Source organism: Vibrio proteolyticus NBRC 13287 (assembly GCF_000467125.1).
Classification (GTDB): Bacteria; Pseudomonadota; Gammaproteobacteria; order Enterobacterales; family Vibrionaceae; genus Vibrio; species Vibrio proteolyticus.
In genome coordinates this window covers 1-57,671 of sequence record NZ_BATJ01000009.1, presented here as the reverse complement: position 1 = coordinate 57,671, position 57,671 = coordinate 1, and the positions used below count along the sequence as shown (strand labels likewise).

Sequence of the window (57,671 nt, the reverse complement as noted above, 5' to 3'; positions counted from 1 at the left end):
CAAGGCCTGGACATCGGTGACATTATCGGTGTGAAAGGTGCGCTGCACAAGTCAGGCAAAGGCGATCTGTACGTGAACATGGAAGAGTATGAGCTGCTGACCAAAGCATTGCGTCCTCTGCCAGAGAAATTCCATGGTCTGACCGACCAGGAGATGCGTTACCGTCAGCGCTACGTGGATCTGATCGTCAACGAAGACTCTCGTCAGGCGTTCATCATCCGTTCTAAGCTGGTGTCTGCGATCCGTAACTTCATGAGCTCGAAAGGGTACCTGGAAGTTGAAACACCAATGATGCACGTGATCCCTGGAGGCGCAACGGCGCGTCCGTTCGTCACGCATCACAATGCACTGGACATCGACATGTTCCTGCGTGTCGCGCCTGAACTGTACCTGAAGCGTCTGGTAGTCGGTGGTTTTGACCGTGTGTTTGAGATCAACCGTAACTTCCGTAACGAAGGTCTGTCGCCACGTCATAACCCAGAATTCACTATGATGGAATTCTACCAGGCATACGCTGACTACAAAGATCTGATGGATCTGACCGAAGAGATGCTGAGTACTGTGGCGATGAACGTACTGGGTTCAACCTCAATGCCATACGGCGATGAAACGGTTGAGTTTGGCGGCAAATACGCGCGTATGAGCATGTTCGAAGCGATCAAACACTACAACCCGACTCATGAACAGATCCAGGCGCTGACGGAAGCTGATCTGCAAAACCGTGAGTTGATGGTGTCGATTGCGAAATCAGTTCATGTTGAAGTTGAAAGCTTCTGGACCTGTGGTCAGTTGTTGGAAGAGATCTTTGGTGAAACCGCTGAACCAAAACTGATTCAGCCAACCTTCATCACGGGCTACCCGGCGGACATTTCGCCGTTGGCACGCCGCAGCGATGACAACCCGTTCTTCACTGACCGTTTTGAATTCTTCATCGGTGGCCGTGAAGTGGCGAACGGCTTCTCTGAGCTGAACGATGCTGAAGATCAGGACGCACGCTTTAAAGCGCAGGTTGATGCGAAAGATGCGGGTGATGACGAAGCCATGTACTACGATGCGGACTACATTACCGCTCTGGAACACGGCCTGCCACCTACGGCCGGTCAGGGTATTGGTATCGACCGTTTGGCCATGTTGTTTACCAACACGCACACCATTCGAGACGTTATCCTGTTCCCGGCTATGCGCCCACAGGCTTAAATTTGAGATTGAAAAAACCACCTTCGGGTGGTTTTTTTTCATCTTAGGTTTGCCCTATTACCCGTATTGGGCCTTTTATCGCCTTCCTGAAGCAGAATTCGCCCCCATTTGACCAAGAATATGAACTTGTATTAATAAAAGTCATGGTAAAAGCACTATTACATGTCTAGTCTTAACATTGAGACAGATTATCTTGGCGAGTCTCGATAATGTAACGGCTCGCAGTGAAGTGCTCTGTAATGAGCACGTAATACTATAAAAATTGATATAAGGAACAGAAAAATGGGTAATCAATTCCGAATGGATTCTGTCCCTGGTTCACTTATCGTTGTTGGTGGTACATATGAACCCTGGCTCTCAGTTTTGGAGCAGGTTGGCTGGCGTTGCACTCAGTGCGCGGATCTGCGTAAAGCAGATGCTTTGTTCACCGAAACCGGACCTTGTATTGGTATCGTTGACCTGAGTCACGATGAATTCAGTCTCAACGGTATTGCGAATCTGGTCAGTAATCATAAGCAGGTGCGTTGGCTGGCGTTTATTCGCGAGTCGCAACTGAGTTCAGACACCATCTGCCAGTTTATCGTTAACTTCTGTATCGATTTCTTCACCGCTCCGATCCCTGATGCCCAGTTGCTCAGCACCATTGGTCACCAATTAGGTATGCTGAAGCTGGAGAAGAAAGTCTGGCCGCATTATGGCTCGACCAGCAATATGGGACTGATTGGCGACTCGATCCCGATGAAACGTCTGCGTGATCAGATCAAACGTATCGGTCCGACCGACGTTAGCATTCTGATTTACGGTGAAAGTGGTACTGGCAAAGAAACCGTCGCGCGGGCTATTCATAAAACGTCATCCCGAGGCAATCGCGAATTCATTTCAGTTAACTGCCGAGCCATGTCCGAGCGCAGTCTTGAGGCCGATCTGTTTGGCATCAATCTGGAGGAAGGCAGTGATGCCTCTATGCTGGAGCGTGCTGACGGAGGAACTATTTTGCTGAACGACATCCTGACACTGCCCAAGTCTCAGCAACTGAACCTGCTGCGTTTCTTACAAGAAGGTACGGTAGAGACAGCGGGTGGTCGCAAAGAAGTCGATGTGCGTATTTTGGCGGCCAATTCTGCCGATATTGAAAAAGCCTTGATAGACGGTGATTTCAACGAAGAACTCTACCACTACATTAATGTACTGCGAATCAATGTCCCGAGCCTGAAAGAGCGGGCGGGAGACATTGCGATCCTGGCGCGTCATTTCCTGCAGGAATACTCGAAAGAGTTCAATGCGCAGGCGCGCAGTTTTACCGAAGACGCAACCCGGGCCCTGACTCGTTACCACTGGCCGGGTAATGTGCGTGAGCTGATGAATCAGATCAAGCGCGTGGTGCTGATGTCTGACTCCGTGATGATTGACGAGTTGCAGCTCGACTTACCCAAACGCAGCGACGGCAAACGCAGCCTGAAGAGCATTCGTGAACGCAGTGAGCGGGATGCTCTGCTATTAGTACTGGAGTCGCACTCTGGTCAGGTTTCGATGGCGGCGAAAGAACTGGGTGTTTCCCGCGCCACCATGTACCGTCTGCTCAATAAACACAATTTGATCACAGAAAGTTCTGTCTGAACGCGATCAATACCGATTACTGTCCTTGGGCTGCCTGAAAAGGCAGCCTTTTTTATTGACCGATTATTTTATTAGTTGAATATTGTTCAGGTGAATATGTTATTCCTGATTGGCATATGGTTTGAATATCAGACGAAAAATTTATTTTCTCAAAGAATAAGAATATTTGGTTGAATATTCATCTGGTTTGCTTAGAATTTAACCGTGAGCACAGCTCCACATCTAACTCTTTCAATGGATTAATTTTTTTCGACCAGGAGGCGCAAAATGAAACATCTATCTGTATTCATCCAAGTTTGCGCTTCTGCGATCGTAGCCCGAGATATGGCGACTTCTATTTGCCGTAACGACGCTATGTCTGATCGTAAACCTGGTACCGATAACTAATTGATCCGTAACCTTTTAGGCTGCGGAAAATAGCAGCCTGACGGGTAAACCCCAAGTTGTACTCCCATTTTTCCAGACTGCTATTTTCCCAGTAACTTACTCTTAATCTACTGGAGAAATACCATGAGTCATTCTGTCTACCTGAAACTAGCCACCTTACTGGTACGCGCTGATCTGAAACGTGAAGAACGAGTTTGGAAACGCAAGTTGCGCCGTAGCGCTCACGATTTACCGTGGAACAACGTCCATCTGCTGCGAGACATCGGTTTGGAACAAGATGGCCGTCCGGTCGGTATGTCTGAGCCTGATGCAGTTAAAGCGGAACGTCGTGTGCGTCATCTGCGTCGAGTACTCAGTGCGCGAATACCTACGTAATCTGACCGGGTCAGGTGCTGACACCTGACCCGGAATCCCTTATGGGCAAGGATTGGAGTAAGTCGTTCCGATCTGCTGAATGCCCTCAAGCAACTCCTGAGTTAATTCGACTTCAATACTGTCAATGTTCGACTTCAATTGTTCCAGGTTGGTGGCTCCAATTATATTGGCGGCCACAAACGGACGTTGATTGACAAATGCCAGCGCCATCTGAGCCGGATCCAGGCCGTGCTCACGCGCTAAATCGACGTACGCTTGCGTGGCTTTGACGCCTTGTGGCGTAAAGTAGCGGACAAAGCGTTCAAATAAAGTGCAGCGAGCCCCTTCCGGACGCGCACCGTTGAGATATTTACCGCTCAGGCAACCAAACGCCAGTGGCGAATAAGCAAGCAGCTGAACGCCTTCAAAGTGACTGATTTCCGACAAACCGACTTCAAAGCTGCGGTTGAGCAGGTTATAGGGGTTCTGAATTGAGACGATGCGTGGCAGTTCGTGCTTTTCGGCCAAACGCAGCAGTGTCATCACGCCCCACGGCGTTTCATTCGAGACACCGATATAACGCACTTTACCGGCTTTAACCAGGTCACTCAGTGCTTCAAGGGTTTCAATCAGTGTGACTTCATCCTGACTGTCTGGATGAGGATAGTTGAGCTGGCCGAAACAGTTGGTCTGACGCTGAGGCCAATGCAGTTGATACAGGTCGACGTAGTCGGTTTTAAGACGGCGTAGGCTGTCGTCAATTGCCTGATGGATATTGCGTCGATCGAGACTCATGTGATCTCGGATGTACGGGACATTACGAGGCCCGGCAACCTTGGTCGCCAGCACTATTTTTTCACGTTTCCCCGACTTTTCCAGCCAGTTCCCAATAAACTCTTCCGTGCGTCCCTGAGTTTCTGCTTTGGGTGGCACTGGATACATTTCAGCCGTATCAATGAAGTTCACTCCGCGCTCAAGTGCGCAATCCAGCTGGCTGGACGCTTCCGCTTGTGTGTTTTGCTCACCGAAGGTCATCGTGCCAAGGCAGATCTTACTGATTTCTAACGTTGAATGAGGCAGCTTGGTGTATTGCATAGTCCTTCCTTGCTTGTTGTGATTCTCCCACTATAGGGGAAGAGTTTGTCTGAGGGGAAGCAGAAACAGACGGGATTCGCAAAAACAGATGGCTTAGCTAAACTTTGTGCTAAGGAGGTGATTTATGCAGAGACACCAACTGGATAAGTGGATTCACGCCCCGCACAAAGATAGTTATCAACCGCCGAAAGTGTTTGTTATCGGATGTTCTGATTTGTCCCAGTATTTGCTGGCGGTTGAATTTAAACACCGGCTGGAGCCGATCAAGCAAGCGGGTGAAACGCTGCACTTCGACTCTATTGAGCAGGTCAAAGAGGAATTGATCCGGCTGGGGGTAGAACGGGCGTACTTGCGGCTGCATAACGCCTATGATGAGTGCGGCAGCCCCGATGGCCAGTGTTATTGCGATATTGAGTTATCACTGGCGAACCACATCAGTCATTAGCGCATCTGGTGAGCTAAGAGAGAAAGTTCCGTTGCAAAATACGGGCAGTAAACTGCGTTCGCAGATAGAACCCGCGTGGCAGGGTTTTGATTGGCCGGCCTGTGGCGCCATAGGCTTCGGTGACCACCCGGCCGTTGGCCGCTTTGGGGCGTAGCTGTAGCACCTCACCATGACGGGCGGTGATCTGTTCCACCTGACCCAGCACGATCAATTCCATCAGTTCTTCCCAATCTTGTTTGAGCTGCGCTTCTTCATCAGCGTCTGGCGACCAAAGTAAAGGTGAGCCCACCCGTCGTTCAGGCAGGGGAATTTCACGTTCGCCTTGCACGGGTACCCACAGGATACGCGACAGTTTATTGCGTACATGGCTGTGTTCCCAAGTCAGGCCATGCACCCCGGTCAGTGGCGCGACACAAACAAAGGTGGTTTCGAGCGGTTTTCCGCTATGGCTGATCGGAATACTCTTCAGTTCGATACCCAACTGGGCAAAATCTTGGGTCGGTTTGCTGCCTGCGGTGGCACCCAGATGCCATTCAAGCAGTTGTCCGACCCAGCCTTTGTCGCGGCGCAAATCCGGCGGGACGGCCATACCCGCTTCCTTTGCCAGTTCTGCAAATGAGTGGCCGGCAATGCCCATAGCGCGTTCGAGGAGTTCTTGTTCTGACTGAGGTTCTGGTTTCATGACTGTTTCCGCCGACGATCATCCGCAGTATGGTAACAAATTTTTCCAGCACAACGGAATGGCGAGTGTTGTCCCGGGAATGGTCAGATAACGATCGTTTTGCCCAAAAGATCATCTATTCATAACTTATCCACAGAGTGTGGCGTCGAAAACGCAGGATTACGGAGGTCTGGATCAATAAACAGGGGTTTTAACCTCAGTTTAGGGTTGATTTTTCTGACGTGATGCTGAAGTGTTCACTACTGATGTGGATAAAATCGTCGTTGGTGGATCTTTGACCGATCTGTGTGGAAAGGAGATGAGATATCACGCTGGGTTTGAAAATAAACAAAGAATATATTTAAGGTTATGATATTTAATATTTTTTGTTGTTTGTTTTTTAGGTGACCTCACAGGTCATCTCGGCAGTGTATTTAAAATGATCACTTTCTCATTGATTCTACACATGGTTATGCACAGAAAAGGTGAATAAATGTGGCGTAGCTCTCATCCTGCTGTTGATAACCACGGTTTGGTGTAAAAGTTATTCAATATGCGCAGTGAACACAATAAATCACGCCTCAATCACACAAGGAAGTTTGCTCATATTGGGGATATGTGGAAAAATCACTGTTATTAAAGATTTTATTAGAGGTTGGCCAGTGATAGATGGCGATGGTTACCGCTTAAATGTGGGAATTGTAATTTGTAACAACCATGGTCAGGTCTTCTGGGCAAAACGATACGGACAACACTCTTGGCAGTTTCCTCAAGGTGGCATTGATGATGGCGAAACTCCTGAGCAAGCCATGTTCCGGGAGTTGTATGAAGAAGTGGGATTGACGAAGAAAGACGTCAAGATCATCGCAACCAGTCGTCATTGGCTGAGGTACAAGCTTCCCAAGCGTTTGGTTCGCTGGGATTCCAAACCTGTCTGTATCGGCCAAAAACAGAAATGGTTTTTATTGCGTCTGGAGTGCGAAGAATCGCGCATTAATATGCAGCGTGGTAATTCCCCTGAATTTGATGGTTGGCGTTGGGTCAGTTATTGGTATCCGGTCAGACAAGTGGTTTCTTTTAAGCGCGATGTTTATCGTCGGGCAATGAAGGAGTTTGCCTCGATGGCAATGCCGTTCCGTGAACGTAAACTGAAAGGTAAACGCAAACACAAAAGAGGATAGGCATGCTTTCTCAACTAAGGGAAATAGTTGAACAGGTTTCCAAAGTGGAAGACGTCCATCAGGCGTTGGATGTTTTGGTGAAGCAGACATGCCGTGCAATGAGCACGGAGTGTTGCACTATCTATCTGGCAAACGAAGAGATGCATCGCCTGGAGCTGATGGCCACACAAGGTCTCAAGTTCAAAGGCGATAAAATTCATATCGATTTTAATGAAGGTCTGGTGGGATTGGTGAAGCGTTCTGCTGAACCTATCAACCTGGCTGAAGCTTCCAAACACCCCAATTTCAAATACTTCTCCGAACTGGGGGAAGAGGTATACCAAAGTTTCCTCGGCACGCCCATCATTCACCGCAAACAAGTGCTTGGTGTGTTGGTGGTACAACAGAAAACACCGCGTCAGTTCAGTGAAATGGAAGAGTCTTTTCTGGTTACTCTGGCGGCCCAGTTGGCGGTGATCATTGCCCACGCGCAAACCCAGGGTTTGTGGAAGCTGAGCAAGCGACAACAGGCGATCAAAGGCATTCCAGCATCGGCGGGAATTGCCATTGGCCAGTTCTGGTGGGACGACACTCAGCCGCAACTTACCGATGTGTATCCGGCGTCGACGTTGAATGTCGAACAAGAGCAGGAGTGGTTGCTGCTGGCAGTGGAAGCCGCGCTGAGTGATTTCCGCCGGATGCGCAAGAAACTCGACAGCGAAATCAACAAAGATGCATTGGCGATCTTTGATCTTTTTACTCACTTGCTGAATGACCCGATGCTGCGCGGCGATTTGAAAGCGCAAATCCAGAAAGGCGATCGCGCTGACTGGGCGTTGCGTCAGGTAGTGGAAACTTACTCGAACCGTTTTGCGCGGATGTCGGATGTCTACTTACGCGAGCGGGCTCAGGACATTCGAGAGCTCGGGCAGCGGCTGCTGTATTTCCTGCACAATACCGAAAATGAACAGCAAGAATTTGAACAACCGGTGATTCTGGTGGTGCGAGAGCTGACCGCTTCCTTGTTGGCGTCGATTCCAAAAGATAAGCTGCTGGCGGTTGTGTCGCTGGAAGGGGCGGCTAACTCGCACGCCGCTATCCTCTCTCGGGCGCTCGGCATTCCTGCTGTGATGGGCGCCACGCTCAATCTGAAAAATCTGAACGGCAAGCTGGGGATTGTTGACGGCTACAGTGGCAAGATCCTGATTTCGCCAAACAAACAGTTGCTGCGTGAATACCGTGCACTGGCGGCGGAAGAGCGCGAGTTGGCCAGCATGGTCAACAAGCGCATCGAAGAGCCCGCCTGTACTCAGGATGGAGAACGGGTGCAGGTGTTGCTCAACGCGGGGTTAAGCGCGGATGCCAACATTGCTGTGAACCAGGGGGTTGACGGCGTCGGGTTGTACCGAACGGAAATCTCCTTCCTGCTGCAACACCGTTTTCCTTCTGAAGAAGAGCAAACCCAGCAGTACCAGGCGGTGTTGGGAGCGTATCCGGACAAACGGGTGGTGATGCGGACGTTGGATGTTGGCGGTGACAAAGCGTTGCCGTACCTGCCGATAGAAGAGGACAATCCCTTTCTTGGCTGGCGTGGGATCCGCTTTACGCTTGATCATCCGGATATCTTCTTGATGCAGCTTCGGGCAATGATGAAAGCCAGTGCAGAATATCAGAACTTGAGTATACTGCTGCCGATGGTATCAGGGGCGAAAGAGCTCGACGACGCGTTAACGCTGATCCATCAGGCGTATCAGGAGGTGTCGGTCATCGATGAACGGATCGTGATGCCGCCCGTTGGCATCATGATTGAAGTACCGTCGATGCTTTACTTGCTGCCACTCATTGCCACGAAAATCGACTTTGTTTCGGTTGGGACCAATGATCTAACCCAATATCTGCTGGCGGTGGATCGCAATAATTCCCGCGTGGCAGATGTGTATGAATCGATGCATCCGGCGGTGGTGATGGCACTGAAGCAGATCCAATCGTGCTGTGAGCAACTGAAGCTGCCCGTCTGTGTGTGCGGTGAGCTGGCCGGTGACCCGATCGGCGCGCTGCTGCTGGTAGGGCTGGGTTATCGTACGCTGAGTATGAACACGTCGAACGTTGCCCGGGTTAAATACCTGTTGCGTCATTCCGCTGCACAAGAATTAACAGCACTTGCTGACAAAGCGCTGATGCAACCCTACGGGGATGCCATTTACAATATGTTGCAGCACTTCTTTGAACAGAAAGGCTTCGCCGGCTTCATTCGTGCCGGGAAAAAATAAGGTAATCACTTGAACGTTGAATTTTTGCTGCTGTTGCTTCTGCTCGGCTCTGTGGTAGGTGTGTTGGCTGGGCTGCTGGGCATTGGTGGTGGCCTGGTGGTGGTACCGGCACTGCTGTTTCTGCTGCCGATGGCTAAGGTTGACCCTGCCATCGTGATGAATATTGCGTTGGCGACCTCCCTGGCCAGCATCATCGTGACGTCCGGCTCGTCGGCACTCAACCACCTCAAGCTGGGTAATGTCGATATGTTTGTCGTCAAATGGTTGATGCCGGGAGTGGTGATTGGCGGGTTTGTCGGCGCGAATATCGCGGAATGGATCCCGGCTCAGTACCTGCCGAAAATCTTTGGTGTCATTGTCTTGCTGCTGTCGCTGCAGATGTTGCTGTCGCTGAAAAACAGCAAACATCGCGACATGCCAGGTACACTGGCGACCATGTGTTACGGAACCGGGATCGGCGTGGTATCGAGCTTGGCTGGTATCGGCGGCGGTTCGTTGTCGGTGCCGTTTCTCAACCGTCACGGGGTCGAAATGCGCCGTGCTGTCGGCTCATCATCAGTGTGTGGTTGTGTGATCGCGATTTCCGGTATGACCGGGTTTATTCTGCACGGTTTCAGCAGTGATAACTTACCGCCGTACAGCTTGGGCTATGTTTATCTGCCTGCATTGGCTGCCATCGCGGCAACGTCGATGCTGACCACACGCATTGGTGCCCGTTTGGCCACTCGGATGCCGACCGCCGCACTCAAGAAAATTTTTGCCGTGTTTTTGATGTTTGTTGCCGGAACTATGTTACTGCAATGACATCTCACTCTTAATACCTATTTCAAGCAAGAGAAACGTTTTATGTCTCAGGAATACTTCCAATTTCCTAATATTGATCCTGTTCTGGTCACGATAGGCCCTTTGTCGATCCGTTGGTACGGTTTGATGTATTTAGTTGGGTTTGCCTTTGCTTTGTGGCTGGCTAACCGCCGGGCTGATAAACCAGGCAGTGGCTGGACCCGAGAGCAAGTATCGGATCTGCTGTTTGCGGGTTTCTTGGGAGTCGTGATCGGTGGCCGTATCGGTTACGTGATGTTCTATAATTTTGGTCTGTTCCTCGACGATCCTCTTTACCTGTTTAAAGTCTGGACCGGCGGAATGTCATTCCATGGTGGCCTGCTTGGTGTGATTGCTGCGATGGCCTGGTATGCGCATCGTCAAGGCCGGACCTTTTTTGGTGTGGCCGACTTTATTGCGCCGCTGGTGCCGTTTGGCCTCGGGATGGGGCGACTGGGTAACTTTATGAATGGTGAGCTTTGGGGACGGGTAACAGACGTGCCATGGGCGATGGTTTTCCCCAACGCAGGTCCTCTGCCGCGCCATCCGTCTCAGCTGTATGAACTGGCACTGGAAGGCATCGTGTTGTTCTTCATTCTTAACTGGTTTATCAAAAAGCCTCGTCCACTCGGGTCGGTATCAGGGCTATTTTTACTCGGATATGGTACATTCCGCTTCCTTGTCGAGTTCGTCCGTGAGCCGGATGCGCAACTGGGGCTGTTTGATGGCGTGATTTCAATGGGGCAAATCCTGTCGACGCCGATGATTCTGGCCGGTCTGTTGATGATCATCTGGGCTTACAAGCGTGGACGGTACAAAGACGGCGTTGCAGCAAAGTAGTAAGGAATCCAAGTGAAACAGTATTTAGACCTCTGCCAGCGTATTGTTGATCAGGGCGTATGGGTTGAAAACGAACGCACCGGTAAACGTTGCCTGACGGTGATCAATGCCGACCTGAGTTACGATGTCGGTCACAATCAGTTCCCGCTGGTGACCACGCGTAAAAGCTTCTGGAAAGCCGCCGTAGCCGAGCTGCTTGGCTACATCCGAGGTTATGACAATGCGGCCGATTTTCGTCAGTTGGGCACCAAAACCTGGGACGCCAACGCCAACTTGAATCAAGCCTGGCTGGATAACCCTTATCGTAAAGGTGAGGATGACATGGGGCGGGTTTATGGGGTGCAGGGGCGTGCCTGGGCGAAGCCGGATGGGGGGCACATTGACCAGCTCCGTAAGATTGTGGATGACTTAACCCGCGGTGTTGATGATCGCGGTGAAATTCTTAATTTCTACAACCCGGGTGAGTTTCATATGGGATGCCTGCGTCCGTGTATGTACAGCCATCACTTTTCCCTGCTGGGGGATACCTTGTTCCTCAACAGTACGCAGCGCTCATGCGATGTGCCGCTGGGTCTGAACTTCAACATGGTTCAAGTCTATGTGTTTCTGGCGATCATGGCGCAGATCACCGGCAAGAAACCAGGCGTGGCGTACCACAAAATCGTTAACGCGCACATTTATGAAGATCAGCTGGCGCTGATGCGCGATGTGCAGCTTAAGCGCGAACCGTTTGCGGCACCTCAGTTTAGCATCAACCCGGATATCCGCTCTTTGGAGGATTTGGAGACTTGGGTAACGCTGGATGACTTTGAGGTGACGGGGTATCAATGCCACGACGCGATCAAATACCCGTTTTCGGTCTAAGCCGTAATTCAACACAAAAAAAGCCAGCATCCGTGCTGGCTTTTTTGTTCGTCAAATGTACCGTCATAAATAAGCTTGACTGAGACAAAAAAGGCCCCAGTATTGGGGCCTGTCACAATAAGCGATGGTGTTGATTAAGCGGATAACGCCAGAATGGTGCCTGGAAGAATCAGGAAAACCGATAACAGGTAGCCTGCAACAACTGCTTTGTTTTTGATCGCCATTTCGGAGATCATATCGGCACCTTTCAGTGGCAGTTCACGCAGGAACGGAATACCGAAGATCAGCAGGGTTGCCAGTATGTTGAAGGTCAGGTGAACCAGAGCAATTTGCAGGGCGAAGACCGCGAACTCACCCGTAACTGCTGTTGCCGCCAATAACGCGGTAATGCAAGTACCGATGTTTGCCCCAAGGGTAAATGGGTACACGTCACGCACTTTCAGGACGCCAGTCCCAACCAGTGGCACCATCAGGCTGGTAGTGGTAGAAGAAGACTGCACCAAAACCGTGACTATAGAGCCAGATACGATACCGTGGATCGGGCCACGGCCAATGGCGTTTTTCAGAATGTCACGAGCGCGGCCAACCATCAGACTCTTCATTAGTTTGCCCATTACCGTGATAGCCAAAAAGATAGTGGCAATACCGAGGACAATCAACAGCACACCGCCAATCGTATCGCCGAAAGTTGACAACGGGCCTTTGATCGCGCTGACCACAGGTTTGGTGATCGGTTTGATGAAGTTGAAGCCTTTCAGGCTCATGTCACCGGTAGCCAGTAGTGGCGACACCAGCCAATGGGAAATTTTTTCCAGAATGCCAAACATCATTTCCAGAGGCAGGAAGATCAGTACTGCAAGCAAGTTGAAAAAGTCGTGGATAGTGGCACTTGCAAACGCGCGTTTGAATTCTTCTTTACAGCGAACGTGGCCCAGGCTGACCAGAGTGTTGGTGACCGTGGTGCCAATATTGGCGCCCATGACCATAGGAATGGCGGTTTCGACCGGAAGTCCGCCAGCCACTAGGCCCACAATGATCGAGGTGACCGTACTGGAGGATTGGATTAACGCCGTCGCCACCAGGCCGATCATCAACCCGGCAACTGGATGAGAGGCAAATTCAAACAGCACTTTGGCTTGATCGCCCGTCGCCCATTTGAAACCGCTGCCTACCATAGATACTGCCAGTAACAGCAGATAAAGCATGAATGCCAAGTTAGCCCAGCGTAACCAGCGAGTCGTACCCGAAATCGGTGACGCTGCAGTAGTAGCTTGGTTCATCATTTTTTTCTCCGTGGACCTGTATGGATAGAACTGAGGTCGGTTGTTGAAACTGTGGGCGATAGTAGAGAGCGAATGTTTCATTAATATGACAGTTATATTGAAACTGATGTGTTTTTGAGCGCTTGAACCCTTGTTGGTGAATAAAATTATCAGTAGTTATTTATCTTTCTGATTTATATAATGTTTATAACTTGTTTTGTGACGAATTTTGGCGCAGATTTTTCGTACCTGTAGGTGTTATGTAAAGCGTTTTGTGACACGGGTACGGCATTGCTGTCATATTGCTGGTTGTACTGTTCGGAATAATTATGATTTTTTCTCTAATAATTCGGTTTTAACGATTTATTGTGGTCACAAAATACATTTGCTATAAACAAAGCTCGACGACCTTGATGGAATACAGGCATGTCTCACCTCAACTACAACCACCTTTATTACTTTTGGATGGTATGCAAACAAGGCTCAGTCACTAAGGCGGCGGAAGCTTTGTTTCTGACGCCGCAAACTGTCACTGGGCAAATCAAAGCGTTGGAAGAACGGATGGATGGCAAACTGACTAAGCGTAATGGGCGCAGTGTCGAGCCTACCGAGTTGGGTCAACTGGTGTTCAAATACGCAGACCGAATGTTTGGCCTTAGCTATGAGATGCTGGATATTGTCAATTACAGCCAGCGTTCAAACATCCTGTTCGATGTTGGTGTGGCGGATGCGTTGTCAAAGCGATTGGTGAGTAAGATTCTGATGACGACTGTACCAGCAGACAACAGCATTCATTTACGTTGTTTTGAGTCGACCCACGAAATGTTACTTGAACAACTGTCGCAACATAAATTAGACATGATTTTATCCGACTGTCCGGTGGATTCCGGTCAGAGCCCGGGGCTGTACAGTAAAAAGCTGGGTGAGAGTAAGATGAGCTTTTTCTGCTCTGGCAATCTGGATAAGGTCAGATTTCCTGCGGTGCTTGAGCAGCGTAAACTGCTGATCCCTGGAAGTCGCACGGCGATGGGGCGTAAAGTACTACAGTGGTTTGATCGTCAGGGCATTCAGCCCAACATCTTGGGTGAATTCGATGATGCGGCATTAATGAAAGCCTTTGCCCGTTATCACCATGATGTGATTTTTCTTGCGCCTTCTTTATATGTGTCAGAAGTGGGGGATGATCTGCCGCTTCAGTTGATCGGACACATCGAGGAGCTCAGAGAAGAATATTATGTCATTTTTGCCGAGAGGATGATCCAACATCCGGCAGTAAAAAACGTTTGTGACGCGGATTTTAGCAATTTGTTTGAATGATTAATTTTATTCTTGTGAACAAATCGATTACTATCTCCGCTGATATTGTAAATTTTTATAAATTCGCTTGACTGACTAGGTTAAACTTGTGAAGTCTGAGATGTACAGTTGTTCCAAGGGATCCCGCCTATGAACCTACAAGAAATGGAAAAAAACTCGGCTAAAGCGGTGGTGTTGCTTAAGGCCATGGCTAATGAGCGTCGGCTGCAGATCTTGTGCATGCTGCATAATCAGGAGCTATCGGTTGGAGAATTGTGCAGTAAACTTGAATTGAGCCAGTCGGCATTATCCCAGCATCTGGCGTGGCTGCGACGAGACGGTCTGGTGCATACACGCAAAGAGGCTCAAACGGTTTACTACACGCTGAGCAGTGATGAGGTGAAAGCCATGATTCATTTACTGCATCAGCTGTATTGCAAGGAAGCGGCGATGGCGTAAGCCATCGCTTTTTACTTTTTAAGGTAAAATTCAGGTATAAAAAAACCGGCCATGCAGCCGGTTTTTTTCTTCACTGTGTTATCAGAGTTCTATTACAGAGCTTTGATTGCAGCAGAGAAGCGAGACTTATGACGTGCAGCTTTATTCTTGTGAATAAGGCCTTTAGTCGCCATGCGGTCTAGGATTGGTGTAACTGCAGCAAATGCTTCAGTTGCAGCAGCTTTGTCGCCTGCTTCGATAGCAGCAACAGTTTTCTTCATGTAAGTGCGCATCATTGAACGACGGCTAGCATTGTGCTGGCGACGTTTCTCAGCCTGGATAGCGCGCTTCTTAGCAGATTTACTATTTGCCAAGGGTCTAACTCCCAAAAACTTTAGTTCGGTGACAATTTAAGGGCAGGGAATATCCCTCATTAGCACTTAATTGTCAAATGATTTGTGCAAAAACCACTCGAAACCAAACAAATTTTGGTAAGAAAAGGTCTTCGCGGTTAAGATGGCGTGGATTCTAACAGTATTTTTATACCAATGCTAATACTTATCTGCTCTTACGCTGACATTCCTTTCCCGGCGAGGTAGATAATCGGATTTTTAGCTGCTTCGACAGAGGTTAAAGTGAGTAAACGTCTTCTTAAGTCTGGCCTGATCGTCAGTGCCATGACTTTGGTTTCGCGTGTCCTGGGATTAGTCCGGGACGTGGTAGTCGCCAACTTGATGGGCGCAGGGGCTGGGGCTGATGTCTTCTTTCTGGCCAATAAGATCCCCAATTTTTTACGTCGCCTGTTTGCCGAAGGCGCATTCTCTCAGGCGTTTGTTCCGGTCTTAACCGAATCGCATGCTCAGGGGGATATGGACAAAACGCGTGAGCTGGTTGCTCGCGCTGCCGGGACGCTCGGGGTGATTGTCACCGTAGTTACCCTGCTGGGTATTCTGTTTTCCGGAGCCGTCACTGCGGTGTTTGCGGCGGGGTGGTTCTGGGACTGGCTGAATGGTGGTCCGTCGGCAGAAAAGTTTGAACTCGCCACCTTGATGCTCAAACTGACCTTTCCTTATTTATGGTTCATTACGTTTGTGGCCCTGTCCGGTGCCATCCTCAACACCATGGGAAAATTCGCCGTCTCTTCTTTTACGCCGGTGTTTCTCAATGTGATGATCATCTTTTCGGCCTGGTTTATTTCACCGCAGATGACTCAGCCGGAGATTGGTTTGGCGATCGGGGTGTTTCTCGGTGGTCTGGTTCAGTTTCTGTTTCAGATCCCGTTTCTGATTAAGGCCGGGGTGATGGTCAAGCCGAAATGGGGCTGGCGTGACCCGGGGGTCGTAAAGATCCGGACGCTGATGATCCCCGCGTTGTTCGGGGTTTCCGTCAGCCAGATCAACCTGTTGTTTGACACCTTTATTGCCAGTTTTCTGCAAACCGGTTCAATCAGCTGGCTGTATTATTCTGACCGGTTGCTGGAGTTTCCGCTCGGGTTGTTTGGTATTGCAATTGCCACGGTGATTTTGCCGGCGCTGTCGCGTAAACACGTCGACGCCCAAGGCGAAGGCTTTGCTCACACTATGGACTGGGGGGTGCGTATGGTCACTCTGTTGGGGATTCCCGCCATGTTGGGGTTGATGGTGTTGGCCAAACCGATGTTAATGGTACTGTTTATGCGCGGGGAGTTCAGTCCTCACGATGTGCATCAGGCGTCGCTGTCTCTGCTGGCGTATGCGTCTGGCCTGTTGAACTTTATGCTGATCAAAGTGCTGGCCCCGGGATATTACTCGCGCCAGGACACCAGAACGCCGGTCAAATACGGCATCATTGCTATGGTGACCAATATGGTATTCAACGCGATTTTTGCCTGGATGTACGGTTATGTCGGTCTGGCGATAGCCACGGCCTTGTCGGCATTTGTCAATATGGCGCTGTTGTACCGCGGTCTGCATTTGCAGGGGGTGTATCAGGTAACTCGCCAGACCATCTCTTTCGTGGCGCGTCTGATTGTCGGTGGCGCACTGATGGTCGCAGCAATCCTGTGGGCAGATAAAGACATGTCGGTGTGGCTGAGCTGGAGTGGGTCGTACCGGGCGCTGATGTTGGCGATGCTGATTGGCCTTGGTGCCTTGGTATATCTCATTAGTCTGTTTATCATGGGGATTCGCCTAAAAGACTTAAAAGCAGCGACAGATTAAGATGGATTAGTATATAATCCGTCAGTTTCACACATTGATAATTGAGAATTGCAAGGTTTCAGCGTATTTCCATGGAATTAATCCGCGGTATTCATAACATCAAAGCAAGTCATCATGGCTGTGTTCTGACCATCGGCAACTTTGATGGTGTGCACCTCGGGCATCAACAAGTGTTGAGCCAGGTTTCTGAGCAGGCGAAAGCACTGGACTTACCTTCAGTGGTGATGACGTTTGAACCTCAACCGATGGAGCTGTTCGCGAAAGACAAAGCGCCGGCCCGTCTGACTCGCCTGCGCGATAAGTTTGTGCAGCTCGGGAAACTCAATATCAACAGACTGCTGTGTGTGAACTTTAATGTGCACTTTGCCAACCTGAGTGCGGAACAGTTCATTCGTGACTTGTTGGTCGCAAAATTGGGTGTTAAGTTTCTGGTGGTTGGCGATGATTTTTGCTTCGGCAAAGGGCGCACGGGCAACTTTGCCATGTTGCAACAAGCCGGCCGGGAATACGGCTTTGAAGTCGTCAGTACCCAGAGTTTCTGTTTGCAGCAACAACGTGTCAGCAGCACCGCGATTCGTGAAGCGCTGGCTAGTGATGATCTGGTTGCCGCCAGTAACATGCTGGGGCGTCAGTACAGCATCAGTGGGCGGGTGTCACACGGCCGAAAATTGGGCAGAACCATAGGTTTCCCAACCGCCAATATCCCGCTCAAGCGTTGCGTGTCACCGGTTTCCGGTGTGTATGTCGTTGAAGCATACGGTTTACAGGACACGCCGGTTGGCGGCGTCGCGAATATCGGCCAGCGCCCGACGGTCAATGGCATTCGCCAACAACTTGAAGTGCATTTGTTTGACTTTCACGGCAATTTGTACGGCAAACAGCTGGAAGTCGCACTGTTACATAAGCTCCGAGACGAGCATAAATTTGAGTCGTTTGATGCGCTCAAACAACAAATTGAATTGGATGCTGAGGCAGCAAGGGTGTGGCTGCGTCGGCTTAAGCGTTAAACGGTTTAGTCCACCGTCTAACATAATGTCTAACTATCGCCCAACATAACGGAATTAAGAATCGATGAGTGAGTATAAAGATACCCTGAACTTACCTGAAACAGGGTTTCCGATGCGCGGCAATCTGGCCAACCGCGAGCCAGAAATGCTGAAGCGTTGGTATCAAGAAGACCTTTACGGCGAAATCCGTAAAGCGAAAAAAGGCAAAAAATCTTTTGTATTACACGATGGCCCTCCATACGCCAACGGTGATATTCATATTGGCCACGCACTGAACAAGATTCTTAAAGACATTATTATTAAATCCAAAACACTTTCAGGTTTTGACGCACCTTACATTCCTGGCTGGGACTGCCACGGTCTGCCTATCGAACTGATGGTAGAAAAAAAGGTTGGTAAGCCAGGTCAAAAAGTTACCGCGGCGGAGTTTCGCGAAAAATGCCGTGACTACGCTGCGGGTCAGGTTGAAGGTCAGAAAGAGAGCTTTAAGCGCCTTGGTATCATGGGTGAGTGGGACAAGCCTTACCGCACCATGGACTTCGACACGGAAGCGAACATCATCCGTGCATTGGGTAAGATTGCTGACCAAGGTCACCTGTTGAAAGGCTTCAAACCGGTTCACTGGTGTACCGACTGTGGCTCTGCATTGGCAGAAGCAGAAGTCGAGTACAAAGACAAAGTCTCTCCTTCGATTGATGTGCGCTTTAAAGCGGCAGACGAAGCGGCGTTGTTGTCTAAATTTGCATTAAGCGAAGGCCACGAAGGTCACGGCGATATTTCTATCGTTATCTGGACCACCACACCTTGGACACTGCCAGCGAACCGCGCGGTGTGTCTGCGTGACGATCTGGAATACGTGTTGATCCAAGTTGAGGGTGACGATGCGTCTGAACGTCAACCTGAGCGTATTATCGTCGCTTCTGAGCTGGCGAAAGACGTGATGGATCGTGCCGGCATCGAGCACTTCCACAATCTGGGCTTTGCGAAAGGCGCGGATCTGGAGTTGACTCAGTACCAGCATCCGTTCTACGACTTTACTGTGCCTGCGATTCTTGGCGATCACGTGACAACAGATTCTGGTACGGGTGTGGTTCACACGGCACCTGGCCACGGCCAGGAAGACTTCGCGGTTGGTCAAAAATACGGTCTGGAAGTCGCGAACCCGGTAGGTTCCAACGGCGTTTACTTGCCAGATACAGAGCTATTTGCTGGTCAACATGTGTTTAAAGCCAATGATGCGGTTGTGGAAACGCTCAAAGAGAAAGGTGCGCTGCTGCATCACCACGCTTACGAGCACAGCTACCCGCACTGCTGGCGTCATAAAACGCCAATCATTTTCCGCGCAACCCCACAATGGTTCGTGTCTATGGACCAGGCTGGCCTGCGTGCAAAAGCACTTGAATCCATCAAAGGTGTTCAGTGGATGCCAGAATGGGGTCAAAGCCGTATTGAAGGCATGATCGAAGGTCGCCCTGAGTGGTGTATCTCTCGTCAGCGCACCTGGGGTGTGCCGATTGCACTGTTTGTGCATAAAGAAACCGCAGAACTTCACCCCAACACCTCTGAGCTGATTGAAAAAGTGGCTCAACTGGTTGAGCAAAAAGGCATTCAGGCTTGGTGGGATGTCGATGCGGCGGAACTGCTGGGCGAAGAAGATGCAGCGAATTACGAGAAAGTACTGGATACACTCGACGTCTGGTTTGACTCGGGTGTGACCCACTTCTCAGTGGTTGATGCTCGTGAAGAATACCACGGCCACAGTGCAGATCTGTACCTGGAAGGGTCTGACCAACACCGCGGTTGGTTCCAGTCTTCACTGATCTCATCGATCGCGATGAAAGGCGAAGCGCCATACAAACAAGTACTGACACACGGTTTCGTGGTTGACGGTCAAGGCCGTAAGATGTCGAAGTCGATCGGTAACGTTGTGGCACCTAAAGATGTGACCAACAAGCTGGGTGCCGACATTCTGCGCCTGTGGGTGGCATCAACCGATTACACTGGCGAAGTCGCCGTATCGGATGAAATTCTGAAACGCAGCGCCGATGCGTACCGTCGCATCCGTAACACCGCCCGTTTCTTCCTGGCAAACCTCAACGGTTTCAACCCAGAAACGGATCTGGTTCCGGCTGACGAAATGGTGGCACTGGATCGCTGGGCGGTTGGTCGTGCACTCGCCGCGCAAGAAGAGATCGTGAAAGCGTACGGTGAATACAACACGCACGCCGTCACGCAGCGTTTGATGCAGTTCTGTTCAATTGAAATGGGCTCGTTCTACCTGGACGTGATCAAAGATCGTCAGTACACCGCGAAACGTGGTGGCCACGCGCAGCGCAGCTGTCAGACCGCACTGTACTACATCGTTGAAGCTTTGGTTCGCTGGATGGCGCCAATCATGTCGTTCACAGCGGACGAGATCTGGAACGAAATGCCGGGTCAACGTGACAAGTTTGTCTTCACGGGGGAATGGTTCGATGGTCTGTTCGGTCTGGCTGAAGGCGAAGAGCTGAACAACGAATTCTGGGCTGAAATTCAGTCGGTGCGTAATGCCGTCAATAAGCAATTGGAAGCCGCACGTAACGAAAAAATCATTGGTGGTGCGTTGCAGGCGTCAGTCACGCTGTACGCTGACGACGCGCTGGCGGCGAAAATCAACAAACTGCAAGATGAGCTGCGTTTTGTGTTGCTAACCTCTGAGGCAGTGGTTAAGCCAGTGAGCGAAAAAGGTCAAGCGGCGCATGCCACTGAACTGGATGGCTTGTTCGTTGAAGTTGCCGCGATTGACGCTGAGAAGTGCGACCGCTGTTGGCATCACACTCCGGATGTTGGCACCATTGTTGGTCACGAAACCATTTGTGGTCGCTGTGTGTCTAACGTCGACGGTGAAGGCGAAGTTCGTCGATTCGCTTAATTTGATTTCACGGCCGCTGCGGTGGCCGTGATAACAGGAATGATGAATGAGTGAACAGACGCTAACTTTAAAACAATCTGGTATTCGCTGGCTGTGGCTGGCTTTGCTGGTGTTTGTTGCCGACATCGGCATCAAGCTGGTGGTGATGAACAGCATGGGTTACGGTTGGGAAAACCGCATAGAGATCCTGCCGTTCTTCAACCTGTTGTACGTCCACAACTACGGTGCCGCGTTCAGTTTCCTGAGTGATCAGGCGGGATGGCAACGTTGGTTGTTTACGGGGATTGCTTTTGCAGTCACGGCCATGCTCTCTTACTGGATGAGCAAGTTACCCGCACAAGAGAAGTGGAACAACATCGCGTATGCGCTGATCATTGGTGGCGCGGTTGGCAACGTGTTTGACCGAGTGGTGCATGGTTTCGTGGTGGATTATCTGGACTTTTTTTGGGGAAATCATCACTGGCCGGCATTCAATCTGGCAGACATGGCCATTTGTATTGGCGCGGCGATGATCATTGTCGACAGCTTTCGCAGTAAAGACAAGGCCAAAGGCTGAACCGCCAGCAACTGAATAACCCTAAGCGCCATCCGTTGATTCGGGAGGCGCTTTTTACTATAAAGGCTCGACACAGAGTCAACTCGCGGGCGATGCCCGTCAATTATCAAGGAAGCCCTGACGTGACTACGATTACCCACAATTCAGCAGTGACCCTGCATTTTACGATTAAACTCAGCGATGGCTCGGTGGCCGACAGCACGCACAACATGGGCAAGCCAGCCAAGCTGGTGATTGGTGACGGCAGTCTGAGTGATAATTTTGAACAATGTCTGCTGGGTATGGCACCGAATGAGCAGAAAGCCATTGAACTGAAAGCCGCCGACGCATTTGGTATGCCAAACCCGGACAACATCCATCATATGGATCGCGCCCGTTTTGTCGGTGACGCTGAAGTGGAAGTTGGCACCGTCATGGCGTTCAGCGGTCCGGATGGGATGGAAATTCCGGGGATCATTACCGAGATCGCAGGGGATTCCGTGACCGTGGACTTCAATCATCCTCTGGCCGGACAAGATGTGACTTTTGAAGTTGAGATTTTGTCAGTAGAATAACGCCCCAGACAGAAGAACTCCCATGAGCAATGAAATGAAAATACTGTTAGCAAACCCACGTGGTTTCTGTGCCGGTGTTGATCGCGCCATCAGCATTGTTGAACGTGCGCTGGAAATGTATCAACCGCCGATTTACGTCCGCCATGAAGTAGTGCACAACCGGTTTGTGGTCGAAGGCCTGAAACGTCGCGGTGCGGTGTTTGTCGAAGAGCTGCATGAAGTGCCGGACGACAACATCGTGATTTTTTCTGCTCATGGAGTCTCGCAGGCAGTCCGTCAGGAAGCGAAAGCCCGTGCTTTGACGGTGTTTGATGCCACATGCCCACTGGTCACGAAAGTGCATATGGAGGTGGCGCGCGCCAGCCGCAAGAATATGGAAGTGGTGCTGATTGGCCACGCGGGTCACCCGGAAGTGGAAGGGACCATGGGGCAGTACGCCAGCGATAGCGGTGGCATGTATCTGGTGGAAAAGCCGGCTGATGTCGCGGCGTTGCAGAGCAAAGTAAAGCACCCGGATAATCTTCACTATGTCAGCCAGACAACGTTGTCGGTGGATGAAACTGCCGATGTGATTGAAGAGCTACGTCGGGTATTTCCACACATTCAGGGGCCGCGGAAAGATGATATTTGTTACGCGACTCAGAACCGTCAGGATGCTGTGCGTGAGCTGGCGGAAACGGTGGATGTGATGGTGGTAGTGGGCTCCAAGAATTCGTCCAACTCCACCCGATTGAAAGAGCTGGCTGAGAAACTCGGCACGCCGGGGTATCTGACTGACTGTCCGGAAGACATTCAGCCACAATGGTTTGAGGGCAAACAGAAGATCGGTGTGACTGCCGGGGCGTCGGCGCCGGAAGAGCTGGTTAACCAGATCCTCAATCGAATCCGCGAACTTGGCGCCGAGTCTGTCGAGGAAGTGCTGGGGCGCGAAGAAAACATGTTCTTTGAAGTGCCGAAAGAGCTGCAAATCAAGCAGGTTGACTAACCTGGTGATGGAACAATGAGGCGACCTGATGGTCGCCTTTTTTCTATCTCGCGCAGAGTGTTTGGTTAGGGCTGGATGCGTTGCCACAGCAAAGCATCTTGTTCTGGTGGGCTTTGGGTACTGAGGCTGCTGTCACTCGCACAAGCAGAGTCATAGTGGTCTTGTGAAAACAAAAAGAGCTCCCGAAGGAGCTCTTTGACGTTTAAGCTAAATCGTTACAAGGTCAGGCGGTCTCCGCCACTGCCTGAGGTTTTTCTTCGTCGCTCAGGGCCATTTCACCTTTGCCTTTTGACGTCTTGATCACGTAGACCATGGCCGCCAGCGAGAATACTACACCCACGATGGTCGACAGCTGCATTGGCAGACCGAAGCCGAGCGTGCTGCTGTTGAGGATGAAGGTCACACAGACGCTGGTCATGAAGACCGCTGGCACGGTTGTGATCCAGTGCAACTTATTGTGGCGCAGCAGGTAAGCGGATGCGGTCCACAACATCATAACGGCCGTGGTTTGGTTGGCAAAACCGAAGTAACGCCAGATGATACCGAAATCGACTTGAGTCAGTACGCCGCCGATCACGAACAGAGGCACTGCCATCAGCAGACGATTGCGTAGTGTTTTCTGCTCCATATTGAAGTACTCAGCCAGAATCAGGCGGCTTGAGCGGAACGCTGTGTCACCAGAGGTGATGGGCAGGATAACAACACCCAGGAAGGCAATCACACCACCAAAGACACCCAACAGACCGAAAGAAGAGCTGTACACGACATTGCCTGGTCCGCCGTTTTTCACCGCTTCCGACAGCGCATCCAGTGAGCCGAAGAACGACAGGGCGATTGCACACCAAATCAGGGCAATAACGCCTTCGCCGATCATCGCGCCATAAAAGACAAAACGGCCGTTCTTTTCGTTTTCCATGCAGCGTGCCATCAGCGGCGATTGTGTGGCATGGAAACCAGAGATCGCACCACAGGCGATGGTGATGAACAGGGCAGGCCACAATGGCATGTCGTTCGGGTTCAGGTTAGAGAACATATCACTGACCTGGAAATCGCCCATCACCGTGTGTTCACTGGAGACGGCAACGGCCGTCATCAGGCCGACAGACATGAAAATCAGCAGCGCCCCGAACAGTGGATAAAAGCGGCCAATGATTTTATCGACAGGGACAATGGTTGCAATGATGTAGTACGCGAAGATGATCACCACCATGGTTGTCATGCTGACGTTGAGGCTGGTCTGATCGTTAATCAGATTGGTGATCATGCCAGCAGGTGCGGAGACAAACACCACCCCAACCAGCAACAGCAGAACAATGGCAAAAATGTTCATAAAATGTTTCGCGCCATTGCCCAAATAACGTCCGGTAATACTCGGAACCGATGCTCCACCATTGCGCACGGACAGCATGCCGGAGAAGTAGTCGTGTACCGCGCCTGCGAAGATACAGCCGATCACGATCCACAGCATAGCGGCAGGGCCGTAAAGCGCTCCCATAATTGGGCCAAAAATCGGACCCACACCCGCAATGTTCAGCAACTGCACTAGGTACACTTTCTTGGTTGACATCGGTACGTAATCGACCCCGTCGGTTTTGGTGTGTGCCGGTGTTTGGCGCTGTTCATTAATACCAAATATTTTCTCGACGAAAGCGCCGTAAATAAAGTATCCGCCGATGAGGGCTGCGACACAGGTTAAGAACCACAACATAGCAATTGTCCCTTGATTAATTGATTAAGCTCAGCCTGGATATTACGTCGCAAGGAGTCGAGAAACATCCGCTTTTACCTTGAGTGGTCGTATCCTGATGTGAGTGGTAGCCAATGACATTGAGCGGTTTTGGTGCGGAGTGAACGGTTGTGGTGCAAGAGGAGTGCTGCTCTCCCGGCGAAGCCGGATAGTCTACAATTGGGTAGCAAAAGTATGTCGTTAGTGGCATGTTGGTGGGTAGTACACGCATTGTTATAAAGGAACAAAAATGAAAACAATCATAATATTGAGCGCAGTGGCAATCCTGGCAGGCTGTGCCAGCAGTACCGCAGACCTGGCGCAGCAGGGTAATTGGCATCAAATCGGTTATCAGGATGGCGTGAAAGGGGCGGAGCAGCGCAATTACAAAGAGCTCTCCAAGTATGGCGCGGCCAATCAGGCGGATTACAACCTCGGTTACAGCGAAGGGCTGGAGGAGTACTGCAATCCGAACTTTGCCTATCAGATAGGCTTGTCCGGACAGTATTACAGCGGCGTTTGTGAAGGCACCAAAAGCGCACAGAAATTCCGAATGGAATGGCAGCGTGGCTGGAATGACTACAGTACCAACAATTCCGACTACTAAATCGGACGGGATAAGTTCACTATGCAAATGGAAAGTTCTGCGCTGATGTTTGCCGCTGTCGGTGTGGTTGGGCTCGGTTGTCAGTGGCTGGCATGGCGGTTGAGATTGCCGGCGATTTTGTTTTTGTTGCTCGCAGGGATTGTGGTCGGTCCGGTTAGCGGCGTGTTGGACCCGGATCATCTGCTCGGTGATCTGCTGTTTCCGCTCATTTCTCTCGCGGTGGCGGTGATTTTGTTTGAAGGCAGCTTAACACTGAATTTCAAGGAGATCCGTGGCGTCAGCCGTTCGGTCTGGAGCATCGTTACCCTGGGAGCCTTGATTTCCTGGGGGCTAACCAGTGTGGCCGCTCACCATCTGCTGGATTTTGACTGGCCACTGGCGTTGTTGTTTGGCAGCTTAACGGTCGTCACGGGCCCAACGGTGATCGTGCCGTTATTGCGTACCGTGCGCCCGACCAGCAAGCTGGCCAACATTCTGCGTTGGGAAGGCATTTTGATCGACCCGTTAGGGGCGTTATTCGTGGTGATGGTGTATGAATTCATTGTCTCCAACAGCCAGATGCACAGCCTGGAAGTGTTTGCCGCGATCATTGCAGTGGGGGTGATACTCGGTACGGGGGTCGGGGCACTGATGGCACACATACTACGTCGTGGTATGCTGCCGGAATATCTTCAGCCGTTCGCGGTACTGAGTGTGGTGCTGGGGGTGTTCACTCTGTCGAATGCAATAGAGTCTGAAGCCGGACTACTGACGGTGACAGTGATGGGCATGTGGCTGGCCAATGCCAGAGACGTCAATATTCAGCATATTCTACACTTTAAAGAGCATTTGACTATCTTGCTGATCACGGGTCTGTTTATTTTCCTCGCGGCACGTATCAGTATTGATGAGTTTACCGCGCTTGGCGCAGGTGCTCTGCTGTTGTTTGCTTTCATGCAATTGGTCGCAAGACCCGCGTCGATATTTCTCTCTACGCTGCGCAGTAATCTGGCCGTGAGAGAAAAGCTGTTTCTCTCCTGGGTCGCTCCGCGTGGCATAGTGGCGGCATCCATTTCATCACTGTTTGCAATCAAGCTGGTCGAGTATGGTATGGCGGAAGCTGCGTTGCTGGTGCCGCTGACGTTTATGGTGATCATCGGTACGGTGGTGCTGCAAAGTGCGACTGCCCGTCCGGTGGCCATCGCTCTCGGTGTGGCGGAGCCTGCTCCGAAAGGTTTTATGTTGGTTGGTGCCAACGAAGTGGCACGTAAAATAGGTCTGGCGTTGGCCAAATACGATCGACGTGTTCTGCTGACAGACTCAAACTGGGATTACATTCGCCAGAGCCGTATGTTGGGACTGGAATGTTATTACGGCAATCCGATTTCCAGCCATGCTGAGGAATACCTGGATCTGATCGGCATCGGTCAAGTGCTGGCGCTGAGCCCGGATCGCCATTTCAACGCCATGGCGTGTATGCAGTTGGTGAGTGAATTCGGTGATCAGAAAGTCTATTGTCTGCAGGACAATAATGGCAATGGTAACCACGACAAGCACTACGTTGCCGAAGAGTTTCGCGGTATGTCATTTCTGGGCGGAGAGGTGAGTTACAAAAAACTCGCCAGTCTGCTTAATCAGGGCGGTGAGATCAAGCACACCAAACTGAGTGACAGTTTTAGCTATCAGGACTATCTGTCACATCACAAAGAAAGCTTTGTACTGCCGCTGTTTTCTGTGGGCGAAAAAGATCGGATTACCATATGCAGTAAACCTGCTGAATTCTGGCCGCAGTCAGGGCACACGGTAGTGTCGATCATTAAATCCAACGAGAGCCGTTAACGGCTCTCGTTGTCGTGATCAACCGCTTTGCGCAGAAATCCCTGATTGCTGTCGAGTTTCGCTTTGGCTTGCTGGTAATCCATGCCTGTCAGTTGCATCAGTATGGCTACTTTGGCGTTATTGTCGCTGCGCGCCAGCAGTGACCGTGCTTCAGCATAATCGCAATCGGTGGCCTGCATGACGATACGAGCGGCACGGGCGACCAGCTTTTTGTTGGTCGCTTTCACATCCACCATCAAGTTTTGATAGCTTTTCCCCAAGCGGATCATAGAGGCGGTTGTCAGCATGTTCAGAACCAGCTTTTGCGCCGTCCCGGATTTGAGTCGGGTAGAGCCGGTCAGGGCTTCCGGACCGACCACCGGGCTGATGGCAATGTTGGCCAGATGGGCAATCGTCGAGTCTGGATTGCATGAGAGTGCGACTGTGGTTGCGCCGAGCTGATTGGCGTATTCAAGTGCACCAATTACGTAGGGGGTCCGGCCACTGGCGGCGATACCCACCAGCACATCCTGTTCGCTAAAACGGATGCGCTGCAAATCTTCCATCCCCAACTGTGGGGAATCTTCAGCCCCCTCTTTGGCTTTCAGGATCGCTTCCGGTCCTCCTGCAATCAGGCCCAGTACCATCTGATCTGACACGCCAAAGGTAGGTGGGCATTCCGACGCGTCCAGCACGCCAAGTCGACCGCTGGTTCCCGCTCCGATGTACACCAGCCGGCCGCCGTGTTGAAAAGCTTGGGTAATACAATCCACCGCGTCGGCGATCTCCGGCAGCACTTTTTCTACCGCCAGCGGGACCAGTTTGTCCTGTTGATTAAGGCGTTTAACGATTTCAAGTGAAGGCAGCAGATCGATGTCCATGGTGTCCGGGTTACGCCCCTCTGACACCAAATGAGACAGCGCTGCAAGTAATGCATCGTTAGTCATGATATTCCTTATGATTGACGGCTAAGCAAAATAAAGAACGCCCAGCGACGCCAGCTTACTGGCTCCGGTCACTTCAGGCAAATTGCTTGGCAGGTTATGGATACGGCGTTGTGCCAGCCAGGCAAAGGCCATGGCTTCCATGTAGTCGCTGTCGATCCCGCGGTCACTGGTCTGAGCCACGGTCCAGTCTGGCAATAAAGCGGCCAGACGCTCCATCAGCAGCGGGTTGCGTGCTCCACCGCCACACACCAACAGCTCTGGCGCAGGGCCGGAGTGAAACGCGCCGACTTCGTTGGCGATGGTTTGGGCGGTGTATTCGCACAGAGTGCGCTGCACATCGGCGGCACTTAGCTCAACGTCTTGCAACTGCGGCATTAACCACGGCAGATTAAACAGTTCACGTCCGGTGCTTTTCGGGTACGGCTGAGTCAGATAAGGCTCTTGCAGTAGTCGCGCCAGCAACGCTGGCACTACGTCTCCCTGGCGCGCCAGACGGGCATCCTGATCATACTTGAATCCGTTGTGCTGTTGACACCAGGCATCCAGCAGCAGGTTGCCCGGACCGGTGTCGTAGCCCAGAACGTGTTCGCCTGGACGAAGAACAGAGATGTTTGCCACGCCGCCAATATTGAGTACCACCACGCTGGAGTCGGAGGAGTGGAAAATTGTCTGGTGAAAAGCGGGTACTAAAGGTGCGCCCTGGCCGCCCAGCGCCATGTCTTTGCGGCGAAAATCGGCCACGGTATCAATGGCGGTTTGCGTGGCGACAATATTGGCATCACCGAGCTGCATGGTGAATGGCGCGGTACCGGACGGTTGATGGAATACTGTCTGTCCGTGGTTACCGATCGCGCGGATTTGCGCCGCCTCGTAACCGGATTTGTCCAGTAAAGCATTGACGGCATCCGCAAACAGATGACCGAGCAGGTGATCCAGTTCGCCGATTTCCACCAGATTGGTGGACTGACCGATACACACGTTAAGCAGGCGCTGTTTGAGAGCGTCCGGCATCGCGTATTCGTCGTACGCCAGCAGTTCAATGTCTTGATTTTCGATGGCCACCAGAGCGGTGTCGACACCGTCGAGGCTGGTACCGGACATTACGCCGATATAAAGTTCACGAGTCATGGTGTTCTCCTGCCAGTTGATGCGCCAACCGTGTGGCACCGTCGAGTGCATCGCCTTGCGCTATGATGCAGCGTGCCTGCCACGGTAGTGAAAGGCGTGATTGATAGTATTGTCCCAGACTACCGAGAAAAACGATAGCTAAGTCATTATTTTTGCAGCAATCTTTCACAAGCTGCTCATTATGCTGTCCGCCCCGCTGAAGAATATCACAACTGACGCTGCACCCTTGCTGCGCATGGCTCAGCACCAACGGTGCCAGAGCCGCATAAGCGCAGGCGTCAGCCTGTTTGAGCCAGGTTAGAATGGCAGCGCGCTGGCTGCCGAGTGAGGTCGCCAGCGTCAGAGTCAGCGGATTGGATTCATTGTTTTCATAGCTGCGGATCAGTGCCCGGACGGCCTGCATCCCCAACCAGGCACCGCCGCCCTGATCACCAATGGGGAAGCCCCAGCCGCCAAGCAGTGTGATATCCCCATTGGCCTCCAGCCGGGTAGCAACGCTCCCGGTACCAATGGCCAGGCAGTTGACCGGTTCGCCCCGATTGGCACCCAGCAGCGAAATATGGGCATCGGAGGTGATCTTAAGGTGCGGGCAGAACGATAATGCCTGCTCTAGCCCGGCTTTGAGGTGTGGATTGCCGCTGCCGGCCACTCCAATGGCGACAGCGCACTGCGCGGGGTTCAACTGATGGCTGGTCAGTTGCTGAGTGATCGCCTCACTCAGCAGCGCGTAAGCGTGTTCGCCCTGTTGCGTCAGGGAGGACGGCCCGAGGGTATGCTCGCTGATCGGGATGGGGCCGGATTCTGTTAATGCAGACAGACGCAGAGCGGTTTTGCTGCCGCCGCCGTCCACGGCCAGAAGATGGCAGATCATGAGCGTGCCGCCTGCATCTGGCTATGCTCTTGGGGCTGTGCTTTACCGCTCAGACACACCAGCAGGGAAACCAGCGTTCCGACACATAACTGGTAAGGGAAAGCGAGGCGAATGCCCACCCACTGTGGATAGACGATAGCCATCATACTGTCCCAGACGTAAGCCTGGAGCAACAGAGTGGTGGTAAACCCTGCCAATAATGCCCAGCCAACCGACGCCTGATTGCCGCGCTGGGTAAACAGAGCCGTAAAATAGACCCCCAATAGGCCAGTGTAGGCAAACACCATGACGCTCAAAGCGAAAGACAACAGGGGCATGTCGGTGTATTGCTGCCAGTAGTAGCATAAAATCCCCATGCTGCCGAGTGCGGCGGCGGCCACGGCCATGCCCACCCGGCCAGCTTTTACATAGTGCATCTCACTTTGCTGACCATGACGAGCTTCTTTCCATGGCCTATACAGATCCTGAATGGCAACCGATGACATTGAGTTGAGGCCAGAGTTGAGGGTCGACAGTGCCGCAGCGACCACCCCGACAGTTACCAGACCACGCAGTCCGGCAGGCATTTCGTTTAACACGTAGTACATGAAAATAGTGACTTTCTCGCCATTGAAGCTTTGTACCACGTTCTTGCTGGCCATGCCCATCAGATCCGGACGTTGGTAGAAGATATACAATAACAAGCCGATCGACATGAAGATCAGTACCACAGGAATGGCGTACAAAATGGAGTTGATCATCGCCTGAGAGCCTTGTTTGGCATCTTTACAGGTCAGGACGCGTTGGGTCATGTCCTGATCCAGACCAAATGCGCCGATATTGAGCAGGACAAAGCCAGTGATACACGCCCAAAAACTGAAGGTGCCGGCTGGACTGAAATCAAGACGAAAATCCAGAAACGTCAGTTTGGATAACTGATCATTTCCCGGGGATTCCAACGCCTGAATGATTTGGCCCAAGTCTGCCGGGATCTGGCTCAGCAGGTAGACGATCACTGCCAGGGCTGCGCCGACATACACGATCAGCTGGATCAGATCACTCCAGATCACCGAGCGAATACCACCCATGTAGGTGTACGCCAATCCGACTACCACCAAAATCATCACCGAAGTGATCACACTCTGTGGCTCGATATTGGTAAACAGGATCATCGATACCGCAATGGCTGCCATATAAAGTCGTGAGCCTGAGGCAAAGACCCGTCCGATCAGATACATGCTGCCTGCGCGGCGTTTGGTCTTCTCGCCGAAACGCACCTGCAGAAGTTCATACACGGTGGATACTTTGCTCTGATAAAAGCGGGGGATCAAAACCCAGGCGACAAACAAGGCACCAATCACGGCTCCGATGTTGGTCGCCAGATAGGTCAGATTGCCGCGGTAACTTGATTCCGGGCCGCCGAGAAATGTAGCGGCAGATTGTGAGGTGGCCAGCACTGAAACCGCGACGACCCACATTGGCATCGCGTTGCCGCCTAAGAAATAGTCTTTGGTTGAGGTTATCTTGACGCGGCTGAAATACCAGCCCGTGTAGGCGATGATGGCAAAGTAGATCGCAAAGACCATCCAGTCCAGCGAAGTAAACAAGGAATTCATAGCAGCTCCATAGCGATGAATGGACGACAAGTCCGGCATCTGTTCAGCATGGCGCGGGTCTTGCCAATCCGCAAAAGCTATTCCGCGGCGGAATCGTTACCGGGCAGGTTGTATGAGCACGCTCTCAGTTTTGAGCATAAACTATTCCTGACATGGCTAATACAAGGAATAGTTATTCTTAGGTTAAGCTGATATCTACGATGGAGAACGCGCAGATGAACGGACTCGCCAAACTCACTGCCCTGCTGCCCAAATTGTCGCCATCAGACAGCCGGATCGCGCACTATCTGTTGGATCACCCTCAGCAGGTGAAACAGTCGTCTTCGCCTGAGCTGGCGAGGGAGATTGGTGTCAGCCAGTCGACCATCGTCAAATTCAGTCAGAAGTTAGGGTATCAAGGGTTCTCTGAAATGAAACTCAAGTTGTACGAAAATGCGCTTACCTATCGGCCCGTATCCCGCAAAATAATTCACGGCAGTATCAGTCGTAATGATCCGCCGGAGCAGGTGATGGCCAAGCTGCTTAGCAGTAAACAGCTGTCTCTTGAGCGCACCGTGTTGCTCAATGAGGGCCAGCACCTGACCCACGCTGCGGGGTATCTGCATCTGGCGAACAAAATCCAGATCGCCGGGGTTGGGGCTTCGTCGCTGGTGGCCAAAGATCTGGCCTACAAGTTGATGAAAATTGGCCACGCGGTGCATACAGAGCCGGATGCGCATATTCAAATTGCCAACGCCGCGGCTCTGACTGAGGCAGACGTGTTGATCGCTTTGTCGTACTCTGGCCGCAGTCAGGAAGTGCTGAAAATTGCTCAGCTAGCACGCAGCCGCGGAGCGAAAGTGATTGGTGTTACCCAACTGGCGCCAACACCGCTGGATAAGCTCTGTGACATAAAACTGGTCAGCGCGGCCGATGAGGAGCAGATCCGCAGTTCATCCATCACGGCGCGTGACAGTCAGTTGCTGGTGACCGATCTGCTGTTTATTGCGCTGACGCAGCAGGAAGAACAGGCTGATCAGTTGATAGAACAAAGTAAGTCCGCTGTGGCAACACTCAAACAATAAAGGAACAAGTATGGGACCATTATGGCTCGATGTGGAAGGTTGTGAACTGACCGCAGAAGATCGTGAAATTCTTCAACACCCGACGGTGGGCGGGGTCATTCTATTTGCCCGCAACTATCACGACAATCAACAATTACAAGCGCTGACTAAAGCGATGCGGCAGGCGGCTGGCCGGTCCATCCTGATTGGCGTGGATCAGGAAGGTGGACGGGTGCAGCGCTTTCGTGACGGCTTTTCACTGATCCCGCCCGCGCAGCAGTATGCGTTGCACGATGAAGGTGAAAATCTTGCCCGTCAGGCGGGTTGGTTGATGGCCGCTGAGTTGATTGCCCATGACATTGACCTGAGTTTTGCGCCTGTGCTGGACAAAGGGCATGATTGTAAGGCAATCGGCAACCGCGCATTTGGCGACGATGTGGATACCATTGTGCGTTTCAGTCATGCGTTTATGCACGGCATGAAGTCGGCGGGCATGGCAACCACAGGAAAACATTTTCCGGGGCATGGCGGCGTGATTGCTGATTCGCATTTGGAAACCCCGTTTGATGAACGCGACGATCTGTTCACCAATGACATGCGTATTTTTAAAGCGCAGATTGATGCTGGCATATTGGATGCGATGATGCCAGCGCATGTGATTTATCCGCACTACGATGCGCAGCCCGCCAGTGGCTCGGAATACTGGCTTAAGCAGGTTTTGCGCCAGCAACTTGGTTTTAAAGGCCTGATTTTTTCCGACGATCTGACGATGGAAGGAGCGGCGGTCATGGGCGGTCCGGCTGCCAGAGCGCATCAGGCACTGGTTGCCGGGTGTGACATGGTGCTGGTGTGCAATCAGCGTGATGCGCAGGTCGAAGTGCTCGACAATCTGCCCATTATGGATGTGCCTGCCGCAGTACCTTTGCTTAAAAAAGCCAGCTATTCACTGCAGGAATTACGTGGTTCGCAGCAATGGCAGCAAGCCTCACAAGCGATGCAGCGTATGCTGGATGTCTGATCCTCTGAGCCGCTTTGGCGGCTCTGTTCAGTGAAACCCTAACATCTCTTTAAGGTTTTTCAGATAACGCCGGCTGACCGGCACTTTATGTTCGCTCAGCGTGACAATTTCCGCCAGCCCGTTCTCCAGCAGTTTGATTTCTTTGATCGCCTTGATATTAATCAGATACTGGCGATGACAGCGCACCAGTGGCGTTTTCTCCTCCAGCACTTTGAGTGTCAGCTGGCTGGTGGCCGTTTGTTCATGCGTCTGGATTTGCACACCGCTGATGTCGCTGAAGGCACACTCTACATCCTGAGTCGGAATGATCACAATGCGATTGTGGCCGAAGCACGGCACCTGAGCGAGCGAAGAGGGCGCCAGAATCGAGATATCCTGGTTGGGACGCTGACTTTTGACCAGGCGTTTGATGGTTTTCTTCAATCGCTCGGTATCGACCGGTTTGAGCAGATAATCAAACGCATTGTCTTCAAATGCCTGAACTGCGTACTGATCGTAGGCCGTCACAAACACCACTTTAGGCATGGTGTCCGGGTCGAGCATGCCCAACAGTTCGATGCCGGTGATCTGGGGCATCTGAATATCCAGAAAGACCACATCGGGTTTGAGCTGGTTGATTTTCTTAAGACCTTCAATGGCGTTACTGGCCTGATCCATCACCTCTATCTGGCCGGTTTCTTCGAGCAGTTCGCTCAGCTCTTCACGCGCGAAGAGTTCGTCGTCAATGACAAGTGCTGAAAGCATGTGACTACCTTAGTACGTTCCCTGATGTGGAATAATAAAACTCATTCTGGTGTATTGGTTCGCAGCAACATCGATCTGCAACGCGGCGAGACGGCCAAATTTATTGGTCAGCCGCTTGTCCACAATTTGCATGCCGAGCCCGGTGTGTGCCTCCTGCGGTGGTGTATACAGCCCCGCATTGTCTTCCACCACGATCCGATCTCCGTCCGGCAGCGGCTGAGAGTATATGCGAATGTGCCCGTCTTCAAGTAATTGCGACGTACCGTGTTTGATTGCATTCTCCACCAATGGCTGCAATGTAAAGCTTGGCAGATTTCGTTCCAGAAGCGAGTCGTTGATGTTGATCTCGACCTCTAAGCGGTCGGAGAAGCGCGCGGTTTCGATCGTCAGGTAGGCGTTGACGTGCGCCAGTTCCTCTTTGAGGGTCACGGTCTCGATGTTCTGTTTGAGGTTGCTGCGAAAAAACTGCGATAAATGCTGGATCAGAGCGCGCGCTTTCTCAGGATCCCGACGAGTGATAGCACTGATGGTATTGAGGGCATTGAACAGGAAGTGCGGATTGACTTGGGCATGCAGCAGCTTGATTTCCGCCTGAGACAACAACAGCTGCTTTTGCTGATATTCACCATAGAGGATCTGACTGGAGAGCATTTGTGCGATGCCTTCAGCCATCGACATATTGATGGTCGAAAACAATTTACGCTTTGGTTCATAGAGTTTGATCGTGCCAATCACTCGATCCCCGGCGCGCAGTGGGATGATCAGCGCAGAGCCCAACTTGCAGTCTTTCGATAAAGAGCACTGATAGGGGCTGTCTTTACCGTCGAGGTAAATGATGTCGTTCTGTGCAATCGAGTCGAGCGTGCTTTGCGATGAGATCGGCGTGTTCGGTTTGTGGTGATCATCGCCAATCCCGACAAAGGCCAGAATTTTCTCTTCATCGGTGATCGATACGGCGCCCACGTTGGTTTCTTCGTACACGATCCGGGCGATTTTTTCCGCATTGCGGGTGTTAAACCCAGACGCCAGAATGCCCACAGATCGATCCGCAATATTGAGTGCCCGGCGGGAAAACGTGGCGGAGTATTCTTCAAAGATGGTTTTGCGATCCTGCAGTATGCTCATAAACAGCGCGGCCCCGACCGAGTTGGCGATGATCATGGGGGCCGCAATCGCCGACACCAGCACATAAGCCTGATCAAACGGTTTAGCAACCAATAAAATGATCAGCATCTGGACGATTTCTGCCACCAGAGTGATGGAAAACACCACACTGGGGTTAAACAGCGAAGCCGTTTTGCCTCTGCGCAGCAGATAAGTATGCAACAAACCACCAATCAGGCCCTCTGCTGTGGTGGATATGGCACAGGCGAGATCAGTAAAGCCACCCAGTGAGTAGCGGTGCATGCCACCGGTAAAGCCAACCAGAAACCCGACCACCGGCCCGCCAAACAGTCCGCCCATCACGGCACCGATGGCTCGGGTATTGGCAATCGCATCATTGATCTGCAAACCGAAGTAAGTCCCCATAATACAGAACAGCGAAAATAGAACATAAACACTGAGTTTGTGACTTAATCTGCTGGAGATGTTTAAAAGCGGCAGGAAGATGGGGGTTTTACTTAGCATGTACGCCAATACCAGATAAACACACATCTGTTGCAGCAGCGAGAGAATAAGGTCCATAGTCAGTTCCATCGGGGTTTTCCGCATATTTTAGGTAAGTTGATACCAAGAAAATACGCTCTGTCCGTGTTTTTTGATTAAAGAGTTAATACATTGCAATGTAAATAATGATTTACATTAAATGTTTTTATTACTTTACGATTGCATTCTGTTTTTAGTCTGATAAGGTAAGTTTTGTTGAGTTTATGAGCTCAATGTTACGTTTGGTGTAAATTTAAATATACAGGTGTTAAGATGCAAAAAAGTGAATTGAGCAACATTAATATTATGGAAGAGCAGGTGCTGATCACACCGGATGAACTCAAGGCAAAGCTGCCCTTGAGTGATAAGGCTCGTCGCTTTATTCAAGAGTCCCGTCAGACCATTGCCAACATTATCCATAAAAAAGATCACCGCCTGCTCGTGGTATGTGGTCCTTGCTCTATTCACGATATCGACGCCGCCAAAGATTACGCCAAACGTCTGAAAGCCCTGTCTGAACAGCTCAATGATCAATTGTATATCGTGATGCGTGTGTACTTTGAAAAACCGCGTACCACAGTCGGCTGGAAAGGGTTGATCAACGATCCACACCTAGATGGCAGTTTTGACATTGAACATGGTTTGCATGTTGGGCGTCAATTGTTGGTGGAACTGGCTGAGATGGAAATCCCGTTAGCGACGGAAGCCCTCGATCCTATCAGTCCGCAGTACTTGGCCGACACCTTCAGTTGGGCTGCCATCGGTGCCCGCACAACGGAGTCTCAGACTCACCGTGAAATGGCCAGTGGCTTATCGATGCCCATCGGGTTTAAAAACGGCACGGACGGCAGCCTGGCTACCGCTATCAATGCGATGCAGGCGGCTTCTTCCAGCCACCGTTTTATGGGGATCAACCGGGAAGGCCAGGTGGCTTTGCTGACCACACAAGGTAACCCGAATGGTCATGTGATTCTGCGTGGCGGCAAGCAGACCAACTACGATTCGGTCTCCGTTGCTGAGTGTGAGCAGGAAATGAGCAAGTTAGGGTTGGAAGCGTCTCTGATGGTGGACTGCAGCCATGCTAACTCGCGCAAGGACTACCGTCGTCAGCCGCTGGTGGCAGAAGATGTGATCCATCAGATTCGTGAAGGTAACACGTCGGTCATTGGCCTGATGTTAGAGAGCCATATCAACGAAGGTAACCAGTCATCTGATCTTGCACCAAGTGAGATGGAGTACGGTGTGTCGATCACCGACGCCTGTATCAATTGGGGGGCAACTGAGGCACTATTGCGTCATGCTCATGAAGAGCTGGTGCCGTTTTTGGAAAACCGTCTCAAAGGTTAAGTGAAAGGAAAGTTGGATGGCTGTAGAACTGAATGAACTGCGCGAGCAGATTGACAGTGTCGATAAACAGATACTCAATTTGCTGGCCGAGCGCTTGTCACTGGTAGAAAAAGTCGGAGAGGTGAAAAGTCAGCACGGCCTGCCGATTTATGCCCCGGATCGCGAAGCGGCGATGCTGGCTTCTCGCCGTGAAGAGGCTGAAAAAATCGGCGTTCCGCCGCAGTTAATTGAAGACATTCTGCGCCGGACGATGCGCGAATCCTACGCCAGTGAGAAAGATTCGGGTTTCAAGTGCCTTAATCCAGAGTTGCGTTCTGTGGTGATTATCGGAGGTCACGGTCAACTGGGGGGCTTGTTCGCCCGGATGTTCCGTCTGTCCGGCTATACGGTAAAAATCTTGGGCAGCAAAGATTGGGAGCAGGCCGATGAACTGCTCGCGGACGCTGGGTTGGTTGTGGTGACGGTACCGATTCACCTGACGCAGGGGGTGATCGAACGTTTAGGCCATTTGCCACACGACTGCATCCTGTGTGACCTGACGTCAATTAAATCCAAGCCATTGCAGTCAATGCTTCACGTACACTCCGGACCGGTTGTCGGGTTGCATCCAATGTTTGGCCCCGACGTACCGAGTCTGGCAAAACAGGTGATCATCTACTGCAACGGGCGTGGCAGCGAGCAATATCAATGGCTGCTGCAACAGTTCTCTATCTGGGGGGCGAGTTTATGCCCGATCGATGCCGGTGAACATGACCATGGGATGACCCTGATTCAGGCGTTACGTCACTTTACGTCGTTTGCTTACGGTCTGCATCTGAGCCGTGAGAATCCCGATCTGGACAAACTGGTTCAGCTCAGCTCACCCATTTATCGCCTTGAACTGGCGATGGTCGGTCGACTGTTCGCTCAGGATCCCAATCTGTACGGAGACATTATTCTGTCTTCAGACGAGAATATTGAGATGATCAAACGCTTCCATCGCTGCTTTGGTGAAGCGCTGCACATCCTGGAAGGGCATGACAAACAGGCGTTTGTGACCAGTTTTAATCAAGTCAGTGAGTGGTTTGGCCCGTACTCACAACAGTTTATGCGAGAGAGTCAGAACTTGCTCAAGCAGGCCAATGATTCCATCCATCGCGGCTAAAACTGCGTAGATGTGGTACAAAAAGAGCAGCCCGAAGGCTGCTCTTTTTAATGGGGGCTCGGCGAGTTTGCATCGCGGTGCTCGTCGTTGCTGGCGGTTCGGACAGACTCGTTCGGGTAAGGGTGCTGAGTGAGTGCGACCTGCAACTTGACGACCTGATTGACCTGATCGACCAGTGAAGCCCATTTAACGTGCTTCTCAGCTTTGAACAGCGATTCAAAGTTTTCAGGTGTCCAGGACATCAGGTTGTGCGGGTTAAGGGGGCGTCCAAGAAAACGCACTTCATAGTGCAGGTGTGGGCCGGTGGAGTTTCCCGAGTTGCCGCACTCTGCAATCAGATCGCCTTTGCTGACAAACTGGCCAGCGCGAACTTTGAATGCTTTCAGGTGAGCGTAAGAGCTGGAAAAGCCGAACGCGTGTTGTAAGGTCAGGTAGTGGCCGTACCCCTGGGCACTGGGCCGGGCTGACTCCACCACGCCATCGGCGGGGGCGTACACGGCTTCTCCCATATTACAGGTCAGGTCGATCCCCGCGTGGGTATGGCGTTTACCTGAAATCGGATTGATCCGGCTGCCAAATTCCGATGACACCCGGTTGTAGCTAAGCGGGGTATCGTTTGGGATCATGCGAAACAAGGTGGCGCGCACTGCTGAGTCAATCGCGGCGGCGTCAAGACGCTGCTCGAGACTGTCTTCATCCTCAGGCTGGCTGTCGCTGGCAAGGCCAAGTACGGATTCCACATCATAGACCCGGCGGCCGAGCAGTTGAAGCTGATTACGTTTGGTCTCCAGCTCCTGGCTCAGAGCATGCGTTTCATCCTGTTGTTCGCTGTTGAGCTGGGTCAGGTAGGTGACCTGGGTCTGCTGCTTAATCAAAGCGCTTTCAAGCTGATGTTTTTGCGTGTAGAGGTACAGCAGCGCCGAGCCTGACAGCAGGCTGAACGACAGCAGACCAGCGGCAACAAGTCCGCTTGTTATCAGGCCTTTTTTTGACAAATAAAAGCTGCGATCCCCTGATGGTGTGGGAATCGAAATAGTAATACGTTGTGACATCTCGGGTGTGCTACTCGGCGTTATCGCCTAAATCTGTCAGGTGTTTCAGCTCTCTGTGTAACAGAGCGTCGTCACCGACATTGAGTTCGACCAACCGCTTCAAGTGTCCGATACTTTCAATATCAATATGATCAATGCTGGCACGGAGCATATTGCTATTCATACTAACCACTTTGGCAACCAAGCCGATAGAGACATCACTGTCAGGAAGCGAAAACTGAATATCTACGGTAGCGTCTGCGTTAAGTTGGGTTATGTCCGCATCGACAGACAGGAGTAACCCGTGGAGAGACAGATCGTGGATTTTACCATCCAGGGTCACGTCTCCCTGCCGGAGCTGTGCAGGCGCCTGATAAATCACGCGTGAAAAACGACGTCGTTCCATCTGAATGCACCTTACTGAGTGAGTATTGCTAACAGCATAGCAAACCACACCTTTATACGATGTGTCGTTACTCCGAAAAGGAGCATGGAGTCTGACGTCTCGCGGATTTTGTCACCGCAAAGAATAAAGGCCGCTATGATAGCGGCCTTTGCACAAAATACAAGCAGGATTATTTCGCAATACGTTTGTACTTGATGCGGTGTGGTTCTGCTGCTTCAGGGCCCAAGGTTTTCTTCAGCCAATCCATGTACTCGGTGTAGTTCCCTTCGTAGAAGTTCACCTGACCTTCATCACGGTAGTCGATGATGTGCGTCGCGATACGGTCGAGGAACCAACGGTCGTGCGAGATCACCATGGCACAGCCAGGGAATTCCAGCAGAGCTTCTTCCAGTGCACGCAGGGTTTCTACGTCCAGATCGTTGGTCGGTTCGTCGAGCAACAGGACGTTGCCGCCTGCTTTCAGCAGTTTGGCCAGGTGGACACGGTTACGTTCACCACCAGACAGCTCGCCGATGACTTTCTGCTGATCTGAGCCTTTGAAGTTGAAGCGCGAACAGTAGGCGCGCGCCGGAATTTCAAAGTTGTTGATCTTGATGATGTCAGCGCCTTCCGAAATTTCCTGGAATACGGTGTTCTTATCGTTCATTGAGTCGCGGAACTGCTCAACAGACGCCAGCTTCACCGTATCTCCCATTTCGATGCTGCCTGAATCCGGTTGCTCGGTGCCGCTCAGCATCTTGAACAGGGTCGATTTACCCGCACCGTTGGCACCGATAATGCCGACGATCGCCCCTTTGGGCATATTGAACGACAGGTCATCAATCAGGACGCGTCCATCGAATGACTTAGTCAGGTTTTTCACTTCAATGACTTTGTCACCCAGACGTTCACCTGGTGGGATAAACAGTTCGTTGGTTTCATTCCGTTTCTGGTGGTCAGTGTTCTGCAGTTCCTCAAAGCGGGCCATACGCGCTTTGGATTTGGCCTGACGACCTTTCGGGTTCTGACGTACCCACTCCAGTTCTTTCTCGATGGTCTTTTGACGAGCTTTTTCCTGAGACGCTTCTTGCTGCAGACGCGCATCTTTCTGCTCTAACCACGAGGTGTAGTTGCCTTCCCATGGGATACCTTCACCACGGTCCAGTTCCAGAATCCAGCCCGCAGCATTGTCGAGGAAGTAACGGTCGTGGGTAATCGCAACGACGGTTCCGGTGTAGTCGACCAGGAAACGTTCCAGCCAGGCCACGGACTCTGCGTCCAGGTGGTTGGTTGGTTCGTCGAGCAGCAGCATGTCTGGTTTTTCAAGCAGCAAACGGCAAATCGCGACACGGCGGCGTTCACCACCAGAAAGATGGGCGATCTTCTGATCCCACTCCGGGAGACGCAGGGCGTCTGCCGCGCGTTCGAGTGTGTTGTCGAGGTTGTGACCGTCTTTGGCCTGGATCAGCGCTTCCAGTTCACCCTGCTCTTTGGCCAGTGCATCGAAGTCTGCGCCGTCTTCTGCGTAAGCTGCATATACCGCATCAAGACGCTTTAGTGCGTCTGCCACATCAGAAACGGCTTCTTCGACGACTTCACGTACGGTTTTGGATTCGTCCAGAACCGGTTCCTGAGGCAGGTAGCCCACATTAAGGCCTGGCTGCGGACGCGCTTCACCATCAATGTCAGTATCAATGCCTGCCATGATGCGCAGCAGGGTCGATTTACCTGCACCATTAAGGCCAAGAACACCGATTTTTGCACCCGGGAAGAAGCTTAGAGAGATGTCTTTCAGAATTTGGCGCTTAGGTGGCACGATTTTGCTCACCCGCGACATGGTATATACGTATTCAGCCATTGCCGATCGTTCCTAAGTTTAAAACCAAGTAAAGGCAACATTTTATACCAAAGCCCTGCGTTTTGTTACCTCCTGAATGTGAAGGAAAGTGAATTTCGCTGTTTCATGGTGTGAAATAATACGTCGTTGAGTGCATATGTCGCACTTTTATGAATTTATGATTATTTACAGCTAATTTACATCCGAATGCTTTACATTTTTCCCTAGAATTAGGGTAATGAGAGGCGTTATTAAACTGAATAAACTATAGGATGAGAGGCGCATGACGCGAACGAGTTTTTCAAAACCGCAAAGCATTCTTTCGTCGGTGGTGGTGATCGCATCACTGGCCAGCGGTACCGCGTGGGCAAACTCTGATAAAGCACTGGAAACCCAACGTAAACTTTACGATCAGGCGCAGACGCTTCTGGACGCTAAAGAGGTCGATGCGTATCAACGGATGCGTTACAAAATTGCCGATTATCCACTGACCCCGTACGTCGATTATCGGACCTTTTTGATTGATCTTGGTGACAAGAGTCCGAGTGAGGTGACAAGTTTTATCGCTGAACACAAGGAGTTTCCTTTCTCGGCACGAGTCAGTGCTCCGTACCTGGCGGCACTTGCCCGTCAGCAGCAATGGCAGACGTTCTTAACTTTCCAGCCACAGCTTCCGTCTGGTGAAACTTATCAGTGCTATTACTATTACGCCAAATACAAAACGGGCAAAAAGCAGGAAGCGTTTGATGGCGCTAAACAGATGTGGCTCAATGGACACAGTGTGTCTGATGCGTGTGATCCACTGTTCAGTGTCTGGGATAAAGCAGGCTACAAAACGGACGAGTTAGTGATGCAGCGAATGCTGCTGGCATTCGATAATCGTAACAGCGCGTTACTGAGTTACCTGCAAAAACAGCTCAAAAGCAACGACGCCAAACAAACCGCGAAAGCCATGCAGGATTTGCTGGCGAAACCACAGTCGGTGCAAAGCTACGCCGCATCACACAGCGCCAGTGAACATAACCGCCGGTTAGTGAAACGTTCTCTGGAACAGTGGGCCCGCCGCGACCCGGAAGCGGTTCAGCGTGCCTATGAGTCGGTGATGACCACGCAGAAATTCAGCGCAGAACAGCGTCAGGAGATGGCGGATTTCATTGCACTGCGGCTGATGAATACGGATTCATCAACCGCAGCGGCGTGGCGGGATAAAATGGTCCGCAGTTCGCAGAATGGGGATTTGATTGAGCGACGCATTCGTCTCTCTATTCAGGAGGCTGACTGGAAGGCGGTGCAAAGTTGGATTACCGTTTTACCAGAATCGCTCAAACAGGATATGCGTTGGCAGTACTGGCAAGGACGTACAGACATTGCTCTAGGGAAAAAAGAGCAGGGCACAGCAACATTGGAAAAGCTGCTCGGTAAACGCGACTTCTACAGCGCGGCGGCGTCCAAACAACTTGGCAAGCCGTTTGAGTACCCGGTCACGAACGTGACACTTGATCGTCAAGCGGTGGCGCCTTATCAAGCGGCTCTGGCACGTATCCAGGAGTTGATAGCTCGCGATAAAATTGCCGCCGCCAAAAGCGAATGGCGCTGGTTGCTGTATCGTTCGACTCAGGCTGAAAAAGAGATGTTAACCGCGTACGCCGCCAGTCAGCACTGGCACCACTTGACCGTGACCGGTTCTATCTCTGCCAAAATGTGGAACAACATGAAGCTGCGTTTCCCGCTCGCTCATCAGTGGTGGTTTAACTTTTATGGCAAGAAGCACAATATCGATCCGATCACCTTAATGTCGGTGGCGCGCCAGGAGAGTGCACTCGACTCAGAGGCCCGCTCACCGGTTGGAGCGCGTGGCATCATGCAAATCATGCCGGCTACCGCCAAACACACGGCGAAGAAGTACCAGCTTAGTTACGCCGGTGCGGACGAGTTGTACAATGTCAGCAAAAATATTGAAATCGGCAGTACTTATCTCAATGGGCTGTTGGAGCAGTACGACAATAACCGGATTTTTGCGTTCGCTGCCTACAATGCCGGACCGGGCAGGGTTAAGCAATGGCGTCAGCGCAGTGCCGGTGAGCTGGATGCATTCGCGTTTATTGAAATCATTCCGTTTCGTGAAACCCGTGGCTATGTGCAGAACATTTTGATGTTTGAGACCTATTACCGCGACTTGACTGGCGGAGCCGGTGATTTCCTCAAACCGGGCGAGCTGCGTACAAAATATTGATTCCATTGAGCGGCGAAAGCTCTACAATAGTGGCGTTGAATTATTGTAGAGTGAGCCTATGTCGTTAGAACCCGATTACACTGACTGGCAACAGCTGATGGATTTAGTCAAAGACGCGGCCGCCGACGACCAACATACGCTGTTATTGACCATGATGATGACACCGGATGAGCGTGAAGCTTTGGTGGCGAGGCTGAATATAGTCTCTGAGCTACTCAAAGGTGAGAAATCACAGCGCCAGATCAGTCAGATGTTGGGAGTGGGGATCGCCACCATTACCCGTGGGTCCAACGAACTGAAGGCCAAATCGGACACTGAGCGACGGCAGATTGCCCGGCTGATTCTCAAGCAAGACTGAAACAAAAAACGCCAGTGAATACTGGCGTTTTTTGTGCGTTATAAGTTGGCGGGAAAGTGTTCCGGGTTTGTGAATGGGATCAGAGCCAAGATTAAAGCCTGATGATAGACCGAGCTTCGGGTGAGCTGGTGCTGAGTCAGCAAACCGATCGCGCCGCCTTTTTGCTTAATGTTGTCAGTGCCAAACACTTCGTCCATGACATCACCCAGTTCATTTGCCTGAGCGAGTTTTTCCAGCACTTTCGGCGGCAACATCAGGCTGGCTGAGCGAGATTCGCCACGCTGTGTCGGCGATTCAATCACCATCCAGGCGAACGTTACACCACCTTCAATCCCCGCTTCCAGGCCGACGTAGTAATCGCCGTCGTCAATGATCTGTTTGGCGTTGCGCACTCGATTGAGCGCACCGGCACGGGTTTCTTCATCGGTCATCGGTTGGTCGGCCACTTCGCTCGGCACACTGACGCCGACAAACTCAAAGGCTTGTTGGCCGAAGGCGCTGGCAAAGGCACTTTTTACCGCATTGATTTTAGCTGGATTAAGCGAAGCTACGATGACTTTCTTGATTAACATCTGAGGTTCCTTGGTTGTGTTCACTCCACTGGCGCAACTGGCTGAGTGGCATGGGTTCACCAAACAAGAAACCTTGCATGTAATCGCAGTTGTACTCAGACAGCCACTGGCGCATCTCTTCCGTTTCGATCCCTTCTGCGGTGACTTGCATTGCCTGGGACTGACACAATTCAACCAGAGGTTTGATGACTTTCTTGTTATTGGTCGCAAGCAGGGTTTCAAGGAAGAAACGATCCAGTTTGATTTTCTGTACCGGGTACTGCACCAGCTGTTTGATGGACGTGTAACCGGACCCGAAATCATCGATCGCCAGCTTGTATCCTAACAGAGACAGTTCGTGTAACAGAGGAAAACTTTGCGAGTCGGCTGCAAAGGTTTCGGTGATTTCAAAATCAATTAGGTTGGGTTCCACGTTATAATGCTGAGCTTCGTGGTGAATAAAGTTCGCCAGTTGCAGTGAATCGAGTTCGGCAGACGAGAGGTTGATCGACAGGTTGATGGCTTCACGAAACATGGCCTGCAAGTCATGGAAGTCTTTAAATGCAGCGCTGATCACCCAGCGGTCGATGGCACCGAACAGACCAATCTGCTCGGCAATTGGGATGAACTCACTGGGAGGAATGCTGCCAAGCTGCTCGGACTCCCAGCGCAGCAGTGCTTCCACCCCGGCAATTTGGGCACCGTTATGCTTAAAATAGGGTTGGTAGACCAGATAGAACTCATCATCAAAATGGCCACTGCGCAGCGCGCGTTCAATCTGAGTACGACGCTGACCAGCACGGGCCAGATCTTCCGAGTAGTAAGCAATCTGGTTTTTACCGGCTTTCTTAGCCTGGTACATGGCCGTATCGGCATTGGATAACAGCTTAGCGACTTCTTTGCCGTCTTTAGGATACGTGGCAATGCCGATACTGGCGGTAATGGGGAAGTTTTTCAGCAGTGACCGTTTGCCACTGGCGATGGGCTCAATCACCTGGGCGGCAAACTCTTCGGCAACATGTTCAACCTGATGTGCCCGAGGCGTAGAGATGAACACAGCAAATTCATCACCGGACAGGCGGGATGCCAGACACTTGACCGGGTATTTACTCTGGAATTGCTCACACAGTGCCGTGATGTGTTTCGCGAAACTGACCAGCAGAGAGTCGCCGACCTGATGACCGTATTTGTCATTCACATACTTGAAGTTATCCAGATCAATATACAACACCCAGACATAACGGTTCTGAAACTGGTTGGCCAGAGCGCGTTCTGCGTACGCCTGAAACTGATGGCGGTTGGCCAGTTGCGTCAGATGATCATTTTCGGCTAGCACTTTGGTCTTCTGATAGGTGGAATCCAGCTCCTGATACATATCATAAAAGCGCGATGACAGACGGCCGATTTCGTCATTGCTGTGCAGTCGTTCAATGTTCTTGCGTTTGTGACCTTCCACTTCCCGTAACTGGCGTTCCAGAGTGCTGATAGGGCGGATAACATGACGATACAGCAGAAACAACAACAGCAGCACCGTGGTAATGGATGACAGGCCGAACGCGATTGCCAGGTTCTGGCTGACTTTGTTGAGTTTGTTGCGGATCAGATAATGAGCCGGGTCCAGCGTGGCGTAGAAATCGTTCAGCAGTTTGACGGTATGTGTTTGCGTGCCGGCTTGTGCCAGCGGCTCAGGTGTGAAGAAAATGCTGCTCTGATTATCGAACTCAATTTGATTACGCAGCCGGTTGAATGCATCGAGTGACACCGATACAACCACAAAAAAAAGCTCGTTCTTGTTGTAGCTCAGTGGCGACGACAATGTGCGTTTGTCGAGGGCATCATAGCGGACCAATACGCCGTCACCCTGTCCATTTTGGGTGTAGCCGATGTGAGAAGTGTGGCTGGTGGCGTCGTATGTCTGTTCAACGTATTCAAGAATAGACGGATCGAGTTTGGCGAACGGCTCATTGCTGTTGTCGGCGTAATACTGGGGACGTTTTTTATCATCCAGAATGGCGATGCCGGTAAAGGATTGCTGAGAGGCCTGAAGATTGGCGATGGTGTCTTGCAGATTTTCGATCAGTTCAAACTGGCGATAGGGATTATCGCTGTTGGCCACATAATGGCGAATGATGTCACTCTTGGTCAGGGTAAACGAATAACTGTTCAGCAAAGAAACCGACTGCCGAAAGTGACCGGCCAGCTTTTCCATGTTGAGCTGAAGGTAGCTGTCTTCCAGCTTGATCAGCGCATCTCTCTGGCCGTTGTAAATAGTGTAACCTGATACTGCTGCACTGAGCAGGATAACCGGAGCAACCAGTAGCAGTATCCTAGTATTTAGCTTCATGACGTTTAATTATACTGTTTATTATTTTGGCTCTTAGGCCTATGTTTGAATTTGACAGCTCAGCATCGATGAGTCCGTGGTCAATTTGATCTTGCGACAAAAACAATGATGTATCATTAACATAATAGTCTGGAAGTAGTTTCAATGCGCTTAAATTTGGCGTCGCAGCCCTGATATCAATTGCATTTTTTGCAGCAATGTTGGGATCTAGCAAAAAGTTTATAAAAGACTTTGCCAACGATTTATTTTGTGAGTGGTTGCTGACGGCCAGGCAGTCTACCCAGATGAATGCCTGACCTTGTGGCCGGGCGAACGCCCATTTATCACCCGAGAAAGAACGGTTCAGCGAATAGTGGTCACCACTGTAGGCGAGTGCCATGTGTAGTTCTTCTGCACTTTGGTGGCTTCGCACATAACTGAGCACGTATTCGTAAGTCAACACGTTATGATTGAACGGTTTCAAATCCTCGTAAGCCTGTTTGAGTTTGTCTTCACTGCCGGTGAAGGGCGATGTCCCCTGTGCGTAAAGGCTGGGTAACAGGGTTTCGACACTGTCGGTGATCATCCCGATGTGTTGAGTGAGCGAGGCCGGTGGGTGCATGAACTCTTGCCAGGTCTGAGGCGGTTTGGTGACTTTATCTTTGCGGTATACGTAGCCGACGGTGCCCCAGAAATAGGGCACCGCGTGAGTACCGCAAGCCTGATTCCAGATGGACGCGTTGTGCTGACGGTTTGGTATGTCTGACAGATCAATAAACGAACCCTGACGGGCATAAATTTGCGCCGAGACATTATCGAGCACCACAATATCGAATGGAAGCTGCACCCCTTTTAGCATCAACAGACTGCGCTCGTCGTCGTTGTCAAAGTGCGAGGTGGTTAATGTCGCTTTATGTTCTTGTTGCCACTGGTCGATGACCCGCTGAGACAAAGTGTCTTCCCACAGGTACATGTTGAGGTTTTGCGTTTGAGCAGCTGCGAACGGGCTCAGCAGAGCCGGGAATAACAAGACGTATTTTAACTTCATACGGGTAGGTAGGGCCTATCTTAAGTGTTAGGTAAACCGCCTATCAGAATGAAAGAGCTGTACTTTTGTACAAAAAGCTGAGCACTTATCCAATATGCAACCAAGTAGGCCTGATGGTAAAAGTTATATGGATAAGTGTCAGCAATGAATGGGGAATTCTATGACTAAGTTAAACTTATTGAAGCTGAACCTGAGTCGGTTTGACGTTTTCGATTGGGTAACATCCTAGTACTTTCAAATGCTTGGTTATTTTCGTCAGTTCCGCCAATGCCTGTTGCATACCGTCTGAGTCCAGGTGTGCTTCAAGATCCACGTAAAACATCTCTTCCCACGGGTTACCCATGATCGGGCGCGATTCCAGCTTGGTCATATTGATGCCGTAACGTTGCAGAACCAACAGAGTTTCAACCAGAGAACCCGCCTGTTGTGACGTAGACATGATCAATGTGGTTTTGGCTGGGATCTGCGTCGAGACTTCAACTGGCTTACGTGCCACCACGATGAAGCGGGTGTGGTTTTCGGTCTGGTTAGCGACGTTGCCTTGTATGGGCTGCAGCCCATACAGTTTGCCGCTGGAGGCATTACCGATAGCGGCGATGTCATCGCGATTCAGTTCTTTGACCTTTTGCATTGCGTCGGCGGTACTGGCACACGACTCCAGCGTGACACCGTCCAGGCGACTAAGAAACTCGCTGCATTGCTGATGTGGCTGAGGGTGTGAATACAGCGTTTTGATGTGTTCCAGGCGAATGTATTTGGTGGCCAGCAGGCAATGCTCAATCGGCAGCGTCAGTTCGCCGACGATGTACAGTGTCGTGTGCTGCAACAAATCATATACTTCATTGATTGAACCGGAGCTGGTGTTTTCGATCGGCAGGACGCCATAGTCGGCATGCCCCGATTCAACAGTCGTGGTCACTTCCTTAAAGCGATCGCAGTTGAGCTCGATTAACTCTGTGTTCTTGCGGCTGAAGTACTCACGACTGGCCAAATGTGAATAAGAACCTTTGGCGCCCAGAAAGGCCACTCTGGCGAGAGGTTTGCGGCTTTGCTGTGGGTTGGCCAGATTTTGCAGGTAAGCCTGTTGCAGCAGAACGGAGTCTTCGATGATGGTGTGGAAAATTTTAGTGATGTACGGTGCGTCAAGCTGATACTTTTCTTTACCGTTATTGATCAGTTTGACTAATAGCTGCTGCTCACGCTCCGCATCACGCACGGGTTTGGACGTTTCCACTTTGCTTTTCGCTACTTCAATACTCATCTGACGGCGTTCAGACAACAGGTTAAGCAACTGGTCATCAAGTTCATTGAGACGCAGTCGGATTTCATCAAGTGAGTAGTGCTTATCAGTCATAAAATTTTCCTTATAAAAAAGCCTCCCGTTTGGGAGGCTTTCTGTTCGTTTTTGACTTATCTTCCGCGAACGAGCAGGCCTCCAGCTTCAGTGGAGAAAAAAGAAGTCAAAAAAGAACAGTGAGGTCAGGCGCATATTCGTGTCTGGGGTTAAAAGAACTGTAAACACAATAAGCAAGCGGACATAGGGCGTCAAGCAAAAAAATAGCGCCTTTCGGCGCTATTTCTTGTCTCCTGTCAACTATTCGATCTCTTCTTCCGGCTCAGGTTTTTCGGCTCGGCGAGCTTCGGGTTTGTGACGTAGTTTGTTGAGCTGTCGTTCCAGTTTCTGTTCGGCTTCATTGACGGCAGCGTATAAATCTTCATGAATGGCGGAAGCCACAAGCTGACCCTTCGGTATGGTGATGATCGCTTCAAACTTCATCTGTTTGTTCGGCTGCTCGCTGAACGTTGCCTGACAGCCAATGATGTCGACTTGCCATTTTTCCAGTTTTTTAAATTTACTCTCAATGTGAGTACGGATAGCAGAGGTGATTTCGATGTTTTTGCCAGTGATGTTTACTTTCATAGATGTTTTCCTCTGTTGCATCCCTCATGGGTTGAGTTCAGATTACCTGTTTGGTGCGCATGAAATGTGATATAGATCATGTTTTGTTGGCTGATTTTGACCATCAGAATCAAATGTGATCTTTCGCAAAGAGTGCAGGCGTTGTTCGCATAAAAAGCTTGTACATATGAAAAAACACGCTAGATTGGGAGAGGTAGTAGGCTAAAAATATTCAGTTTTTAGGGGTGTTTTTCGGCCTGAAACAAAGTGGTGATGAAATTCTCACCATCACTGTACTGAGAACCTAATCACACTTTTCTTCTCTCCAACGTCACGTATCTTCACTGAGCCATTTTCTGGTCGATTTTGGCTGCTGTCGCTTCACGTTCACGACGAATTTTCGACAGCTGTTTATAGACGACATAGTATCGGTTGACGTTAGACACATACACCACGGGCTGGCTGCCGATGTTGCGGCGGGCCATCAGTTCTACGTGGCGAAACCAAACATTCGGATTGTAACCGTGTTTTACCGCCAGTTCGCGCATTCGACGAATATTGGCCGGACCGGCGTTGTAGGCCGCTAAAGCAAAATAGACTTTGTTGTCATAGCTGATGGCGTCATCGTTAAAGTAACGGTCTTTAATGAAGCGCATGTACTTGATGCCCGCATGAATATTGTTTTCTGTTGTATAGATATCAGGAATATTCACGTACGGCTCCCGGGCGGTTGTTGGCAGGACCTGCATAATGCCAACAGCGCCTTGCGAGGAGACTTTACTCTGATCCAGCCCGGATTCCTGAAAGCCCTGAGCCGACATCATCAAATAATCAAACTGATATTGCTTGGCGTAACGCTGAAAGAGGGTGGTTAAGGTGTCCAACTTTTGGATCGCTGCCGGGTTCAGGGCTTTATCCAGCCAGCGGGTACTGTCGAGATACTTGCCAAAGATTACATTGCCCAGCAGTGTGCCGGAGCGGGCGGTGTTAATGAACGTGTTCAGCTCCTGTTTGAGTTTGGGGCTGTGCTGGCGCAGAGCCCAGGCTATCTGACCGTTTTCGCGCAGTGGCAACTGACGATGTACCCGGATGTGCGGCATCACATCGAGCCAAATTTGGGTCTTATGTTCGTCCATCACCGTCATCCCAATGTGCCCTTGTTCAAGCATTTCCAGCAGATCGTAATCCTCCAGCACTTCGTCAACGAACTGAATGCGAAGTGGTTCAAGATTGGCCGTTGTCAGTTGATGATTCACGCGTTGCAGACTTTCCGCATAACTGGAACTGGCACGCACCCAGACCTCAAGGCCACTGAGCTGTTTGATGTGGGTGATGTCAGGCTGAGCAGCATTGGTGACCAGTAATTCCCGAACATCACTCAAGAGTGGGTCGGTGAAGTCAAGGTGGTCGGCGCGACTATTTGTGATGGTGATGTTGGCCGCGGCGATGTCCCCCAAACCTTGTTCCAAAGCGGACAGCAGGTCATCGCGTGGCACCGGAATCACCTGTACTCGCAGGCCTTTATGGTGTTGTTTGAGCTGGGTTTCGAAGTGGCTGAGTAATTCGGCGATAATGCCTTTAGGTTGACCGGCTTCCACGTAATAAAACCCCAGATCGGCGGAGACCAGTACCCGGATCACACCTTTTTGCCGCATGATATCCAAATCACCGGTATAGGGCAGTTGACGCAGCGGCGACAGTTCCAATGAAAATCCGTTGAGAGAGAGGCAGCACAACAGCAAAGCGATTATCCCTCGCATAACATCTGTTCCTTCTGATGCTTATTGAGTTAAAGCTTAGTTTCTGCACGGGCGTTGTGCCATCAGGAACAAAAAAACCACTTCAGATGAAGTGGTTTTGTCTTGCGTGAGTCTGCTTAGATTGGGTTGAGCTTCATCAACGCTTCGGTCCGCTGGACGGCGTCTTGTAATCCCAGTTCCTGATAGGCATCGCGCTGAATTTTCAGTGATTTACGTGCCGCTTCAGTATCTGGATAAGCTTTTTGCAACTCTTGTGCACGATTGATCGCGGCGATCCATGCTTCACGGCGCAGGTAGAAGTCTGCGGTGGCTAAGTCATATTCAGCCAGGCGGTTTTTCAATGCGATCATGCGTTTGTGTGCGTCTTCGGCGTATGGGCTGCTCGGGTAACGTTGCAGCAGTTTCTTAAAGTCAATGAAGGCGGCTTTGACCGGCTCTGGATCGCGGTCACTGCGATCAATGTTAAACAGATCGTGCATAAAGTTACGATCCTGAGCCATGTGCGTCAGACCGCGCATGTACAGTACCCAGTCGGTTTTGGCGTGTGTTGGGTTCAGACGCATGAAACGTTCGATGGTTGCCAGACCCAGTGCCAGATCATCATTTTTGTAGTAAGCGTAAATCAGGTCGAGCTGAACCTGCTCTGAATAGGCACCAAATGGGTAACGCGAATCAAGAGCTTCCAGCTTTTCAATCGCAGTCTGCCAGTTGCCGCTCTGCAGAGAAGATTGTGCGTCTGAATACAGTTCAGAAGGTGGAACATCCGGAACAACCTGCTCGCTACTTGAACAGCCGACTAAAAGTGATAACGCTAACAGGCCAGATAAAGTGTGGTGTTTCATGTCAGGAGTCGATTCCTTGAATTTAAATATTTCTTCAGCTTCCGTTACTTTCTTACCAGTAACAGATACAATGACGCAATAGTGTATTTTTCCATAGTAGTGAGCATTAGTCTCACAGTTTTTAAAAAAGTTCGATATGGCTCAGCAGATTGAATTAACAAACACAGTAAAAGACAGTCAATTGGGTCAGCGTCTTGACCAGGCTGTCGCTGAATTATTCAGTGATTTTTCGCGTTCTCGCCTTAAAGAGTGGTTACTGGACGGCAAAATCATGGTCGATGGCAGCGTGGTGACGAAACCTCGCGTGAAGGTGATGGGCGGTGAAGTAATTACTGTTCAGGCCGAACTGGAAGACGAAGAGCGCTGGGAAGCGCAGGATATCCCGCTGGATATTGTGTACGAAGATGACGACATCATCGTGATCAATAAGCCTCGGGACTTCGTGGTGCACCCGGGAGCGGGCACGCCTGACGGCACGGTTCTGAACGCGTTGTTGTTCTACTATCCGGAGATCGCCGAAGTACCGCGAGCGGGCATTGTCCATCGTCTGGATAAAGACACCACAGGTTTAATGGTGGTCGCGAAAACCGTACCGGCGCAGACTCGTCTGGTTCGCGCGCTGCAAAAGCGTCACATCACTCGTGAATACGAAGCAATTGCGATTGGCCGCATGACCGCAGGTGGAAAAGTGGACAAACCGATTGGCCGCCACTCTACCAAGCGAACCTTGATGGCCGTCAGCCCGATGGGGAAACCGGCGGTGACGCATTACCGGGTAGCGGAACATTTCCGTGAACATACCCGTATTCGTCTGCGTCTGGAAACCGGTCGTACACACCAGATCCGGGTGCATATGTCTTACCTGCAACATCCGTTGCTGGGCGATACCGCATACGGTGGCCGTGCACGTATTCCATCAGGGGCGTCCGATACGTTAGTGGACATGATTCGCGGTTTTGATCGCCAGGCGTTGCATGCTGCGATGTTAAGGTTTGAACATCCCGTCACAGGAGAAGAGCTGGAGTTTCACGCTCCGGTGCCTGCTGATATGGTGGCTATTACTGATGCTCTGCGCGAAGATACGCAACTGCACGGTCTGGAAGACGAGTATTAATCATGGAACTGATCATCCCTGACTGGCCAGCACCGGCCAAAGTTAAAGCATGTGCGTCTACCCGTCTGGGTGGCTACTCTCGTGCTCCTTATGAAGGCCTGAATCTGGGCGTTCATGTCGGGGATGACTGGATTGTGGTTGAGAAAAACCGTCAATTACTGGCCGCTCAGGCGGCAATGCCCTCGTTGCCTGTGTGGCTCAATCAGACTCATTCTACCCGGGTGATTGAACTGTTGGCTCCGACCAGTAAAACTCAGGATGCCGATGGCGCATTTACCCGCCAGCGGAATGTTGTCTGTTCTGCGATGACCGCCGACTGCCTGCCAATTTTATTTACCAATAGAGAAGGCACTCAGGTAGCTGCGGTGCATGCGGGGTGGCGTGGCCTGGCTGGTGGTATCGTTGAAAATGCATTGGCAGAGTTTGATAGCGAAGTCATGGCGTGGCTTGGGCCGGCGATTGGTCCTCGCGAGTTTGAAGTCGGTCAGGATGTTCTGGAGGCATTCACGGCGTTTGACCCGCTGGCGGCAGAAGCTTTCACGCCACGTGAGCAGGCCGGAAAATGGCTGGCGGACATGGCCATGCTGGCCACTCAGCGTCTCAATAAAGCCGGCGTCAGTCAGGTTTATCAATCCGGGCTGTGTACAGTTGAGGATCCGCAGCGTTTTTATTCCTACCGCCGCGATGGGATCACCGGACGCCAGGCGACGTTTATCTGGATTAAAGAGTAGCCATCCCTCTTTCGAATCTTCATCACAAGCAAAGCTGAGATAAATCAATCTTAGTGTCGCTTCCCCTTGAATTTCGCTCGATGCGCAACCATCTTTGCAACTGTTAGAGAAACATATCTCAGTTGAGATTAAGAAGGTTGATATGCGTCTAGATAGATTCACAAGTAAGTTTCAAATTGCTATTTCCGATGCTCAGTCGTTAGCGTTGGGGCGCGATCATCAATACATTGAGCCGGTGCACCTGATGGTGGCGTTACTGGATCAAAATGGTAGCCCAATTCGACCGCTGCTCACCATACTGAATGTTGATGTCACGCACTTACGCTCAAAGCTGAGCGAAATTTTAGATCGTCTGCCCAAAGTCAGTGGCATTGGCGGAGATGTTCAGTTGTCGAGTGCGATGGGCACTTTGTTTAACTTGTGTGACAAAGTGGCTCAAAAGCGTAAGGATGCCTACATCTCATCCGAAATTTTCCTCCTCGCAGCACTGGAAGACCGCGGACCGCTCGGCAGCCTGCTCAAAGAGCTCGGTTTGACCGAGAAAAAAGTCAGCGAAGCGATTGATAACATTCGTGGTGGCCAGACCGTCAACGATCCTAATGCTGAGGAATTGCGTCAGGCGCTGGAGAAATTCACCATTGATCTGACGGAGCGGGCCGAGCAGGGCAAGCTCGATCCCGTGATTGGCCGAGACGATGAAATTCGCCGTACCATTCAGGTGCTGCAGCGCCGTACCAAAAACAATCCGGTGATCATCGGTGAGCCCGGTGTCGGTAAAACCGCGATTGTCGAGGGGCTGGCACAACGGATAATCAACAATGAAGTGCCGGAAGGGCTGCGTAATAAACGGGTCTTATCGTTGGATATGGGCGCGCTGATCGCTGGGGCCAAATATCGCGGCGAGTTTGAAGAGCGGCTTAAATCGGTGCTGAATGAGCTGGCGAAAGAAGAGGGGAACGTCATCCTCTTTATCGATGAAATCCATACCATGGTCGGCGCCGGTAAAGGTGAAGGCTCTATGGATGCCGGTAACATGTTAAAGCCGGCGCTGGCCCGAGGTGAGTTGCATTGCGTGGGCGCCACAACGTTGGATGAATATCGTCAGTACATTGAGAAAGATCCGGCACTGGAGCGACGTTTTCAAAAAGTGCTGGTGGATGAGCCGAGCGTTGAAGATACCGTGGCCATTTTGCGGGGTTTGAAAGAGCGTTATGAGCTGCATCATCATGTTGAAATTACCGACCCGGCGATCGTCGCGGCGGCGGCACTGTCGCACCGTTATATTTCGGATCGCCAATTACCGGATAAAGCGATTGACTTGATCGATGAGGCGGCTTCCAGCATCCGAATGCAAATGGATTCCAAACCTGAGTCTCTGGACAAACTTGAACGCAAGATGATCCAGCTTAAGATTGAGCAGCAGGCTCTGAGTAATGAGCATGATGAAGCGAGTGAAAAGCGGTTGCAGATCCTCAATCAGGAGTTGGAAGAAAAAGAGCGTGAATACGCCGAGCTTGAAGAAGTCTGGAATGCTGAAAAGGCTTCACTGTCTGGGACGCAGCACATTAAATCTGAGTTGGAACAAGCGCGTATGGACATGGAGTTTGCTCGCCGGGCGGGGGATCTGACTCGTATGTCCGAGTTGCAGTATGGCCGAATTCCTGAATTGGAAAAACAGCTGGATTTGGCTACCCAGGCCGAAATGCAGGAAATGACCTTATTACGTAATAAAGTCACGGACAATGAAATCGCTGAAGTCCTCTCTAAACAAACCGGTATTCCGGTCTCAAAAATGCTCGAAGCAGAAAAAGAAAAACTGCTGCGCATGGAGGAGGTACTGCATAAGCGTGTCATTGGCCAGAAAGAAGCGGTCGAAGTGGTGTCGAATGCGATTCGCAGAAGCCGTGCAGGATTGTCGGATCCTAATCGTCCGATCGGTTCGTTCTTGTTCTTGGGGCCAACAGGAGTGGGGAAAACCGAGTTATGTAAAACGCTGGCTTCCTTTATGTTTGACAGCGAAGACGCCATGGTTCGTATCGACATGTCTGAGTTCATGGAGAAACACTCGGTGGCGCGTTTGGTCGGTGCGCCTCCAGGCTACGTTGGATATGAAGAAGGGGGATACCTGACTGAAGCGGTACGCCGCAAACCCTATTCGGTGATTTTGCTGGACGAAGTTGAAAAAGCCCATCCGGATGTCTTCAATATTTTGTTGCAGGTACTGGATGATGGCCGTCTAACTGATGGGCAGGGTCGCACGGTGGACTTTCGTAATACGGTAGTGATCATGACCTCTAACTTGGGGTCGTCACGTATTCAGGAAAACTTTGCCACACTTGATTATCAAGGTATCAAAGAGCAGGTGATGGAAGTAGTCAGTAAACATTTCCGTCCTGAGTTCCTGAACCGGGTTGATGAAACGGTCGTATTCCATCCACTTGGCCAAGAACATATTAAGTCGATTGCTAAGATTCAGCTGCAGCGTTTAGCAAAACGTATGGAAGAGCGCGGCTTTGAGCTGGAGATCTCTGAGAAAGCGCTTGAGCTGATAGCGCAAGTCGGTTTTGATCCGGTATTCGGTGCTCGTCCTTTGAAACGTGCGATTCAACAAAGTGTTGAAAACCCGTTGGCCAAAGCGATTCTTGCCGGAGAAGTGGTACCGGATAAGAAAGTTAAACTGATTGTCAGTAACGACCAGATCATCGCGCATCAGGACTAAATACGACAACTTGGAAAATAAAAGGGGCTGCCAAGCCCCTTTTTTGTCGGATTTTTCTTCGTTGTGGCTATTTCGTAAACGAACGAACAGAAAAGTCGTGTTTTTTTTATTTTCTCTATTGTGTTCATTTCTAAAGTACCTATAATGCGCCTCCGTTGCCACGGGAAACCGGCTGAATCAGCAGGCAGCAAATCGGTCTGAAAGTTAAGTGATTAACTTTCGAAGAAATAACGAAAAAAGTGTTTGACACCTAAAGTTATCTCGCTAAAATGGCCGTCCGTTTTGAGCGAAAGCGAAAAACAACAG

Annotated in this window: 49 protein-coding genes and 1 other annotated feature (1 of these 50 running past the window's edge); of the genes, 28 read left to right on the top strand and 21 right to left on the bottom strand. The window is 51.0% G+C overall.

Features of this window, described 5'->3' with window-relative positions:
• From lysS to VPR01S_RS12210, 3 genes are all read left to right on the top strand, one after another.
• A protein-coding gene (lysS, locus tag VPR01S_RS12220) for a lysine--tRNA ligase (RefSeq protein ID WP_021705646.1) crosses the window boundary here: on the top strand, window positions 1-1,197 show its 3' portion. 321 nt of this gene lie to the left of the window's left edge; the window shows 1,197 of its 1,518 coding nt (coding positions 322-1,518); its start codon lies off the left edge, out of view; the stop codon is at window positions 1,195-1,197.
• 282 nt (window positions 1,198-1,479) lie between these two features.
• Window positions 1,480-2,814: a cyclic-di-GMP-binding transcriptional regulator VpsR gene (gene vpsR / locus VPR01S_RS12215; protein WP_021705645.1), complete on the top strand. Its 1,335-nt coding sequence runs from the start codon at window positions 1,480-1,482 to the stop codon at window positions 2,812-2,814.
• Between the two features lie 510 nt (window positions 2,815-3,324).
• Entirely contained in the window at window positions 3,325-3,576 is a 252-nt protein-coding gene (locus tag VPR01S_RS12210; RefSeq protein ID WP_021705644.1) for a hypothetical protein, read from the top strand.
• A 39-nt stretch (window positions 3,577-3,615) separates the two neighbouring features.
• Here VPR01S_RS12210 and VPR01S_RS12205 read toward each other — a convergent pair whose 3' ends face one another.
• Entirely contained in the window at window positions 3,616-4,650 is a 1,035-nt protein-coding gene (locus tag VPR01S_RS12205; RefSeq protein ID WP_021705643.1) for an NADP(H)-dependent aldo-keto reductase, read from the bottom strand.
• 124 nt (window positions 4,651-4,774) lie between these two features.
• Between VPR01S_RS12205 and VPR01S_RS12200 the strand changes: the two genes are divergently transcribed.
• Entirely contained in the window at window positions 4,775-5,095 is a 321-nt protein-coding gene (locus VPR01S_RS12200) for a DUF6482 family protein (RefSeq protein ID WP_021705642.1), read from the top strand.
• A 13-nt stretch (window positions 5,096-5,108) separates the two neighbouring features.
• Here the strand turns inward: VPR01S_RS12200 and mutH are convergent, their stop codons facing one another.
• Window positions 5,109-5,777, bottom strand: coding sequence for a DNA mismatch repair endonuclease MutH (gene mutH, locus VPR01S_RS12195; protein ID WP_021705641.1), 669 nt, complete (start codon window positions 5,775-5,777; stop codon window positions 5,109-5,111).
• A 641-nt stretch (window positions 5,778-6,418) separates the two neighbouring features.
• Here mutH and rppH point away from each other — a divergent pair.
• The 5 genes from rppH to VPR01S_RS12170 are packed head-to-tail and all read left to right on the top strand — an operon-like array spanning window position 6,419 to window position 11,712.
• Complete coding sequence (rppH, locus tag VPR01S_RS12190) at window positions 6,419-6,937, top strand: RNA pyrophosphohydrolase (RefSeq protein WP_021705640.1); 519 nt, start codon at window positions 6,419-6,421, stop codon at window positions 6,935-6,937.
• Between the two features lie 2 nt (window positions 6,938-6,939).
• Complete coding sequence (ptsP, locus tag VPR01S_RS12185) at window positions 6,940-9,186, top strand: phosphoenolpyruvate--protein phosphotransferase (RefSeq protein WP_021705639.1); 2,247 nt, start codon at window positions 6,940-6,942, stop codon at window positions 9,184-9,186.
• A 9-nt stretch (window positions 9,187-9,195) separates the two neighbouring features.
• On the top strand, window positions 9,196-9,990 hold the full coding sequence (locus tag VPR01S_RS12180; RefSeq protein WP_021705638.1) for a sulfite exporter TauE/SafE family protein: 795 nt from the start codon (window positions 9,196-9,198) through the stop codon (window positions 9,988-9,990).
• A 42-nt stretch (window positions 9,991-10,032) separates the two neighbouring features.
• Window positions 10,033-10,848 (top strand): prolipoprotein diacylglyceryl transferase, encoded by an 816-nt coding sequence (gene lgt, locus VPR01S_RS12175; protein ID WP_021705637.1) that lies wholly within the window; start codon window positions 10,033-10,035, stop codon window positions 10,846-10,848.
• A 12-nt stretch (window positions 10,849-10,860) separates the two neighbouring features.
• A complete protein-coding gene (locus VPR01S_RS12170; RefSeq protein ID WP_021705636.1) occupies window positions 10,861-11,712 on the top strand; it encodes a thymidylate synthase in 852 nt (283 codons plus the stop codon).
• Window positions 11,713-11,846: 134 nt separating this feature from the next.
• Here the strand turns inward: VPR01S_RS12170 and VPR01S_RS12165 are convergent, their stop codons facing one another.
• Window positions 11,847-12,995 carry a Na/Pi symporter gene (locus VPR01S_RS12165; RefSeq protein ID WP_021705635.1) on the bottom strand — a complete coding sequence of 383 codons (1,149 nt, stop codon included), beginning with the start codon at window positions 12,993-12,995 and terminating at the stop codon, window positions 11,847-11,849.
• Window positions 12,996-13,400: 405 nt separating this feature from the next.
• On the opposite strand from VPR01S_RS12165, the gene nhaR reads away from it, so the two are divergent.
• The gene (gene nhaR / locus VPR01S_RS12160) at window positions 13,401-14,291 is read left to right on the top strand and encodes a transcriptional activator NhaR (protein WP_021705634.1); all 891 of its coding nucleotides are present in this window, start codon (window positions 13,401-13,403) and stop codon (window positions 14,289-14,291) included.
• Between the two features lie 129 nt (window positions 14,292-14,420).
• Window positions 14,421-14,729, top strand: a complete 309-nt coding sequence (locus VPR01S_RS12155) for an ArsR/SmtB family transcription factor (protein WP_021705633.1) — start codon at window positions 14,421-14,423, stop codon at window positions 14,727-14,729.
• 92 nt (window positions 14,730-14,821) lie between these two features.
• On the opposite strand, the gene rpsT is transcribed toward VPR01S_RS12155, so the two are convergent.
• Window positions 14,822-15,082, bottom strand: coding sequence for a 30S ribosomal protein S20 (gene rpsT / locus VPR01S_RS12150; RefSeq protein ID WP_021705632.1), 261 nt, complete (start codon window positions 15,080-15,082; stop codon window positions 14,822-14,824).
• Between the two features lie 261 nt (window positions 15,083-15,343).
• On the opposite strand from rpsT, the gene murJ reads away from it, so the two are divergent.
• The 6 genes from murJ (at window position 15,344) to ispH (ending at window position 22,919) form a co-directional block, all read left to right on the top strand.
• Window positions 15,344-16,906 (top strand): murein biosynthesis integral membrane protein MurJ, encoded by a 1,563-nt coding sequence (murJ, locus tag VPR01S_RS12145; RefSeq protein ID WP_021705631.1) that lies wholly within the window; start codon window positions 15,344-15,346, stop codon window positions 16,904-16,906.
• A gap of 71 nt (window positions 16,907-16,977) precedes the next feature.
• Window positions 16,978-17,913 (top strand): bifunctional riboflavin kinase/FAD synthetase, encoded by a 936-nt coding sequence (gene ribF, locus VPR01S_RS12140; RefSeq protein ID WP_021705630.1) that lies wholly within the window; start codon window positions 16,978-16,980, stop codon window positions 17,911-17,913.
• Between the two features lie 64 nt (window positions 17,914-17,977).
• Window positions 17,978-20,824: an isoleucine--tRNA ligase gene (gene ileS, locus VPR01S_RS12135; protein ID WP_021705629.1), complete on the top strand. Its 2,847-nt coding sequence runs from the start codon at window positions 17,978-17,980 to the stop codon at window positions 20,822-20,824.
• 46 nt (window positions 20,825-20,870) lie between these two features.
• The gene (gene lspA / locus VPR01S_RS12130; RefSeq protein ID WP_021705628.1) at window positions 20,871-21,380 is read left to right on the top strand and encodes a signal peptidase II; all 510 of its coding nucleotides are present in this window, start codon (window positions 20,871-20,873) and stop codon (window positions 21,378-21,380) included.
• 122 nt (window positions 21,381-21,502) lie between these two features.
• Window positions 21,503-21,934 carry an FKBP-type peptidyl-prolyl cis-trans isomerase gene (fkpB, locus tag VPR01S_RS12125; protein WP_021705627.1) on the top strand — a complete coding sequence of 144 codons (432 nt, stop codon included), beginning with the start codon at window positions 21,503-21,505 and terminating at the stop codon, window positions 21,932-21,934.
• Between the two features lie 22 nt (window positions 21,935-21,956).
• Window positions 21,957-22,919 carry a 4-hydroxy-3-methylbut-2-enyl diphosphate reductase gene (ispH, locus tag VPR01S_RS12120; protein ID WP_021705626.1) on the top strand — a complete coding sequence of 321 codons (963 nt, stop codon included), beginning with the start codon at window positions 21,957-21,959 and terminating at the stop codon, window positions 22,917-22,919.
• A 223-nt stretch (window positions 22,920-23,142) separates the two neighbouring features.
• Here ispH and VPR01S_RS12115 read toward each other — a convergent pair whose 3' ends face one another.
• A complete protein-coding gene (locus VPR01S_RS12115) occupies window positions 23,143-24,627 on the bottom strand; it encodes a carbon starvation CstA family protein (protein ID WP_021705625.1) in 1,485 nt (494 codons plus the stop codon).
• Window positions 24,628-24,895: 268 nt separating this feature from the next.
• On the opposite strand from VPR01S_RS12115, the gene VPR01S_RS12110 reads away from it, so the two are divergent.
• Together VPR01S_RS12110 and VPR01S_RS12105 are read left to right on the top strand one after the other, a co-directional pair.
• The gene (locus VPR01S_RS12110; RefSeq protein ID WP_021705624.1) at window positions 24,896-25,252 is read left to right on the top strand and encodes a DUF2799 domain-containing protein; all 357 of its coding nucleotides are present in this window, start codon (window positions 24,896-24,898) and stop codon (window positions 25,250-25,252) included.
• A 21-nt stretch (window positions 25,253-25,273) separates the two neighbouring features.
• A complete protein-coding gene (locus tag VPR01S_RS12105; protein ID WP_021705623.1) occupies window positions 25,274-27,070 on the top strand; it encodes a cation:proton antiporter in 1,797 nt (598 codons plus the stop codon).
• On the opposite strand, the gene murQ is transcribed toward VPR01S_RS12105, so the two are convergent.
• From murQ to VPR01S_RS12085, 4 genes are read right to left on the bottom strand one after another with little or no spacing between them, the layout of a single operon-like run.
• Complete coding sequence (gene murQ, locus VPR01S_RS12100; RefSeq protein WP_021705622.1) at window positions 27,067-27,996, bottom strand: N-acetylmuramic acid 6-phosphate etherase; 930 nt, start codon at window positions 27,994-27,996, stop codon at window positions 27,067-27,069. The genes VPR01S_RS12105 and murQ overlap by 4 nt on opposite strands.
• 21 nt (window positions 27,997-28,017) lie before the next feature.
• Window positions 28,018-29,124: an anhydro-N-acetylmuramic acid kinase gene (locus tag VPR01S_RS12095; protein ID WP_021705621.1), complete on the bottom strand. Its 1,107-nt coding sequence runs from the start codon at window positions 29,122-29,124 to the stop codon at window positions 28,018-28,020.
• Window positions 29,114-29,995 carry a glucosamine kinase nucleotide-binding domain-containing protein gene (locus VPR01S_RS12090; RefSeq protein WP_021705620.1) on the bottom strand — a complete coding sequence of 294 codons (882 nt, stop codon included), beginning with the start codon at window positions 29,993-29,995 and terminating at the stop codon, window positions 29,114-29,116. Before VPR01S_RS12090 ends, VPR01S_RS12095 begins: the two co-directional genes overlap by 11 nt.
• Window positions 29,992-31,590, bottom strand: coding sequence for a sodium:solute symporter (locus VPR01S_RS12085; protein WP_021705619.1), 1,599 nt, complete (start codon window positions 31,588-31,590; stop codon window positions 29,992-29,994). The genes VPR01S_RS12090 and VPR01S_RS12085 overlap by 4 nt, the downstream gene beginning before the upstream one ends.
• A gap of 215 nt (window positions 31,591-31,805) precedes the next feature.
• Here VPR01S_RS12085 and VPR01S_RS12080 point away from each other — a divergent pair, with 215 nt between their 5' ends.
• Together VPR01S_RS12080 and nagZ are read left to right on the top strand one after the other, a co-directional pair.
• Complete coding sequence (locus VPR01S_RS12080) at window positions 31,806-32,654, top strand: MurR/RpiR family transcriptional regulator (protein ID WP_021705618.1); 849 nt, start codon at window positions 31,806-31,808, stop codon at window positions 32,652-32,654.
• A 10-nt stretch (window positions 32,655-32,664) separates the two neighbouring features.
• Window positions 32,665-33,651, top strand: coding sequence for a beta-N-acetylhexosaminidase (gene nagZ / locus VPR01S_RS12075; protein WP_021705617.1), 987 nt, complete (start codon window positions 32,665-32,667; stop codon window positions 33,649-33,651).
• A gap of 27 nt (window positions 33,652-33,678) precedes the next feature.
• Here nagZ and btsR read toward each other — a convergent pair whose 3' ends face one another.
• On the bottom strand, window positions 33,679-34,395 hold the full coding sequence (gene btsR, locus VPR01S_RS12070; RefSeq protein WP_021705616.1) for a two-component system response regulator BtsR: 717 nt from the start codon (window positions 34,393-34,395) through the stop codon (window positions 33,679-33,681).
• Between the two features lie 9 nt (window positions 34,396-34,404).
• A complete protein-coding gene (locus VPR01S_RS12065; RefSeq protein WP_040902694.1) occupies window positions 34,405-36,081 on the bottom strand; it encodes a sensor histidine kinase in 1,677 nt (558 codons plus the stop codon).
• Between the two features lie 234 nt (window positions 36,082-36,315).
• Here VPR01S_RS12065 and VPR01S_RS12060 point away from each other — a divergent pair, with 234 nt between their 5' ends.
• A complete protein-coding gene (locus VPR01S_RS12060) occupies window positions 36,316-37,389 on the top strand; it encodes a 3-deoxy-7-phosphoheptulonate synthase (RefSeq protein WP_021705614.1) in 1,074 nt (357 codons plus the stop codon).
• 16 nt (window positions 37,390-37,405) lie between these two features.
• Window positions 37,406-38,533 (top strand): bifunctional chorismate mutase/prephenate dehydrogenase, encoded by a 1,128-nt coding sequence (gene tyrA / locus VPR01S_RS12055; RefSeq protein WP_021705613.1) that lies wholly within the window; start codon window positions 37,406-37,408, stop codon window positions 38,531-38,533.
• 47 nt (window positions 38,534-38,580) lie between these two features.
• Here the strand turns inward: tyrA and VPR01S_RS12050 are convergent, their stop codons facing one another.
• From VPR01S_RS12050 to ettA, 3 genes are all read right to left on the bottom strand, one after another.
• Window positions 38,581-39,585: a M23 family metallopeptidase gene (locus tag VPR01S_RS12050; protein ID WP_021705612.1), complete on the bottom strand. Its 1,005-nt coding sequence runs from the start codon at window positions 39,583-39,585 to the stop codon at window positions 38,581-38,583.
• 10 nt (window positions 39,586-39,595) lie between these two features.
• The gene (locus VPR01S_RS12045; RefSeq protein ID WP_021705611.1) at window positions 39,596-39,970 is read right to left on the bottom strand and encodes a PilZ domain-containing protein; all 375 of its coding nucleotides are present in this window, start codon (window positions 39,968-39,970) and stop codon (window positions 39,596-39,598) included.
• A 169-nt stretch (window positions 39,971-40,139) separates the two neighbouring features.
• Entirely contained in the window at window positions 40,140-41,807 is a 1,668-nt protein-coding gene (ettA, locus tag VPR01S_RS12040) for an energy-dependent translational throttle protein EttA (protein WP_021705610.1), read from the bottom strand.
• A 262-nt stretch (window positions 41,808-42,069) separates the two neighbouring features.
• On the opposite strand from ettA, the gene sltY reads away from it, so the two are divergent.
• A complete protein-coding gene (gene sltY / locus VPR01S_RS12035) occupies window positions 42,070-44,019 on the top strand; it encodes a murein transglycosylase (protein WP_021705609.1) in 1,950 nt (649 codons plus the stop codon).
• Window positions 44,020-44,077: 58 nt separating this feature from the next.
• A complete protein-coding gene (gene trpR / locus VPR01S_RS12030) occupies window positions 44,078-44,377 on the top strand; it encodes a trp operon repressor (protein ID WP_021705608.1) in 300 nt (99 codons plus the stop codon).
• 38 nt (window positions 44,378-44,415) lie between these two features.
• Here the strand turns inward: trpR and yjjX are convergent, their stop codons facing one another.
• The 7 genes from yjjX to bamD all read right to left on the bottom strand — a co-directional run bounded on the left by yjjX (window position 44,416) and on the right by bamD (window position 52,801).
• The gene (gene yjjX / locus VPR01S_RS12025; protein ID WP_021705607.1) at window positions 44,416-44,949 is read right to left on the bottom strand and encodes an inosine/xanthosine triphosphatase; all 534 of its coding nucleotides are present in this window, start codon (window positions 44,947-44,949) and stop codon (window positions 44,416-44,418) included.
• Window positions 44,915-47,272, bottom strand: coding sequence for a putative bifunctional diguanylate cyclase/phosphodiesterase (locus tag VPR01S_RS12020; RefSeq protein ID WP_021705606.1), 2,358 nt, complete (start codon window positions 47,270-47,272; stop codon window positions 44,915-44,917). Before VPR01S_RS12020 ends, yjjX begins: the two co-directional genes overlap by 35 nt.
• A complete protein-coding gene (locus VPR01S_RS12015) occupies window positions 47,256-48,299 on the bottom strand; it encodes a polyamine ABC transporter substrate-binding protein (RefSeq protein ID WP_021705605.1) in 1,044 nt (347 codons plus the stop codon). The genes VPR01S_RS12020 and VPR01S_RS12015 overlap by 17 nt, the downstream gene beginning before the upstream one ends.
• A 175-nt stretch (window positions 48,300-48,474) precedes the next feature.
• Window positions 48,475-49,653, bottom strand: coding sequence for a prephenate dehydratase (gene pheA, locus VPR01S_RS12010; protein ID WP_021705604.1), 1,179 nt, complete (start codon window positions 49,651-49,653; stop codon window positions 48,475-48,477).
• An 11-nt stretch (window positions 49,654-49,664) separates the two neighbouring features.
• Window positions 49,665-49,783, bottom strand: a sequence feature (Phe leader region).
• Between the two features lie 110 nt (window positions 49,784-49,893).
• Window positions 49,894-50,220 (bottom strand): ribosome hibernation-promoting factor, HPF/YfiA family, encoded by a 327-nt coding sequence (gene hpf / locus VPR01S_RS12005; RefSeq protein WP_021705603.1) that lies wholly within the window; start codon window positions 50,218-50,220, stop codon window positions 49,894-49,896.
• A 320-nt stretch (window positions 50,221-50,540) separates the two neighbouring features.
• Entirely contained in the window at window positions 50,541-51,959 is a 1,419-nt protein-coding gene (locus VPR01S_RS12000) for an MltF family protein (protein WP_021705602.1), read from the bottom strand.
• A gap of 116 nt (window positions 51,960-52,075) precedes the next feature.
• Window positions 52,076-52,801 carry an outer membrane protein assembly factor BamD gene (gene bamD, locus VPR01S_RS11995; RefSeq protein WP_021705601.1) on the bottom strand — a complete coding sequence of 242 codons (726 nt, stop codon included), beginning with the start codon at window positions 52,799-52,801 and terminating at the stop codon, window positions 52,076-52,078.
• A 136-nt stretch (window positions 52,802-52,937) separates the two neighbouring features.
• Here bamD and rluD point away from each other — a divergent pair, with 136 nt between their 5' ends.
• From rluD to clpB, 3 genes are all read left to right on the top strand, one after another.
• Window positions 52,938-53,915 carry a 23S rRNA pseudouridine(1911/1915/1917) synthase RluD gene (gene rluD, locus VPR01S_RS11990; protein WP_021705600.1) on the top strand — a complete coding sequence of 326 codons (978 nt, stop codon included), beginning with the start codon at window positions 52,938-52,940 and terminating at the stop codon, window positions 53,913-53,915.
• A gap of 2 nt (window positions 53,916-53,917) precedes the next feature.
• Complete coding sequence (gene pgeF / locus VPR01S_RS11985; protein ID WP_021705599.1) at window positions 53,918-54,646, top strand: peptidoglycan editing factor PgeF; 729 nt, start codon at window positions 53,918-53,920, stop codon at window positions 54,644-54,646.
• Between the two features lie 142 nt (window positions 54,647-54,788).
• Window positions 54,789-57,365 carry an ATP-dependent chaperone ClpB gene (clpB, locus tag VPR01S_RS11980; RefSeq protein ID WP_021705598.1) on the top strand — a complete coding sequence of 859 codons (2,577 nt, stop codon included), beginning with the start codon at window positions 54,789-54,791 and terminating at the stop codon, window positions 57,363-57,365.
• The last annotated feature ends 306 nt before the right edge of the window (window positions 57,366-57,671 follow it).

What these genes read in the sequence shown, in the direction of transcription:
- vpsR (WP_021705645.1), top strand. Translation starts at nt 1,480, where the DNA reads ATGGGTAATCAATTCCGAATGGATTCTGTCCCTGGTTCACTTATCGTT.
- VPR01S_RS12210 (WP_021705644.1), top strand. Translation starts at nt 3,325, where the DNA reads ATGAGTCATTCTGTCTACCTGAAACTAGCCACCTTACTGGTACGCGCT.
- VPR01S_RS12205 (WP_021705643.1), bottom strand. Translation starts at nt 4,650, where the DNA reads ATGCAATACACCAAGCTGCCTCATTCAACGTTAGAAATCAGTAAGATC.
- VPR01S_RS12200 (WP_021705642.1), top strand. Translation starts at nt 4,775, where the DNA reads ATGCAGAGACACCAACTGGATAAGTGGATTCACGCCCCGCACAAAGAT.
- mutH (WP_021705641.1), bottom strand. Translation starts at nt 5,777, where the DNA reads ATGAAACCAGAACCTCAGTCAGAACAAGAACTCCTCGAACGCGCTATG.
- ptsP (WP_021705639.1), top strand. Translation starts at nt 6,940, where the DNA reads ATGCTTTCTCAACTAAGGGAAATAGTTGAACAGGTTTCCAAAGTGGAA.
- lgt (WP_021705637.1), top strand. Translation starts at nt 10,033, where the DNA reads ATGTCTCAGGAATACTTCCAATTTCCTAATATTGATCCTGTTCTGGTC.
- VPR01S_RS12165 (WP_021705635.1), bottom strand. Translation starts at nt 12,995, where the DNA reads ATGATGAACCAAGCTACTACTGCAGCGTCACCGATTTCGGGTACGACT.
- nhaR (WP_021705634.1), top strand. Translation starts at nt 13,401, where the DNA reads ATGTCTCACCTCAACTACAACCACCTTTATTACTTTTGGATGGTATGC.
- VPR01S_RS12155 (WP_021705633.1), top strand. Translation starts at nt 14,421, where the DNA reads ATGAACCTACAAGAAATGGAAAAAAACTCGGCTAAAGCGGTGGTGTTG.
- ribF (WP_021705630.1), top strand. Translation starts at nt 16,978, where the DNA reads ATGGAATTAATCCGCGGTATTCATAACATCAAAGCAAGTCATCATGGC.
- ileS (WP_021705629.1), top strand. Translation starts at nt 17,978, where the DNA reads ATGAGTGAGTATAAAGATACCCTGAACTTACCTGAAACAGGGTTTCCG.
- lspA (WP_021705628.1), top strand. Translation starts at nt 20,871, where the DNA reads ATGAGTGAACAGACGCTAACTTTAAAACAATCTGGTATTCGCTGGCTG.
- ispH (WP_021705626.1), top strand. Translation starts at nt 21,957, where the DNA reads ATGAGCAATGAAATGAAAATACTGTTAGCAAACCCACGTGGTTTCTGT.
- VPR01S_RS12115 (WP_021705625.1), bottom strand. Translation starts at nt 24,627, where the DNA reads ATGTTGTGGTTCTTAACCTGTGTCGCAGCCCTCATCGGCGGATACTTT.
- VPR01S_RS12110 (WP_021705624.1), top strand. Translation starts at nt 24,896, where the DNA reads ATGAAAACAATCATAATATTGAGCGCAGTGGCAATCCTGGCAGGCTGT.
- VPR01S_RS12105 (WP_021705623.1), top strand. Translation starts at nt 25,274, where the DNA reads ATGCAAATGGAAAGTTCTGCGCTGATGTTTGCCGCTGTCGGTGTGGTT.
- murQ (WP_021705622.1), bottom strand. Translation starts at nt 27,996, where the DNA reads ATGACTAACGATGCATTACTTGCAGCGCTGTCTCATTTGGTGTCAGAG.
- VPR01S_RS12095 (WP_021705621.1), bottom strand. Translation starts at nt 29,124, where the DNA reads ATGACTCGTGAACTTTATATCGGCGTAATGTCCGGTACCAGCCTCGAC.
- VPR01S_RS12090 (WP_021705620.1), bottom strand. Translation starts at nt 29,995, where the DNA reads ATGATCTGCCATCTTCTGGCCGTGGACGGCGGCGGCAGCAAAACCGCT.
- VPR01S_RS12085 (WP_021705619.1), bottom strand. Translation starts at nt 31,590, where the DNA reads ATGAATTCCTTGTTTACTTCGCTGGACTGGATGGTCTTTGCGATCTAC.
- VPR01S_RS12080 (WP_021705618.1), top strand. Translation starts at nt 31,806, where the DNA reads ATGAACGGACTCGCCAAACTCACTGCCCTGCTGCCCAAATTGTCGCCA.
- nagZ (WP_021705617.1), top strand. Translation starts at nt 32,665, where the DNA reads ATGGGACCATTATGGCTCGATGTGGAAGGTTGTGAACTGACCGCAGAA.
- btsR (WP_021705616.1), bottom strand. Translation starts at nt 34,395, where the DNA reads ATGCTTTCAGCACTTGTCATTGACGACGAACTCTTCGCGCGTGAAGAG.
- VPR01S_RS12065 (WP_040902694.1), bottom strand. Translation starts at nt 36,081, where the DNA reads ATGGACCTTATTCTCTCGCTGCTGCAACAGATGTGTGTTTATCTGGTA.
- VPR01S_RS12060 (WP_021705614.1), top strand. Translation starts at nt 36,316, where the DNA reads ATGCAAAAAAGTGAATTGAGCAACATTAATATTATGGAAGAGCAGGTG.
- tyrA (WP_021705613.1), top strand. Translation starts at nt 37,406, where the DNA reads ATGGCTGTAGAACTGAATGAACTGCGCGAGCAGATTGACAGTGTCGAT.
- VPR01S_RS12050 (WP_021705612.1), bottom strand. Translation starts at nt 39,585, where the DNA reads ATGTCACAACGTATTACTATTTCGATTCCCACACCATCAGGGGATCGC.
- VPR01S_RS12045 (WP_021705611.1), bottom strand. Translation starts at nt 39,970, where the DNA reads ATGGAACGACGTCGTTTTTCACGCGTGATTTATCAGGCGCCTGCACAG.
- ettA (WP_021705610.1), bottom strand. Translation starts at nt 41,807, where the DNA reads ATGGCTGAATACGTATATACCATGTCGCGGGTGAGCAAAATCGTGCCA.
- sltY (WP_021705609.1), top strand. Translation starts at nt 42,070, where the DNA reads ATGACGCGAACGAGTTTTTCAAAACCGCAAAGCATTCTTTCGTCGGTG.
- trpR (WP_021705608.1), top strand. Translation starts at nt 44,078, where the DNA reads ATGTCGTTAGAACCCGATTACACTGACTGGCAACAGCTGATGGATTTA.
- yjjX (WP_021705607.1), bottom strand. Translation starts at nt 44,949, where the DNA reads ATGTTAATCAAGAAAGTCATCGTAGCTTCGCTTAATCCAGCTAAAATC.
- VPR01S_RS12020 (WP_021705606.1), bottom strand. Translation starts at nt 47,272, where the DNA reads ATGAAGCTAAATACTAGGATACTGCTACTGGTTGCTCCGGTTATCCTG.
- VPR01S_RS12015 (WP_021705605.1), bottom strand. Translation starts at nt 48,299, where the DNA reads ATGAAGTTAAAATACGTCTTGTTATTCCCGGCTCTGCTGAGCCCGTTC.
- pheA (WP_021705604.1), bottom strand. Translation starts at nt 49,653, where the DNA reads ATGACTGATAAGCACTACTCACTTGATGAAATCCGACTGCGTCTCAAT.
- hpf (WP_021705603.1), bottom strand. Translation starts at nt 50,220, where the DNA reads ATGAAAGTAAACATCACTGGCAAAAACATCGAAATCACCTCTGCTATC.
- VPR01S_RS12000 (WP_021705602.1), bottom strand. Translation starts at nt 51,959, where the DNA reads ATGCGAGGGATAATCGCTTTGCTGTTGTGCTGCCTCTCTCTCAACGGA.
- bamD (WP_021705601.1), bottom strand. Translation starts at nt 52,801, where the DNA reads ATGAAACACCACACTTTATCTGGCCTGTTAGCGTTATCACTTTTAGTC.
- rluD (WP_021705600.1), top strand. Translation starts at nt 52,938, where the DNA reads ATGGCTCAGCAGATTGAATTAACAAACACAGTAAAAGACAGTCAATTG.
- pgeF (WP_021705599.1), top strand. Translation starts at nt 53,918, where the DNA reads ATGGAACTGATCATCCCTGACTGGCCAGCACCGGCCAAAGTTAAAGCA.
- clpB (WP_021705598.1), top strand. Translation starts at nt 54,789, where the DNA reads ATGCGTCTAGATAGATTCACAAGTAAGTTTCAAATTGCTATTTCCGAT.